Consider the following 57671-nt stretch of genomic DNA (forward strand, 5'->3'; position numbering starts at 1 on the left):
AGCCCGCTTTCGCTCCGCCTGAGGGCGCCCCCGCGCAGCCTGGTTACGGACAGCCCTCGGGTGCCCAGTCCCCGTACGCGCCCCAGCCCGGATACGCCCATCCGTCCGGCGGACAGCCCGCCCACGGCCAGCAGCAGCCCGGTTTCGCCCCGCCCGAGGGCGCCCCCGCACAGCCCGGGCAGGGGCAGCAGGCCGCCCACGGCCAGCAGCCGGGTGCTCCGTCGCCGTACGCTCCGCAGCCGGAACAGGGCCAGCCGGGCTACGGGCAGCCCTCCGGCGCCCAGTCCCCGTACGCTCCGCCCCAGGAGTACGCCCAACAGCCCTACGGCCAGCCCCAACAGCCCCAGCAGGCGTTCGGGCAGCCGCAGCAGCCCCCGTACCCGGGCGCTCCCGCGGCGTACGGACAGCCGGGCGTCCAGGGCCAGCCCCAGCCGGGCGCCGCCCCGGGCGGCGACGACGGAACGCTGGTGGCGATGCTCGCCCACCTGTCCGGCTTCGTGATCGCCTGCCTGGGATGGATCCCGCCGCTGGCCGTCTACCTCGCCAAGCGCAACCAGTCGCCGTTCGTCCGGCACCACGCCTCGGAGGCGGCGAACTTCCAGATCACCCTGCTGATTCCGTACCTCTTCGCGTGGGTCGTCTTCATCGGTCTGGGTATCTTCTTCCCGGGGCTGTCCTGGATCGGCTCCCTCCTGATCGCCCTGATCTGGATCGTTTCGATCGTTTTCGGCGTCCTAGGTGCCAGTGGTGCCAACAAGGGAACGTGGTACCGCTACCCGGTGAGCATCCGCCTGCTGAAGTGATTCGCTCCCGGATCCGAACCGAGCGCATCCACACGAAGGAACCAAGATGTCCCATCCCAACCAACCACCCGAGGACCCCTACGGCCAGGGCCGTCAGCCGGGCCAGGAGGGCTCCGGCGGTTACCCCTCCCAGCACGGGTACCCCGGCGGCGGATACCCGGGACAGCCGGGCCAGCCCGGTTACCAGCAGGGCGGCTTCCCTCCGCCCCCGCCCGGCCAGCCCGGTTACCAGCAGGGCGGTTACCAGGAGCAGACCGGCGGCTACCAGGCCCACCAGCCANGTACCCTCCGCCGCAGAGCGGTTACGGCCCCTCGTCGGCCACGACCGGCCAGCCCAACCCCGAAGAGCGTCAGATGGGCCTGTTCGCCCACCTGGGCGGCGGCATCCTCGGCTCCGTCGGTTGGGTCGTTCCCCTGATCATCTACCTGACCAAGAAGGACGAGTCCCCCTTCGTCCGCGACCAGGCGTTGCAGGCGCTGAACTTCCAGCTCCTGTTGCTGATCGGCTACGTCATCTCCACCGTCCTGTCCTTCGTCTTCATCGGTTACCTGACCGGTTTCGCCCTCTGGGTCATGGCGGTGATCCTGGGCGTCATGGGCGGCACCGCCGCCAACCGCGGCGAGTGGTACCGCTATCCGTTCAACGTCAGCTGGGTGAAGTAGGACCCGGTGAGCACGACGAGGGGGTCCGGTCGGTGACCGGACCCCCTCCGTGACGTCCGGCTCCCTCAGGTGAGGTCGCGCACCACGGCGTCGGCGAGCAGACGCCCGCGCCGGGTGAGGACCGCGCGGCCCGCCTCGTGGGCTTCGGCGTCCAGCAGGCCCTCGGCGACGGCCCGCTTCGCCGCGTCGCGGCCGTGCGGTTCGAGCAGGTCCAGCGGGCAGCCCCGGTCCACGCGCAGTTCCAGCAGGATCCGCTCGAAGCGGCGCTCCTCCTCGGTGAGCACCTCGCGGGCCAGGCCGGGGCTGTCCCCGGCGGTCAGGCGGGCGGCGTAGGCGGCCGGATGCTTGACGTTCCACCAGCGGGTACCGCCCACGTGGCTGTGCGCCCCCGGCCCCACACCCCACCAGTGGCCGCCGGTCCAGTACAGGAGGTTGTGCCTGCTGCGCCCCTCGGCCGTGCGCGCCCAGTTGGACACCTCGTAGGCGGTGAATCCGGCGTCGGCGAGGATCTCGTCGGCCATGAGGTAGCGGTCGGCCATCGTGTCGTTGTCGGGCTCGGTGAGCTCGCCCCTGCGGACCCGGGCGGCCAGGCGCGTGCCCTCCTCGACGATGAGCGAGTAGGCGGAGACGTGGTCGGGGCCCGCGGAGACCGCGGCGGCGAGGGAGGCCCGCCAGTCGTCGTCGCTCTCTCCGGGCGTGCCGTAGATCAGGTCCAGGTTGACGTGCTCGAACCCGGCCCGCCTCGCCCACTCCACGCACTGCTCCGGGCGGCCGGGCGTGTGGCCGCGCTCCAGCACGCGCAGCACGTGCGGGCGGGCGCTCTGCATGCCGAAGGACACGCGGGTGAACCCGGCCTCGCGCAGCCGTGCCAGGTAGTCCGGGGTGACCGTTTCGGGGTTGGCCTCGGTGGTCAGCTCGGCGTCGGGGGTGAACCCGAAGCGGTCGCGGACGGCGGCGACGACCCGCCCCAGGTCCTCGGCGGACAGCAGGGTGGGTGTTCCGCCGCCCACGAACACCGTGCTGACCGGCGGGCGCTCCCCCGTCAGGACCCGGTCGGCCAGCGCGACCTCCGCGATCGCCTGGTCGGCGTAGGTGTCGCGGGAGGCGGTGGCGGTGCCGTCGCGGGAGACCAGTTCCTCGGCCGTGTAGGTGTTGAAGTCGCAGTAGCCGCAGCGGGTGACGCAGAAGGGCACGTGGACGTAGAACCCGAGGGGTCGCCCGCCGAGTTCGGCGAGGGACTGCCCGGGCAGTTCCCCGGTGCGCGGTACGGGATCGCCGTCGAGGGCAACGGAAGGCATGACTCCAGTGTCACCGACCGGACGGTGTGCCCCGGTCCCCGACCGGGGGCGGGGTCAGACGCGGGACTGGTCGGCCGGGGTCCGCTCGGGGGTGGTGTCGATCTGTGTGGCGGGGGCGGGGGTGCCGGGGGCGTGCCTTCTGGCGGGGGCCATGGCGGTGGAGCCGCGGACGACCAGTTCGGGGTCGAAGACGTACTCGGTGTGGGAGACGGCGTGCCCGGCGATCTCGTCGCACAGGGCGCGCACGGCGGCCAGCGCCATGGCGTTGACCGGCTGGCGGACGGTGGTCAGCGGGGGGTCGGTGAAGGCGATGAGCTGGGAGTCGTCGTAACCCACCACCGAGAAGTCCTGGGGGACGCGCAGGCCGCGCTGGCGGGCGGCGCGGATGGCGCCCAGGGCCATCATGTCCGAACCGCAGACCATGGCGGTGACGCCGCGTTCGATGAGCCTGCTGGCGGCGGCGTGGCCGCCCTCCACCCCGAACAGCGACAGCTCCACGAGGTCCTGGCCGTCCAGCCCGTGCTGGGCCAGGGCCTGGTGGTACCCGGCGAGTTTGCGGCGGACCGGGACGTAGCGTTCGGGGCCGCTGGTGAAGCCGATGCGGGTGTGGCCGAGGGCGACGAGGTGGTTGACGGCCAGGCGCCCGGACTCCCGGTCGTCGCAGGAGATGAAGGCGGCGGGGATGGCCTCGGAGAATCCGTTGACCAGCACGATCGGCAGTCGCCGGGAGACCAGGGCCTGGTAGCGCTCGTGGGGGGCGGTGGCGTCGGCGTGGCGCCCGGAGACGAAGAGGATTCCGGAGACGTTGCGCTCCAGGAGCAGCTCCACGTACTCGTCCTCCGTTATCCCGCCGGGGGTCTGGGTGCACAGCACGGGCGTGTACCCGCGCTGGGCGAGCGCCCCCTCGGCCGCCTGGGCGAACATCGGGAAGACCGGGTTCTCCAGTTCGGGTATGACCATGCCGACCAGCCCGGCGGAACGCTGCCGTAGTCGGGCGGGGCGTTCGTAACCGAGGACGTCCAGCGCCGTCAGGACGGCCTTGCGGGTGTCGCTGCCGACCCCCGGCTTGTCGTTGAGCACCCGCGAGACGGTCGCCTCGCTGACGCCTGCGTGCCGCGCTATGTCGGCAAGTCGTGGACCCATGAGGGCAACTCTAGTCGAGATCGCCGTCACATGGCCGAAAGTTGGCGGTAATCTTGCGCAAGAACTTGCATTCGCCACAGGAAGGCCCCCCGCTGATGGAGCCTCAGTCGCACTGGTGGCGTGACGCGGCCATCTACCAGATCTACGTGCGCAGCTTCGCCGACTCCAACGGTGACGGGGAGGGCGACCTCGCCGGCATCCGCGAGCGTCTCCCCCACCTGGTCGAGCTCGGCGTGGACGCGATCTGGCTGACCCCGTTCTACGTCTCCCCCCTCGCCGACGGCGGTTACGACGTCGCCGACTACCGCGACGTCGATCCCCGCTTCGGCACCCTGGAGGACTTCGACGCCCTCCTGGCCTCCGCCCACGACCTGGGCATCCGCCTGATCATCGACATCGTTCCCAACCACTCCTCCTCCGCCCACCAGTGGTTCCGCGAGGCCGTGGCCGCCGAGCCGGGTGACCACGCCCGATCGCGGTACGTCTTCCGGGACGGTCGGGGTCCTGACGGGGAGCAGCCGCCGAACAACTGGAAGTCGATCTTCGGCGGTCCGGCGTGGACCCGCCTCAAGCGGCCCGACGGCACCCCCGAGCAGTGGTACCTGCACCTGTTCGACCCCGAGCAGCCCGACTTCGACTGGACCAGCCAGGAGGTGCACGACGAGTTCGACGACGTGCTGCGCTTCTGGCTGGACCGGGGCGTGGACGGGTTCCGCATCGACGTCGCGCACGGCATGGTCAAGGACCCGGCGCTGCCCGACATCGCCGAGGACGCCAAGGCCGACATGCTCGACGGCAGCACCTCGCTGCCGTACTTCGACCAGGACGGCGTGCACGAGATCTACCGCCGCTGGTCGCGGATCGCGGCCGAGTACCCGGGCGACCGCGCCCTGGTGGCCGAGGCGTGGGTGGAGGACGCCCAGCGGGTGGCCCGCTACCTGCGCCCGGACGAGCTGCACCAGGCGTTCAACTTCGAGTACCTGACCGCGCCGTGGGACGCCGACCGTCTGCGCGAGGTCATCGACGTGTCCCTGGCCGCCAACGGCGCGGTGGGCGCGACCACCACGTGGGTGCTGTCCAACCACGACGTGACCCGCCACGTGACCCGCTTCGGCGGCGGCGAGCAGGGGCTGCGCCGGGCGCGCGCGGCGACGCTGCTGATGCTGGGCCTGCCCGGCTCGGTGTACATGTACCAGGGCGAGGAGCTGGGCCTTCCCGAGGTCACCGACCTGCCCGAGGACGCGCTCCAGGACCCGACCTGGGAGAGGTCGGGCCGCACCGACCGCGGCCGGGACGGCTGCCGTGTGCCGCTTCCGTGGACGGGCGGGGACGCCCCGTACGGGTTCGGCCCCGAGGGAAGCGTCCCGTGGCTGCCGATGCCCGAGGGCTGGGGTGAGCTGTCCAGGGCCGCCCAGCGCGGCGTGGAGGGCTCGACCCTGGAGCTGTACACGAAGGCGCTGGGCCTGCGCCGGGAGTTGGACGCGCTCGGCGACGGCTCCATGAACTGGCTGGACGCGCCCGGCGACGTGCTCCACTTCGAGCGCGAGCCCGGTGTGCGCGTCGCGGTCAACCTCTCCGGTGAGCCGGTGGAGATCGCGGCCAAGGGCGAGGTGCTGCTGTCTAGCGGACCGGTCGACGAGCCGACCGGGGACACCCTGAAGCTGCCCGCCGAGACGGCGGTGTGGCTGCGCGGCTGAGTCCGCGCGCGGTGCCGGGCCCCGGCCCGGCACCGCCCTCCCTCCACCCCGCCCCCTTCCCCCCGACCCGTCCGGCGGCGCCCCGTCAGGGCCTCGCCGTATCCCCGGAGGCCGCTGTGAGGTCCCTTCCACCCTTCCGTCTCCCCCTCCTCTCCACCGCGTGCGTGGTGGCGCTCGCCCTGACCGCGTGCTCCACCGAGAACGGCTCGGGCACGGATCCGACCGAACGGGTCATCACCGTGTGGGCCGACGACGAGCGCGCCATGGCCCTGACGACCTTCGCCGAGGCCTACTCGCGTACCGCGGACGCGCGGGTGGAGATCATCGTGGTCGACCACGAGGAGCTGCGCGCCAGCTTCCTGAGCACCCACACGAGCGGTATGGGACCGGACGTCCTGGTCGGTCCGCACGACTGGACCGGCGAGCTGGCCGCGGCGGGTGCGATCGCCCCGGTCGGCCTGGGCCCGGAGGACACCGACGCGTTCACTCCGGGCGCGTTGGAGGCCGTCACCCACGAGGGGCGCGTGTACGGGGTCCCCTACGCCACCGAGAACGTGGCGCTGATACGCAACACCGACCTGGCCCCGGAGGCCCCCGAGACCTTCGAGGAGCTGGTGGAGACGGGTACGGCGCTGGTTCGGTCGGGCCGGGCCGAGCGTGTGCTGAGCCTCCAGATCGGCGAGGAGGGCGACGCCTACCACCTGCATCCGCTGTTCACCTCGGCGGGCGGTTACCTGTTCGGGGAGGACGGGAACGGCGGTCCCGACCCCTCCAACCTGGGAGTGGCGTCCCCGGAGTCGGTGACGGCCTTCGAGCGGCTGGCCGAGCTGGGCGAGGCGGGCTCGGGGGTGTTGAGCCGGGAGGTCGACGCGACCGCCGCGACCGATCTGTTCGTCAGCGGCGCGGCGCCGTTCCACGTCACCGGCCCGTGGAGCGTGGCACCGATCAAGGAGGCCGGGATCCCGTACGCCATCGGCCCGGTTCCGCCCTTCGCCGAGGGCGGTCCGGCCCGCCCGCTGATCGGCGTGCAGACCTTCTTCGTCTCCTCCGGCGCCTCGGACCCGGGGTTGGCGGAGGAGTTCGCGTCCGACTTCGTGGCCGATCCGGCGTTCTCGGTGACCCTCTACGACGCCGACCCCCGGGTTCCGGCGCTGCTGGCGGCCCTGGAACAGGTCGCGGAGCACAACCCGGACCTGGAGGCGTTCCAGCGCGCCGGCGAGGAAGGGGTGCCGATGCCCGCGATCCCCGAGATGGACGCGGTGTGGGGACCGTTCGGGCAGGCGGGCGCGGACATCATCGGCGGCGCGGACCCCGCGTCGACGCTGGCCGGGGCCGAGGCGCAGATCAGAGCCGGGATCGAGTAGTCCGCACCGGCATGTTCAATGGTGTTACTAAATGCCTGATCATCACAGGAACGATCAGCCGTCCGTCACCGCTCCGCCACCCAGAGCACGAGGTCACGCGCTCGTTTCCACGGCGTTTCCACATCTTTATGCAGAAGCCCCGCAAACTCTTTCAAAGCTTGCAAGTTATTGCTAGCGTCACATCACCACGCATGCTCGCGACGGACCCGGGGCCACCGCCGGAACGCATGCGCGACCTCCTCAGCACGGCCTCCCGGAAGGAAAACAGCATGAGATTCCGCATCGCACCAGCGGTCACGGGCATCGCCGCGATCGCACTGATGGCGACCGCGTGCGGCGGTGGCGCCGACGAGGGCGGGGAGAACACCTCCCAGGGCAGCCTCCTCATCTGGTCCGACCCCGAGCGCGCCGACGCCATCAAGGCGGCGGCCGCGGAGTTCGCCGAGACCAACGGCATCGAGGTCGAGGTCCAGGGCCTGTCCTTCGGCGACATCCAGGGCGACCTGCTCAACGCCCACCAGGCCGGGAACGCCCCCGACGTCTTCATCGGCGCGCACGACTGGACCGGAAACCTGGTGCGCAACGGCGCCGTGCAGCCCATCGAGCTGCCCCAGGACCGCGCCTCCGGTCTGGACGAGACCGCGCTGGAGGCCCTCCAGTACGACGGCCAGCTCTTCGGTGTGCCGTACTCGCAGGAGAACATCTTCCTCATGCGCAACACCGACCTGGCTCCGGAGGCCCCCGAGACCTTCGAGGAGATGGTCGAGGTCGGCACCGAACTCAAGGAGTCCGGTGAGACCAGCGAGGTCCTGTCCATGGCCGTGGGCCAGGAGGGCGACCCCTACCGGATGCAGGCGCTGTTCTCCTCCGCGGGCGGCTACCTCTTCGGCAGGGACGACCAGGGCGACTGGGACCCGACCGACCTGGGCTTGGGCTCGGACGAGTCGATCGCGGCCATGGAGAAGGTCGCCGAGTACGGCGAGGCCGGGGAGGGCGTGCTGCGCCGCTCCATCAGCACCGACAACGACGCCGCGCTCTTCTACGAGGGCGACGCCCCCTTCTTCGTGGCGGGCCCGTGGAACATCGCCGACGCCAACGAGGCGGGCGTCGAATACGAGATCAGCGCCATCCCCGGCTTCGAGGGTGAGGAGCCCGCCAGCCCCTACATCGGCTACCAGGCCTTCTTCGTCACCGAGGGCAGCGACAACAGCGCCCTGGCCCAGGAGTTCGTGACCAACTACGTCACCGACACCGAGTTCGTCCTCAGCCTCTACGAGGCCGACCCGCGCATGCCGGTGCAGACCGAGGCCCTGGAGAGCGTCTCGGCCGACGACCCCAACGTCGCCGCGATCGCCGAGGCCGGCGCCGAGGGCACGCCGATGCCGTCCATCCCGGAGATGGGCGAGACCTGGGAGCCGCTCGGCATCGCCCAGGCCGCGATCATCGGCGGAACCGACGTCCGTGAGGCCATGGAGAGCGCCCACGACACGATCGCCTCGCAGATCGGCGAGTAGCGGTGGCCTTCGAGAAGAACGCGGGCGCCTCCTCCCGGGGGGCGCCCGCCCGCACGCCCCTGCCGGGCGGCCGTTTCGCCGGAAACGGCTCGCTGGGCGGGCAACTCGTCAAGATCGCCCTCCTCGGCCTGTTCACCGCCCTGGGCGTGTGGGCCGTCCTGCCCCTGTACGTGGCGGGCAACTGGTGGGGCATCGGCCTGGTCGTGGCCGTGGTCGGACTCGTCTACTGGGTCTACCTGTCCAAGCGCACCGTCCCGGCCAAGTACCTGCTCCCGGGCGTACTCTTCCTGGCGGCCTTCCAGGTCCTGCCGGTGCTCTACACGATGAGCACCTCGGTGACCAACCTCAGCGACGGCCACCGGGGCGGCAAGGAACAGGCCATCGCCTCGATCGAGGCGTACTCGGTGACCAGCGCGGAGGGGGCCGAGGAGTACGCCCTGACCGTGGCGACCACCGGCTCGCCCGAGAGCGGTGACCTGGTCTTCCTGCTCACCGACTCCGAGGGGCGGGCCTACGCCGGGACCGAGGAGGGGCTCACCGGGATCGACGGCGCGACGGTCGGGCCCTCGGGCAGGGTCACCGAGGCCTTCGGCTACACGATCCTGTCCCCCACCGAGGTCAACGCGCGCAGCGACGAACTCCAGGAGTTCGCCGTCCCCACCGGTGAGGGCACGGGTATCCGCTCCAGCGGACTGTCCACCGCCTTCGAGGGCACCGCGACCCGCGTCTACGACGCGGGGTGCGACTGCGTCACCGACTCCGAGACCGGGGTCGTCTACCACGCGGACAACGAGCGCGGCGCGTTCTACGACGAGGACGGACAGCGGCTGGCCCAGGGCTGGCAGGTCAACGTGGGCTTCGAGAACTTCGCCCACTTCCTGTTCAACCCGACCTTCGCGTCGTCGTTCTTCACCATCCTGCTGTGGAACATCGCCTTCGCCTTCTCCGTCACCTTCCTGGTGTTCGTGGTGGGCCTGGCGGTCGCGCTCGTCCTGCACACGCCGAAGCTGCGCGGCAGGATCGCGTACCGGGTCCTGGTGGTCCTGCCGTACGCGATGAGCTCGCTGGCGATGTTCCTGCTGTGGCGGGACATGTTCAACACCGACTTCGGCCTGTTCAACCGGATCCTCGGCCTGGAGGTGGACTGGCTGGGCGACCCGTGGACGGCCCGGGCGGCGGTGATCCTGGCCAACGTCTGGCTGGGTTACCCGTACATGTTCCTGGTGGCCACCGGCGCCCTCCAGGCCATCCCGCGCGAACTCGGGCAGGCGGCGCAGATCGACGGCGCGGGTCCCTGGCAGTCGTTCCGGCACGTGACCCTGCCGCTCCTGATGGTCGCGATGACGCCGATCCTGGTGTCGACGTTCGCGTTCAACTTCAACAACTTCAACGCCGTGTGGCTGATCACCAGTGGAGGTCCCTTCTCACCGGACAACCCCACGGCCGGCGCCACCGACCTGCTCATCACGTACACCTACCGGCTCGCCTTCAACGAGGCCACCGCCCAGTACGGGTACGCGGCGGCGCTGTCGGTGATGATCTTCCTGATCGTGTCGGTGATGTCCGTGGTCAGCCTCGGCAGGAGCAAGGCCCTCAAGGAGGTGGACTGATGGCGGTCCAGACCCCCGGGGCGGTACGCGCGCCCTACAAGCGCACCACCGGAGTCCGTCTGAGCCTGTGGGCCCGCAGGTACGGCTGGCGGCACGTGGTGATGCTCGCGGTCGTGGCCTTCGCGGTCTTTCCGGTGCTGTTCGTGGTGTCGGCGGCGCTCAACCCGCTGGGCACGCTGTCCAGCGCGCAGCTGTGGCCGACCGGGGCCAGCATGGAGAACGCCGTCGACCTGTTCACCAACACCCCGTTCACCACCTGGTACGCGAACTCGCTGTTCTTCGCCTTCGCCAACGCCGCCGTGACGGTGCTGCTGTCGGCGCTGGCCGCGTACGCGTTCAGCCGGATGCGCTTCCGCGGTCGCAGGGTGGGGCTGATCGGACTCCTGGTGATCCAGATGTTCCCGCAGTTCCTGGCGATCGTGGCGATCTACCTGATGTTCTCCACGCTCGGCGACTACTACCCGGCGGTCGGCTTCGACACCCGGTGGGGACTGCTGCTGGTGTACCTGGGCGGTGCGCTGAGCATCAACACGTGGATGATGAAGGGCTTCTTCGACACCGTGCCGAAGGAGCTGGACGAGTCCGCGCAGATGGACGGCGCCTCGCACGCACAGGTGTTCTTCCGGATCATGGTGCCGCTGGTCACCCCGGTGCTGGCGATCGTGGGACTGCTGGTGTTCATCGCGACCATCAACGAGTTCCTGCTGGCGAGCGTGTTCCTGCGTGACACCGACGCCAAGACGCTGGGGCTGGGGCTCTACCAGCTGGTCGACTCGCAGCGCAACGCGAACTTCGGGATGTTCGCGGTGGGCGCCATCATGCTGTCCCTGCCCACCCTCGCGGTGTTCTGGTTCCTCCAGCGCTACATCACCGAGGGCCTGACCGCCGGAGCGGTCAAGGGCTGAGACGGCCCCGGGAACGTGGAAGGGGCGCCCCGCTCGGGGCGCCCCTTCCGTGTGACGCGACTACTTCTTCTTCTTGTCGTCGGAGCCGCCGGTGTCGGTGGACAGCGCGGAGATGAAGGCCTCCTGGGGCACCTCGACGCGCCCGACCATCTTCATCCGCTTCTTGCCCTCCTTCTGCTTCTCCAGCAGCTTGCGCTTACGGCTGATGTCACCGCCGTAGCACTTGGAGAGCACGTCCTTGCGGATCGCGCGGATGTTCTCGCGGGCGATCACCCGGGCGCCGATGGCCGCCTGGACGGGTACCTCGAACTGCTGCCGGGGGATGAGCTCGCGCAGCTTCTTGGTCATCTCCACGCCGTAGGCGTAGGCCTTTTCCCTGTGCACGATCGCGGAGAAGGCGTCGACCGCCTCGCCCTGGAGCAGGATGTCGACCTTGACCAGGTCGGAGAGCTTCTCGTGGGTGGGCTCGTAGTCCAGGGACGCGTACCCCTTGGTACGGGACTTGAGCTGGTCGAAGAAGTCGAAGACGATCTCGGCCAGGGGCAGTGTGTAGCGCATCTCCACGCGGTCCTCGGACAGGTAGTCCATGCCCTGGAGGTCGCCGCGCCGCTCCTGGCACAGCTCCATGATCTGGCCGATGTGCTCGGCGGGGCTGAGCAGCGTGCCCTTGACCATCGGCTCGTAGATCCCGGCGATCTTCCCGGCCGGGAACTCGCTGGGGTTGGTGACCGTGTGCTCCTCGCCGTCCTCCATCTCCACGCGGTAGATCACGTTGGGCGCGGTGGAGATCAGGTCCAGGTTGAACTCCCGCTCCAGGCGGGCCCGGGTGATCTCCAGGTGGAGCAGGCCGAGGAAGCCGCAGCGGAAGCCGAANGGCGGCGGAGGTCTCCGGCTCGAACGCCAGGGCCGCGTCGTTGAGCTGGAGCTTCTCCAGGGCGTCGCGCAGCACCGGGTAGTCGGTGCCGTCGATCGGGTACAGGCCCGAGAACACCATGGGCTTGGGCTCCTGGTAGCCCGCGAGCATGTCGGTGGCGGGCCTGTTCAGGGAGGTGATGGTGTCACCCACCTTGGACTGGCGCACGTCCTTCACACCGGTGATGACGTAGCCGACCTCGCCCACGCCCAGGCCGTCGCACTTGGTGGGCTCGGGCGAGCTGACACCGATCTCCAGGATCTCGTGCGAGGCTCGGGTGGACATCATCTGGATGCGCTCGCGCGGGCCGAGCTTGCCGTCCACGACACGGACGTAGGTGACCACGCCGCGGTAGGTGTCGTAGACCGAGTCGAAGATCATCGCGCGGGCGGGCGCGTCGGCCTCACCGACCGGCGGCGGGATCTGGTTGACGATCTCGTTGAGCAGCTCCTCGACGCCCTCACCGGTCTTGGCGCTGACCTTGAGCACGTCGGAGGGCTCGCAGCCGATGATCCCGGCGAGCTCCTCGGCGTACTTCTCCGGCTGCGCGGCCGGGAGGTCGATCTTGTTGAGCACCGGGATGATGGTGAGGTCGTTCTCCAGCGCCATGTACAGGTTGGCCAGGGTCTGCGCCTCGATGCCCTGCGCGGCGTCCACCAACAGGACGGCGCCCTCACAGGCGGCCAGGGAGCGCGAGACCTCGTAGGTGAAGTCGACGTGCCCCGGGGTGTCGATGAGGTCGAGCGTGTAGTGCTGGTCGTCGAGCGCGGTGAAGGGGATCCGGACCGCCTGCGACTTGATGGTGATGCCGCGCTCGCGCTCGATGTCCATGCGGTCCAGGTACTGGGCGCGCATCTGGCGGTCCTCGACGACCCCGGTGATCTGGAGCATCCGGTCGGCCAGCGTCGACTTGCCATGATCGATGTGCGCGATGATGCAGAAGTTGCGGATCAGCGCGGGATCGGTCCAGTTCGGCTGTTTCGGCTGTGCCACCGTGCTCCGTTCACAGGTCGGGTCCGGGTCGTGTGCGCCTCGCGGCGGCGTCGCCCCGCCGCGGCGTGGGTCCACGGCATCGTCCATCATCCCACGGCGGCGGGTCACCCTCTGACGGGGACGGCCGCGGTCCGTGCGGCAGTATGGGGCCGCGGGTGTGGGACTCGTGTCCAGATTATGCGACCCGGAGGCGGGAACGGGCCTGCGCGCGGCCCGGCACGTGGGAGGAGCGGGCGGTTGAGGTGGCTGTTGACACGGTTGCTGGCGGGTGTGGCCGCGATCGCGGTCGTGGCGGCGGGCGCGGCGGTGCTGCTCGCCTCCCGGTTCTCGGGTGAACCGGCGTCGTGGGCGGTCTCCCAGGGTACCGACGCGGCGTGGGTGGGCTCGTGGGAGGACACCACCGGCCTGGAGCGGGTGCTCGACACCGGCGGGGTGGACACGGTGTACGTGTACGCGGGTGACATCGACGCCGAGGGCGCGGTCGAACGGGTGGAGGGCACCGGAGCGCTGCTGTCCTGGCTGGAGGAGGAGTACCCCGACGTGCGCGCGCTGGCGTGGCTGCGGCACGTGGTGAGCGGGTCGTCGCTGATCCGGGACCGGCTCGACGAGGAGGCCCGTCAGGCACTCGCCCCGGCAGTCGCCGAGGTGGCCGCCGACGGGTTCGCGGGCGTGCACCTGGAGATCCGGCCGGTGACCGTGAACGACCCGTCGATCCCCACGCTCATGTCGATGGTGCGCGGGGAGTTGGGCGAGGACCCGGTCCTGTCGGTGCGGGCCCACCACGTGGAACTGGTGCCGGGTGGGCGGGTGCCCTCGTACGTTCTGAACCAGGAGGAGAAGTACTGGTCCAAGGGGTACCTGAACCGTGTGACCGAGCACGCGGACGAGGTGGTGCTGCCGGGGGTGGGCGCCGGGATGCCCGGTGACGCGCTGTACGGCGGGTTCGTGGTGCGGCAGGTGACCGAGGCGGTGACGGCCCTGCGGGGACGTGGGGACGTGACGGTGCGGTTCGGCCTGCCCACGTACGACGGCGACGGCGAGTGGGCTCCCGAGGACGCGGACGAGTCGGTGGTGACCGCGCTGGAGGCCGTCAGGTTGGGCGTGACCGAGGCCGACCCTCCGGAGGGGATGACGCTGGGGGTGGCGTTCTACCTGGGGAACGAGGCGGACGAGGAGGACGTGGCCGCCTACGCCGAGGGGTGGTTGCTCCCATAGGGACCAAAGCGGTCGAGGGCTCCTGAGGTCACTTGAGGTCACTGAGTAAGGCATACTGGAAGTCCGTGTCTCGGACTTCCACGTTCGAATTTGAGCCCTGTGGACTCACACACCCTGCGCCGTCGCCCACGCTGGCCTCTCGCGGAACGGCTGCCCGCGAGCTGGGCCGCATGGTCCGACCGGCGCGATGATCAGAGCAACTGGAGCACGTTTTCGCATGGCCAACATCAAGTCGCAGAAGAAGCGCATCCGGCAGAACGAGAAGGCTCGTGTCCGCAACCAGGCGGTGCGCTCCTCGCTGAAGACGGCCGTTCGCAGGTTCCGTGAAGCTGCCGAGGCCGGGGACGTGGAGAAGGCCACCGTCGCGCAGCGCACCGCCGCCCGCGCCCTGGACAAGGCGGTCAGCAAGGGCGTCATCCACAAGAACCAGGCCGCGAACCGCAAGAGCGCGATCGCCAAGCGCCTGCACGGCCTCCAGTCCGCCTGAGACTGACGGCCCGACCCGGTCCGGTGCTCGACACCGGGCCGGGTTTTTCCTTGCGCGCGTTCCGTCGACGTCCATGCGGGTGAGAGCACCGGACCGGGAGTTTTCCACAGGCTGAGAACGACTGATGACACAGCGTTTCCGGCTTTCTAACGTGGTCCTATGACTGTTCAGCGCCGTACCCGGCGCCGCTCCCCCGCGCCCGACCAGCACGACCGGCTCCGCGCACTCACCCTGGAGACCTCCCCAGCCGCCCGACGTCTGCGGGCGCGTATCCCCCGGCCGCCCGTGGAGCCCGCGCCGCCGGCCGGCGGCGTCTCACCGGTCCCGAGCCCTCCCTACGCGGTGCCCGGGACGGACACCCCGTACCGGCCTCCGGCGTCCGCTGACGCTCCTTCCCGGGGACACGTGCCCCGCCCACCGGGTACGCCCCACCGCGGACGTGCGTCCGCTCCCTCGACCGGGACCGCCGGCCGGCCCCCGGGCGCGCTCTTCCGGGGCCACGCTCCCACGACCATGTCGCGGAAGGACCTCCGCGACCGCGCCGATCGCGTCTCGGCCACTGTCTCCTCCGCCCCCGCCGTCGGGTCTTCGACCGGGACCGCCGGTCGTACCCGCACCGCCCATCCAGGGTTCTGGGGGGCCTCCCGCGACCGCACCGATCGCACCTCCGCCACGGCCTCCTCCGAACCAACCACAGGACCCTCCCAGGAGACCGCCGAAGACCGTGCGGCCCGGCCTTCGCCCACCACCGGTCCTCGGAGCACGCCGAAGGAGCACGCACCGAGCGACTCCGTGCTCCGGGAGCGGGAGGCCCGAACCCCCACCGGAGCCCCCGGCCGGGGCCGCGACGCCGCCCGGCCCGCGGACCGGGCCCCCGACGCCTGGCCCGAACGCGATCCCGAGGACCTGCTCTCCGTGTGCCCTCCCCCACGTCCGGGACGGGCCCCGGCGAAGGACCGCGCACCCGCCACGGGGAAGGCTGCCCACGGCGGGGTCCGCGCGTTCGCTCCCGGTTCCCGGCGCGGCCCGGGCGAGGGGCGGCACCGGCGTCCGGAACGTCCGCCGTCGGGGTACGCGGAGTTCGACCCCGCACCGTCCGGCCCGCTCCTGGAGAGGCTGTCCCGGTGGTGGACGCCCGGGGCGGCCCTGTCCAGGCGGGCGGTGGTCGCGCTGATCGTGCTGGGGGCGCTGGCCGTCGCCCTGGTGCTGGCCCTGTACCACCGACCGGCCACGGTGCCCACGCCGGAGATGACCACCCGTGCCGCGCCCGCCCCCGTCACGGAGGCGAACGGCGCCGCGGAGGCCTCCGAGGGGAACGGGGGGACGGAAGCCCCGGCTCCGGAGGAGGACCTGGTGGTGCACGTGGGCGGCGAGGTGGACGAACCGGGTCTGTACACGTTGCCTCCGGGGTCGCGCGTCGCCGACGCCGTGGAGAGGGCCGGTGGCGCGCTGCCCGACGCCGACCTCGACCTGCTCAACCTGGCGCGCCCGCTGGTCGACGGCGAACAGGTCCTGGTGGGCGTCCCCGGGGCCGCTGGCGGTCCCGGGGACGGCACGCCGGGGCCCACCGGGTTGGTGAACGTCAACCGGGCCGACAGGGCGTTACTGGACACCCTGCCGGGTGTCGGCGCGGTGATCGCCGACAACATCATCGCCCACCGCGAGGAGCACGGCCCCTTCACGAGTGTCGACGACCTGGTCAACGTGGACGGGATCGGCGAGAAGGTGCTCGCCGACCTCGAAGACCGCGTGACGGTGGGGTGAGCGGGAGGTGGTGACGTGGCTGGGAACGGACGCGTACGGACTGGACAGGCCGCCCGACCTGCGTCTCCTGGTTCCCGCGGTGGTGGCCTGGCTCACCGCGCTGGCGGCGCTCGCGGCACCGCCGTGGGCGGCCTGGGCCCTGGGCGGGACGGCGGGATGCGCGGCGGTCGGGCTCCTGGTCGCGGCGCGTCCGCCACTGGAGGCGGTCGCGNNNGGTGGCCGCGGTGACCGGTGTCCACGTGCACCGGGTGGCCCAGAGCGCTGCCCGGGAGGCGGCCGGACACCAGCGGGAGGCGGAGTTCGAGGCGGTGGTGACGGCCGATCCACGGTCGCGGTCGGGGATGCCCCGTCCCGGGAGGGCGGAATGGGTGGTCGAGGCCCGTACCGCGTGGGTGCGGGGCCGGGACGGGGTACGGGCGTCGCGGGCGCCTGTGGTGGTGCTGGCCTCGGGGCGGGGCTGGCACGAGCTGCTGCCCGGGCAGACCTTCCGGGCACGGGGCGTCTTCCTGGGCGCGGAGGACGAACCGCTCACCGCCGCGCTGGTGCTGGTCCGGGGGCCGCCGGAGGGTATGGGCGGCCCCGGCGGGTTGCAGTCCTTCGCCGGTCTGGTGCGGGAGCGGTTGCGTGAGGCCTCCTCCGGGCTGCCCCAGCCCGAACGCGGGCTTCTTCCGGCGCTGATCGTGGGCGACGTGTCCGCGGTGCCCCAGGAGACCGTCGAGGACTTCCGGGCCACCGGAATGACGCACCTGCTCACCGTCTCCGGCGCCAACCTCGCGGTGCTGACCGGCTTCGTGCTGGCGGCGGCCCGGCTGCTGCGGGCTCCGCCGTGGTGTTCGGTGGCGGGCGGTGCGGCGGTGATCTGGGTGTTCGTCCTGGTGTGCCGACCGGAGCCGAGCGTGGTGCGCGCGGCGTTCATGGGGTCTTTGGGACTGCTGGCGCTGGCCACGGGGCGTGCGCACGCGGGGCTCGGCGCGCTGGGCGTCACGGTGGTCGGGGTGCTGTTCGTGGCACCGGGGCTGGCCGCCTCCTTCGGGTTAGCGCTGTCGGTGCTGGCGACCGCGGGCATCCTACTGCTGGTACCGCCGTGGACGCGGGCGTGGTCGGGGTGGCTGCCGCGTCCGGTGGCGGAGGCGTTCGCGGTGGCGGTGGCCGCACAGGTGGCGGTCTCCCCGGTGCTGGTGCTGTTGTCGGGCGAGCTGTCGTGGGTCGCGGTCCCGGCGAACGTGCTGGCCGCCCCGGTGGTCGCGGCGGTGACCGTGGCGGGGTCGGCGGTGGCGGCCCTGGCGGTGCCCTGGCCGGACGCGGCGGCGGTGGCGGCGCACCTGCCCGGTCTGGGGGCGGGCTGGATCGCGGCGGTGGCCGGGGTGGGCGCCCGGGTCCCCCACGGCGCACTGCCGTGGCGGTCCGACCTGGTGGGCGGGCTCTTCCTGGCCGCCGTGTTGGCGGTGCTGGTGTTCACGCACGGACGGTTCCGCCGTGTGTTCGCCGCCGTGGTGGTGGCCGTGCTGGTCCTGGGCCTGGCCGCCCGGTGCGTACCGGGCGGATGGCCGCCGCCGGGGTGGGCGCTGGTGGCGTGCGACGTGGGGCAGGGCACCGCGTTCGTCCTGTCGACGGGCCCCGGATCGGCGGTGGTCGCCGACACCGGTGAGGATCCGGAGATGGTCGACGACTGCCTGGCGCGTCTGGGGGTGCGCGAGGTCCCGCTCCTGGTCCTGAGCCACGACCACGCCGACCACGTGGACGGAACGCCCGGGGTGCTGCGGCATCGGAGGGTGGGCGCCGCGCTGGCGCCGCCGGGGTTCGGTGCCAGCGCCACCGGGCGGTTGCTGGCCGGGGCCGGTGTGGAACTGCTGGAGGCCGAACGCGGCCAGCGGCTGCGGGTGGGGCCGTGGCTGCTGCGCGTGCTGTGGCCGGAACCGGGTTTCACCGGATCGGTGAACGACGCCTCGGTGGTGGTGCGTGCGGACGGGAGGGCGCTGACGGTACTGCTGACCGGCGACATCGAGGAGGAGGCCCAGAGGAGGTTGTTGGAGGGGCCGGACGCCGACCTGCTGCCGGTGACCGTGCTGGCCGTTCCGCACCACGGGGCGGGGACGCAGGTACCCGCCTTCCTGGAGGCCACCGACCCGGTGGTGTCGGTGACCCCGGTGGGCGCGGACAACGACTACGGGCATCCGGCGCCCTTCACGTGGAACGTGCTGGAACGGGTGGCGCGGGTGAACCTGCGCACCGACCGGGACGGGGACGTGGCCGTGCTGGACGGCGACGGCTCCGGACCGGGTGCGGCCGTGGTCCGCGGGCCGGATTCCGCGCGGTGACGGCCTGGAGCCGAACACACTGACGGGACCGCGACCACTGGTGGGGCCGCATCGGCGAACCGCCGCCGGATCCCCTCGGGCCGCGTGTGTGGGGAACGGCGTCCGGCCGGTCGGTGGGGCGTGGCATGCTCTGTTGTATGCCTGCACCCGCCCTGCTCACGATCATCGTCGGGGACGAGGAACTCCTCGTCGACCGGGCCGTCGCCGCCGTCGTCGCGGCGGTCCGCGAGACCGACCCCGACGTGGACGTCCACGACCTGATGCCCGCCCAGGTGGGGATGTCCACGCTTGTCGAGGTGACCTCGCCCTCGCTGTTCGGCGATCGGCGGGTGGTGGTGCTGCGCTCGTCGCAGGACCTGACCAAGGACCTGGCCGCGACCGTCACCGACTACCTCGGGGACCCGGCCGACGACGTCAACCTCGTGCTCACGCACGCGGGCGGCAACAAGGGCAAGGCACTGCTCCAGGCGGCGCTCAAGGCGGGCGCCCAGCGGGTGGACTGCAAGGGGCCGAGCAAGCCCGCCGAGCGGGTGGCCTTCGTCAGGAGCGAGTTCTCCCAGGCCGGGCGTCAGATCACCGCCGACGCCGCGCAGGCGCTGGTGGACTCGGTCGGCAGCGAGCTGCGTGAGATCGCGGCCGCCTGTACCCAGCTGATCGCCGACACCCAGGGCCGTGTGGACGCCGCGGCGGTGGCTCGCTACCACTCCGGCAAGGCGGAGGCCTCGGGGTTCACGGTGGCCGACCGCGCCGTGGAGGGTCGCCTGCCCGAGGCGCTGGAGCAGCTGCGCTGGTCGCTGGCGGTGGGCACCGCCCCGGTGCTGATCAACAGCGCGCTGGCCGGTGCGGTGCGCGGTGTCGCCGTGGCCGCCCAACCGCCGCGCGGCACCTCCGAGGCGGAGCTGGCCAAGCGGGCCAAGGTTCCGCCGTGGAAGCTGCGGACCCTGCGCCAGCAGGCGCGCGGGTGGAGCCCCGCGGGGATCACCCGGGCCATGGCGGTGGTCGCCGAGACCGACGCGCTCATCAAGGGCGCCGGACGCGACCCCGAGTACGCGTTGGAACGCGCCGTCATCGAGATCGCCCGCGCCCGCGGCGCGCGCTGAGCGAACCCCCGGGCGCGTTCCGGGCGTCGGCGGAGCCCTGGGGCGGCCGGAGGGCATCGGAGGGTACGTGTGCCGTGGGCGTCATCCGGGGGTGGCGCGGACGGCGTGGGCGGAAACCGGGCACGGAGCGCCGCCGTGTCCTCCCCGCACCGTTCCCTCCTCGGAGGGGCCCGACCGGGGCGGCGCGGACGGCGTGGGCACCCGTCTCAGCGGATGGTCCTGCCGCCCTGCCACACCCGCAGGGTGTTCAGGCCCATCGACCAGGCGAAGGCCCCCTCGTGGTCGGCGTCCCACTGGACGAGGTCGGCCAGGCTGCCGGGGGCGAGCACGCCCCGGTCGGTCAGGCCCAGTGCACGGGCGCTGCCCATCGTGGCGGCGTGCAGAGCCTCCTGGACGGTCATCTCGAACATCGAGATGGCCAGCGAGATCACCAACGGCATGGACATCGTGCCGGACTGGCCGGGGTTGTGGTCGGTGCCCAGACCGACCGGCACACCGTGGTCGAGCAGGGCCCGTACCGGCGGGGTGCGGCGCTCGTGCAGGGAGGTCGTGGGGCAGGCCACCACCGGTGTGCGGGTGGCGGCGAGCGCCAGGACGTCCTCCTCGTCGGTCTCGTGCAGCAGGTCGACGGAGGAGCAGCCCAGCTCGGCGGCCATGCGCACGGCTCCGTGTCGGGGCCGTGAGCAGGCGTGCAGGGTGGTGCGCAGCCCCACGGACCGGCCCGCGTCCAGCAGCATGTGGGCGTCCTCGGTGGTGAACTGCTGGTTGTCGCAGTACACGTCGACCCCGTCGGCCCCCGCCAGTGCCGCGTCGCCGATCCAGGAGGCGGCGGTGGACACGTACTCCCCGGGCCTGCCGAAGAACTCGGGCGGCACCCCGTGCGCGGGGAAGAAGGTGACGTGCAGGCGCGGCATGCCCGGCTCCTCCTCCAGGGAGCGCAGCAGGCGCACGTCGGCCAGTTCGCCGTCCCTGGTCAGGTGGTAACCGGTCTTGGCCTCCACGGTGGTGCTTCCGGTCAGCACCCAGTGCCGGAGCCGCTCGCGGACCGCGTTGCACAGTGTCCAGGGGTCGGTGCCCCGGGTGATGGTGACGGTCGTGGAAACGCCGCCGCCCGCCGCGAAGATGTCCCCCTTGGACGCGCCCTTGGCCCACATGTTGACCTCGGCGTAGCGGTCACCCGCGTACACCGGGTGGCAGTGGGCGTCGACCAGTCCCGGGGTGATCATGCCGCCGCCGACGTTGACGACGTCGTCGACGTCGGTGAGGTCGTCCACCACTCCGGGGATGTGCTGGGGCAGTTCGGCGGCGGGGCCGATCCAGGCCACCCGGTCGTCGTTCATCAGGAGCGCGGCCTTGGTGAACAGCTCACGTCCGGTCCACAGCCGTCCGATGTTGCTGAGGAGTACCACCGTCATGGGGTTGTCCGCCCTCGCCGGTCAGATCCGCCGCTGTGGCTGCGGGACACGGTCGTGAGATGCACGGGCGAACATGGCGACCTCGTATCTGGAGCGGTCCGACGGAGCCTGTGGGGTGGCCGTACGGCCACCGCGGTGCCGTGACGGTGGGGCTGGTGGCTGTCGCGGGAATGACGGCCACTGGCGGCCAGTGCTCCAAAACCGTAGCCCATCCGCGGACTCCGTGTACACCTCCTCCCGAGCACGAATGCGAGTGTCCCGGGACGAAACTCGCAAGCCCCGGAGTGATGGGTGCCATGGGGAAACACCCCGAGCTGGAGCTTCCCGGATGTCGCCCGCACGGGACGCTCCCGGCTCCGGACACGGCGAAGGCCGGGGCGCCCTTCCGGGGGGCGTCCCGGCCGTGCGCGGCGCGGAGCGCGGGGCTCAGGCCGTGCTGGGTGTGTACTGGTCGAGTTTGCCCGCGAGCAGCTCGGGGACGAAGGCGTGGATCGCCGTGCCCTCGGCGGTGTGCTCCTCGCTGAGGATGCGCCCCTCCTCGTGCACCCGGGCGACGAGGTCCCCCCGTGAGTAGGGGACGAGCACGCGCACCTCGTACGCCAGCTCGGGCAGCGCCTCGGCGAGCGCCGTCACCAGCTCGGGCACGCCCTCGCCGGTGCGGGCCGACACCTCGATCATGCCGGGGTACCGGGTGCGCATCACCTTGAGCACGTCGGGGTCGGCGGCGTCCACCTTGTTGACCACGACGAGCTCGACCACGTCGGTGGCGTCGATGTCGGCGAACACCTCGTGGACCGCGCTGATCTGGCTTTCGGGGTCGGGATGGGACCCGTCGACCACGTGCAGGATCAGGTCGGAGTCGGCGACCTCCTCCAGGGTGGAGCGGAAGGCCTCCACGAGCTGGTGCGGCAGGTGCCGGACGAAACCGACGGTGTCGCTGAGCGTGAACGCGCGGCCGTCGGGCGTGCGGGCCTGGCGGACGGTCGGGTCCAGGGTGGCGAACAGGGCGTTCTCCACCAGGACACCGGCGCCGGTCAGCCGGTTGAGCAGGCTCGACTTGCCCGCGTTGGTGTATCCGGCGATGGCCACGGACGGTACCTCGCGGGTACGACGGACGTCGCGCTTGACCTCGCGGGCGGTGCGCATGTGGGCCAGCTGACGGCGCAGCTTGGCCATCTTGTCGTTGATGCGGCGGCGGTCGGTCTCGATCTTGGTCTCACCGGGACCGCGCAGACCCACGCCGCCTCCCGCGCCGCCGCCACCGGAGCCGCCCGCCTGCCGGGACAGGGAGTCACCCCATCCGCGCAGTCGCGGCAGCAGGTAGTTGAGCTGGGCGAGTTCGACCTGGGCCTTGCCCTCGCTGCTGCGCGCGTGCTGGGCGAAGATGTCCAGGATCAGGGCCGTGCGGTCGATCACCTTGACCTTGACCACGTCCTCCAGCTGGCGCAGCTGGCCGGGGGTGAGCTCCCCGTCGCAGATCACGGTGTCGGCGCCGGTGGACTCCACGATGTCGCGCAGGTCGGCGGCCTTGCCCTTACCGACGTAGGTGGCCGGGTCGGGCTTGGAGCGCCGCTGGGTGAGTCCCTCCAGGACGAGCGCTCCTGCGGTCTCGGCCAGGGCGCTGAGCTCGGCGAGCGAGCCGTCGGCGTCGACCTGGGTTCCGCTGGTCCACACGCCGATGAGAACGACGCGTTCCAGACGCAGGGACCGGTTCTCGACCTCGGTGACGTCGGTGAGCTCGGTGGAGAGCCCCGGAACGCGGCGGAGCGCGTGACGCTCGGCGAGTTCCATCTCACCCTGGTCGGGGGCGTTGTACGGGTCGTCGTAGCGGTCGCCGCCGGTGCCCCGGGCCTCGCGGGACGCGTCGGTTGCGTTGACCCCGTCCCCGACGGTGATCGCCTCGCGGAACGCGTCCTCGGCCTCGGGCCGGGCGCTTCCGCGGGTGTCAGCTGTATTCATATCCCTCCAGGTGGGTCAACGTGACCGCCGCCGCGATTCTTCCCGTGGCGGGTGCCCTGTCGATGGTGGCATCTCGCCTCCGTCCGGGCATCTGAATTATCGCAGGGCACGGTCGGCGTGACACTGCGGCGAACACGAACGGTGCCGTATCGACACACCACCAAGAACAAAGGAAGTTGCCAGAGAAGTTTTTACGTCCTTCTCGCTTCGGGAAAGTCCCCGGCCAGTGAGACACGCGCGACGTTGACCACCCGCCGACCTGGGCGGTAACTTCTTTTCCACATACCAGAAGCTTGTTTCGTATTGCGGAAGGTTTTCCATGGGCGCCACGCACGGGGTCGAGGTCACCGGCCCCCTTCACGAACGGTTCGACGAGATCCTCACAGAGGACGCGCTCGCCCTCGTCGCCGAACTGCACCGCACCTTCGAGGGGCGCCGTCAGGAGCTCCTGACGGCACGCGTGACCCGGCAGGAGCAGATCTCCGCCGGGACCGATCTCGACTTCCTCCCCGAGACCAAGCACATCCGTGAGGACGACGGTTGGAAGGTCGCCCCGCCCGCCCCGGGCATCACGGACCGCCGGGTCGAGATCACCGGACCGACCGACCGCAAGATGACCATCAACGCGCTCAACTCCGGCGCCAAGGTGTGGCTGGCCGACTTCGAGGACGCCAACACCCCGCTGTGGGAGAACATGATCGGCGGGCAGCTCAACCTGCGCGACGCCCTCGACCGCCAGATCGACTTCACCTCCCCCCAGGGCAAGACCTACGCCCTGAAGGAGGACGGCGAGCTCGCCACCATCGTCGTGCGCCCCCGCGGCTGGCACCTGGACGAGAAGCACATCCTCGTGGACAGCCAGCGCGTCAGCGGCGGCCTCGTGGACTTCGCGCTCTACTTCTTCCACTGCGCCCAGCGCCAGATCGACAAGGGCAGGGGTCCCTACTTCTACCTGCCCAAGATGCAGAGCCATCTCGAGGCGCGCCTGTGGAACGACGTCTTCGTCCTGGCCCAGGAGCGCGTGGGGATTCCGCGCGGCACCATCCGCGCGACCTGCCTGATCGAGACCATCCCGGCCGCGTTCGAGATGGAGGAGATCCTCTACGAGCTGCGCGAGCACTCCGCCGGGCTCAACGCGGGCCGCTGGGACTACCTGTTCAGCATCATCAAGACGCACCGCACCCGCGGCCGCGAGTTCCTGCTGCCCGAGCGCAACGCCGTCACGATGACCGCGCCGATGATGCGCGCCTACACCGAGCTGCTGGTCAAGACCTGTCACAAGCGCGGTGCCCACGCCATCGGCGGCATGGCGGCCTTCATCCCGTCCCGCAAGGACGAGGAGGTCAACAGGACCGCCTTCGCCAAGGTCCGCGACGACAAGTCCCGCGAGTCCGGCGACGGATTCGACGGCTCCTGGGTCGCCCACCCGGGCCTGGTCCCGGTGGCCATGGAGGTCTTCGACGGCGTCCTGGGCGAGCGCCCGAACCAGATCGACAAGCAGCGCCCCGAGGTCGAGGTCTCGGCCGGAGACCTGCTGGCCGTCTCCCAGACCCCGGGCGGCGTCACCCTCGCCGGTCTGCGCGGCAACATCAACGTCGCCCTCCAGTACCTGGCGACCTGGATGGGCGGCAACGGCGCGGTGGCGATCCACAACCTGATGGAGGACGCCGCGACCGCCGAGATCTCCCGCTCCCAGGTCTGGCAGTGGCTGCACAACGAGATCACGCTCGACGACGGCCCCCAGGTCACCGCCGAGCTGGTCAGGAAGCTCATCGACGAGGAGCTCGCCACCATCCGGCAGGAGCTGGGCGAGGGCTTCGACGAGGGCCTGTACCAGCAGGCCAGCGAGCTGTTCGCCGAGGTGGCCCTGGCCGACGACTACGTGGACTTCCTGACGCTGCCCGCCTACGAGCGCATGCCGTAGCCCCGACAGCGATTCCATAAAACGGAAACACATTTCCGCTGCGCCCCTTGCACCTGCGAGGGGCGCAGTCGTACGGTCACCTTGCGAGGCCACGTCCGGCGGAGGCAGCCGTGTCGACGCCGGTGGAACCGGGAGGCGCCCATGTCCGAGACCGAAGCGCCGAGGACGGCGGTGGCGGCACTCGTACCGCGACTGCGCGAGATCTGCGGCGAGGACGGCGTCCTCACCGACACCTCCCGGCGCCGCACCTACGAGAGCGACGGCCTCCCCCACCACCACGCCCTTCCCGGCGTCGTCGTGCTGCCGACCACCGCAGACCAGGTCGCCGCCGTCGTGCGCCTGTGCGCCGGGAACGGCGTCCCCTTCGTCCCGCGCGGCGCGGGTACCGGCCTGTCCGCGGGAGCGCTCCCCCACGCCGAGGGCGTCCTGCTCGTCACCTCGCGCATGCGCCGCGTCATCGAGATCGACGTCGAGAACGAGTGCGCGGTCGTCGAACCCGGCGTGGCCAACCTGGACGTCACCCGCGCCGCCGCCCCGTACGGCTACTACTACGCCCCCGACCCCTCCAGCCAGCAGGTGTGCTCCGTCGGCGGCAACGTCGCCGAGAACTCGGGCGGCGCCCACTGCCTCAAGTACGGGTTCACCGTCAACCACGTGCGCGGCCTGGACATCGTCACCCCCTCCGGCGAGCAGGTACGCCTGGGCGGCAAGGGCCCCGGCGCGCACGGCTACGACCTCATCGGTGCGTTCATCGGTTCGGAGGGCACCCTGGGCGTGGCCACGCGCGTCACCGTCGGCCTCACCCGGTCGCCGGAGCGCACCGTCACCCTGCTCTCCGCGTTCACCTCGATGGACGCGGGCGGCCGCGCGGTCAGCTCCATCATCTCCGCCGGGGTGCTGCCCTCGGCCGTGGAGATGATGGACGCGCTGGCCATCGAGGCCGCCGAGAGGGCCGTGGCCTGCGACTACCCCGCGGGCGCCGCGGCCGTGCTGGTCGTGGAACTGGACGGCCCCGCCGTGGAGGTCGACGCCCAGCTCGCCGAGGTCACCCGGCTGTGCTCGGAGGCGGGTGCCTTCGAGACGCGCACCGCCAGCGGCGCCGACGAACGCGCCCGGATCTGGAAGGGCCGTAAGTCGGCCTTCGCCGCCGTCGGCCGGATCAGCCCCTCCTACATCGTCCAGGACGGCGTCGTCCCGCGCACGGCCCTGCCCGAGGTGCTGCGCCGCATCACCGAGCTGTCGGCCGCCACCGGCATCCGCGTCGCCAACGTCTTCCACGCCGGTGACGGCAACCTGCACCCGCTCGTGCTGTTCGACGACGCGGAGCCGGGCGCGGCGGAGCGGGCCGAGGAGGTCTCCGGCGCGATCCTGGACCTGTGCATCGAGCACGGCGGATCCATCACCGGCGAGCACGGGGTGGGCGTGGACAAGGCGTGCAAGATGCCGCGCATGTACGGTCCCGACGACCTGGCCACCTTCGACCTGTTCCGGCGGGCCCTGGACCCGGACGGGATCGCCAACCCGGACAAACTGCTGCCCACTCCGCGCCTGTGCGGCGAGCGGCCGGGGGTACGCAAGGGTGTGCACCCGCTGGTGGAGGCGGGAAGGGCCGAGCAGTTCTGAGGCGGCGGAACACCGCGTCAGGACACGAACGTAGGGAGACCGCGTGACACTCGTCGAGGGGTTGGACGCCGAGGGCTGCGCCCTGCGGGAGGGGACCGGCGCCGACGCGGTGGGCGGGCTCGTCCCCGCGCGCGTGGCGCTTCCCTCCGACACACGGGCCCTGGGCCGGGTCATGTCGGCCGCCGCCGGGGAGGGGCTGACCGTCGTCGCGCGTGGCGGGGGCACGGCCATGGACTGGGGCGGCCTCCCTCGCGGCCTGGACCTGCTCGTGGACACCACGGGCCTGTCGTGGATCGAGCACATCGCGGGCGACCTGGTGGTGGAGGTGGGCGCGGGCACCCCCGTGGCCGAACTGTTCGAGGTGCTGGCCGCCGCGGGACAGCGGCTGTCGGTGGATCCCGTGCGCGCGGGCGGCACCGTGGGCGGGATGGTGGCCACGGGCGTGAGCGGCCCGCGCCGTCTGCTCAACGGGGCGCTGCGCGACCTGGTCATCGGCATGACGGTGGTGCGCGCGGACGGCGTGGTGGCGCGCAGTGGCGGCCGGGTGGTCAAGAACGTGGCCGGATACGACCTGGCCAAGCTGCACACCGGTGGCCTGGGCACCCTCGGCGTGGTCGCCTCGGTGGCCTTCCGCCTGCACCCGGTGCCCCGCGCCCTGCGCGTGGTGACCCGCCCGGTGCCCTCCGGGGCACACGCCGAACGCATGCTGACGGTGCTGCGGCGGAGCACGGTGACGCCCTCGGCGGTCGAACTGGACTGGCCGCCGGAGGGCCCGGGGAGCCTGCGGGTGGTGTTGGAGGGAACTCCTGAGGGCGTCGAGGCGCGGGTGACCGAGGTCGTCGAAGCCCTGGGCGGGGAGTCCGCGGTGGCCGACACCCTGCCCGAGGGATGGGGCCTGCTGCCCGTGGAGGGCACGCTCGCCCTGGTGTCCGTGCCGCCCGCCGAGAGCGTCCGGGCCGCGACACGGGTGGGCGAACTCGCGGCTGACGCGGACGTCCGCGTCAGCGGCTCGGCCCGGTCGGGGACGCTGTACGCGTCCTTCCCCCCGGGAACCGGCGCCGTCGGGGTGGAGACCGTGCTCGGCGGCGTGCGGTCGACGCCCGGCTGGTCGGCCACCCTGCTGCGCGCGGAGCCGCACGTCCACGCCGCCGGTACGGACCTGTGGGGCGAGGTCCCCGGCCTCCCGCTGATGCGGGCGGTCAAGGACTCCCTCGACCCCGACCACCGCCTGGCCCCCGGGCGTTTCGCGGGCGGCATCTGACACTACCCAGGGAGGGCCCGTGACCGACCCCGAGTCTTCGCACCAGACCGTGGGCGAGGCCGTGAACGAGACCGCCGGCGAGCGCGACCGGTCGTTCTCCGACCTGCTCAACGACTGCGTCCACTGCGGGTTCTGCCTGCCCACCTGCCCCACGCACGTGCTGTGGGGGCAGGAGATGGACTCACCGCGCGGACGCATCCACCTCATGGCGCAGACGCACACCGACGACGTGCTGACCGAGGCGGCCGTCGGGCACTTCGACAACTGCCTGGGGTGCCTGGCGTGCGTGTCCGCGTGCCCGTCGGGGGTGGCCTACGACGCGCTCATCGACCACACCCGGCACCGGGTGGAGTCCGAGCACGAGCGCCCCCGGAGCGAGCGGGCGCTGCGCGGGGCGATCTTCGCGCTGTTCCCGTATCGGCGCAGGCTGCGACTGCTGCGCGGGCCGCTACGCGCCTACCAGGCGAGCGGGGTCTCCTCCCTGGTTCGGCGCACGGGGCTGCTGGAGCGCCTCTCCCCGGCCATGGCCACCATGGAGCGGATCGCGCCGCCGCTGTCGTCTCCCCCTCCCGAGCTGCCGGAGCTGGTGCCCGCCGTCGGGCGGACGCGGGCCAGGGTGGGCATGCTGGTGGGCTGTGTGCAGGGGGCGTTCTTCCCGGAGGTGAACACCGCCACCGCCCGGGTGCTGGCCATGGAGGGCTGCGACGTGGTGATCCCCCGTTCGCAGGGCTGCTGCGGAGCGCTGTCCGGGCACGCCGGGCGGGTCGAGGAGTCGGCCGACCTCGCCCGCGGTCTGATCGAGGTGTTCGAGCGCGAGCGGGTGGACCGGATCGTGGTCAACTCGGCCGGGTGCGGCTCCAGCATGAAGCACTTCGGGCGCACCCTCGCCGAGGCGGGCGCGGACCGGTCCTGGGTGCGCCGGGGGCGGGCCCTGTCCGAGCGGGTCGTGGACCTCACCGAGTTCCTGGTGGAGCTGGGGCCGCGCGCCGAGCGCCATCCCCTCCCCCTGCACGTGGCCTACCACGACGCGTGCCACCTCTCCCACGGCCAGGGCGTCACCCGACCGCCCCGCGCCCTGCTCTCGGATGTGCCGGAGCTGCGCGTGTCCGACCTGCCCGACAAGGAGATCTGCTGCGGATCGGCGGGGGTGTACAACCTGCTCAAGCCCGAGGCCGCCCGTGAACTCGGTGACCGCAAGGGCCGTGACGTGGCCTCCACCGGCGCCGACGTGCTGGTGTCGGGCAACCCCGGGTGCTCGCTACAGATCGCCGCGGCCATGGAGCGCGCGGGCGCGCCGATCGCGGTGACGCACACGGCCCGGGTGCTGGACGCCTCGATGCGCGGACTGACCGTGGAACAGCTGTTGGGGAGCCGCCGGGCCGCTCCGCCGACGGTCAGATCAGCGAGGTCTCGCCCTCGGCCACGATGACGGCGGGGCCGCGCAGCTTCGCGCCGTCCCGGTCCAGGAGCACGGTGCACTCGCCCCCGAGTACCCGCACACGCCAGGTCGCGGCCTCGCCCACGGGGGTGGCGGCCGTGGCGGCGGCGACGATTCCGGTACCGCAGGAGCGGGTCTCGCCGGAACCCCGCTCGTACACGCGCATCTCCAGCACGCCCGGAGCGATCTCGCGGTACACCTCGACGTTGGCGCCCTCGGGGAAGGCCTCGCCGTCCAGCGCGGGCGCCCGGGACAGGTCCACCTCCGCGACGGGTCCGTCCACCGCGCAGGCCAGGTGCGGGTTGCCCACGGAGATCTGCGCGCCCTCCACCGTCTGGCGGGCGAGCTCGGCGGAGGAGGTTCCCTGCATCTCCACGAAGCCCATGTCTATGGTGATCTGCCCGTCGGCCTCGATCCGCACGTCCTTGGCGCCGTCGCGGGTGCCCACCGCGAAGCGGTCGCCGTCGACGAGGCCCGCGTGCCGCAGGTAGTGGGCGAACACCCGCACACCGTTGCCGCACATCTCGGCGACGCTGCCGTCGGCGTTGCGGTAGTCCATGAACCACTCGGTGCTCTCGGCCGTGCGCGCCGCCGGGGCGAGGGTCCCGCCGAAGGCGCGCGTGCGCACCACCCGCAGGACGCCGTCACCGCCGATCCCGGCCCTGCGGTCGCACAGCAGGCGGACGGTCTCCTCCGTGAGGTCGGTCTCCCCGTCGGGGTCGGGGAGGATCACGAAGTCGTTCTCTGTTCCGTGGCCCTTGGCGAATCGCATGCCGACCATCCTAGGTGGGAACGACAACCCTCCCCGCCCCGTCGCCTCCGCGTACGGACCGGGCGGGCCGGAGGCTGGTTAGGCTGGGGGAATGATCAAGGTGATCGCGGTCGTCGGCCCGACCGCTGTGGGCAAGTCGGACCTGGCCGTCGAGATGGCCCTGCGGCTGGAGGAGCGCACGGGACGCCGGGGCGAGGTGATCAACGCCGACTCCATGCAGCTCTACCGCGGCATGGACATCGGTACCGCCAAGCTCACCGAGGACGAGAGACGCGGGGTCCCCCACCACCTGCTCGACGTCTGGGACGTCGACGAACCCGCGGACGTCGCCAGCTACCAGGGCATGGCCCGCGACCGCGTCGAGGAGTGCGCCGACCGCGACGTCATCCCCGTGCTGGTCGGCGGCTCGGGCCTGTACGTACGGGCCGTCCTGGACCACCTGGACTTCCCCGGGACCGACCCCGAGGTCCGCGCCCGCCTGGAGTCCGAACTCGGCGACGTCGGCCCGGGCGTCCTGCACGCCCGCCTGGCCGAGGCCGACCCCGCGGCGGCCCGTGCGATCCTGCCCGGCAACGGGCGGCGGATCGTACGCGCCCTGGAGGTCATCGAGCTGACCGGGCGGCCGTTCACCGCGAACCTGCCGGACCACACCCCCTTCTACCCGTGCACGCAGATCGGGCTGAGCGCTCCCCGCCCCGAACTGGACGAGCGCATCAACACCCGTGTGGACCGCATGTGGGACGAGGGACTGCTGGAGGAGGTCCGCCAGCTGGACAAACAGGGCCTACGCGAGGGTCGGACCGCCTCGCGCGCGCTCGGGTACGCGCAGGCGCTCTCCCAGCTGGACGGCGAGCTGTCCGAGCAGGAGGCGAAGGCGGCCACCGCCCAGGCCACCCGCCGGTTCGCACGCCGCCAGGAGTCGTGGTTCCGCCGCGATCCGCGCGTGCGCTGGCTCCCCCACGACTCCCCCGAACTCGTGGAGCGCGCCCTGACCCAGGTGGAACGGGCGCTGTCGGGGGTCTCCGACGAGCCCGGCGAGGCACTGGTGGACGTGTCCACCTGGATGCCCCGGCGCACCGCCGAGTAGCCCGCGCTCCCTCCCCCACCGGAGGGAGCACCCGCACGACGGACGGCCGGACCCCGTCCGGGGTCCGGCCGTCCGTCGTCTCCCCTCCCGCCCGCGTGACCCCTTGCCTTCGGGCCCGGCTTCGCCTAGCTTGACTGTGTGACCAATTTAGAAATCTGGTCACGGAGTCAGGAAAGGGGGCGCCGGTATGGTCATCGCGTCAACACGCGTGGGCAGCCGCGCGTCGCACGCCCTCGACTCCCAGGAGCACACCGTGGTTCCCACCACCGACCCGTCCACCGAACCGGCCGTCACCGAGCGCGAGCTACGCGCCGACCGCGTCCTGGACGCGGCGGAGGAGTTGATGGTGGCCTGGGGCCCCCGCAAGGTCACCATCGACGACGTCGCCCGTCGGGCGAAGGTGGGCAAGGGCACCGTCTACCTGCACTTCGCCACCAAGGAGGCGCTGCTTCTCAGCGTGGTCATGCGGGCGCAGCTGGACATGATCGGCCGGGTCGTGGACGCCATGCGCGCCTCGCCCGAGAACGTCCGACCCAGCGAGGTCGCGCGCAACCTCTACCTGCGCCACTTCGACTCACCGGTCGTCCAGGCCATCCTCACCTCCGGCTCCGAGGCCCTGGACAACCTCTCGCGCAGCGCGGCGGCCCTGATCGGCGACGTCGTCGAGGAGCGAAAGAACGCCCTGCGGACCTACTGGGGCATCCTCGGCGAGCACGGGCTACTGCGCGACGACCTGTCCTTCGACGACCAGCTGTACGCCTACAACGCCATCGTCATCGGCCACATGGCCGGTGCCCCCCTGTTGGAGCGGCAGGGCCTGCACGTACCGGACCGCGGCACACGCGCCGACCTCATCGCGGGCAGCGTCCGACGGCTCCTGGAGCGGAACGCCCCACCGGAGAACCTGGGCGAGGCCCAGTCCCAGGTCGTGGAGCTCTTCTCCTTCCTGGAGGAGCGGCTGCGCGAGGAGATCGCACGGCAGAAACAGACGAAACGTTCCACCTGAACCCTTCGAGGAGGGCCCATGACAGCCACAACCCCGTCCGACGACGTGATCGACCTGAGGTCACCCGAGTTCGCCTCCGACCCCTACCCGGTGATCGAACGGGTCCGGGCCAGGGGCGGCTCGGCACCGGCCCTCTTCGTGGACGCCATGGACGCCGTCCTCGTCGTCGACGACGAGGACGTGCGCACCATCCTCGGCGACCGTCGGTTCGTCATCGATCCCGCGAACGTGCCGGGGAGGGGGACCCGCTCCGCACGAGCCGACGCCCTGAGGGGAATGGGGGTGCGCCCGGACCTGGTCACCTACATGACCGAGTCCCTCCTGGACAGGGACGGCGCCGACCACACCCGGCTGCGCAAGCTGGTCTCGCGCACCTTCACCGTGCGCCGGGTCAACGAGCTGCGGCCCAAGGTCCAGCGCGTCACCGACGACCTGCTGTCCCGGCTGCCCGACCTCGCCGACGAGGACGGGGTCGTGGACCTCATGCCCCACTTCTCCTACCCGCTGCCGATCGCGGTGATCTGCGACCTGGTCGGCGTCCCGGAGGAGGACCGTGCCCTCTGGCAGGCGTGGAGCGGTCAACTCGGCAGGTTCGACCCCACCCAGCCCGAACTGATGAACGACACGCTCGGCGAGATGATCGACCACGTCAAGGGCATGATCGCCCGACGCCACGAGGAGCCGGGCGAGGACCTGCTCGGCGCCCTGGTCCGGACCCACGACGAGGACGGCGGACGCCTCAGCGAGAACGAACTGGTCACCCTGGTGTTCACGCTGGTCGTCGCCGGGCACGAGACCACCGCGCACCTGCTGGGGAACGGCGTCGAGACCCTGCTCAGGCACCCCGACCAGTGGACGGCCCTCCGCTCCCGGCCCGACCTGCTGCCGTCCGCCGTGCACGAGATGCTCCGTTACGGGGGCACCGCCGTGATCACCAACCTGCGGTACGCGGCCGAGGACGTCGAGCTTCGGTCCGGGCGCCTGGCCGCGGGTGAGCGGGCGATCGCGGTCATCGCGGGCGCCAACCGCGACCCGCGCGTCCACCCGGACCCGAACCGGTTCGACATCACCCGGCACGAGGGCGAACCCGGTGAGGCGCACGTGGCGTTCGGCCACGGTGTCCACTACTGCCTGGGGGCGGCCCTGGCCCGCCAGGAGGGCGAGGTGGCCGTGGGGTCGCTGCTGGCCGCCTACCCCGACCTGTCCCTGGTCCCGGGGCGCGAACCCCGACGCGCGTCCTCCCCCGGCGCGCTGCGGATGGAGAGCCTGCCCGTACGGCTGTCGGCCTCCCGGTCCTGAGACCACCCGCCGGGACCGGCGCCGACGGCGTCGCGTCCACCCGGTTCCGGCGGGTCAGAGGGACGGGGCCGGAACGGAGGACGGGCCGGAACGAAGAGCGGCCCCCGGCACCGCCTGGTGCCGGGGGCCGCCGTGGTCAGGGGCTCAGATCTCGCAGCAGCCGCCAGCGGGGGCGGGCTGCTCGGCGGGGACGCCGATCTGGGGCATGCCCAGGAGCACGTCCGGCTTCTTCTCCGGAACCGGCTGCCCGTTGCGGGCCGCCCAGGCGTCACCGGCGCGCGTACGCCGCAGGCCGCGCACACCGGAGTCGGCCACCAGGTGGTGCGGCGCGGCGTAGGTGACCTCCACGGTCACCGTGTCGCCGGGGCGCGGCTCCTCGCCGTCGCCGACCGCGAAGTGCACCAGGCGGTTGTCGGGGGCGCGGCCGGACAGGCGGCGGTGCTCCCCGTCCTTCTTGCCCTCGCCCTCGGAGACCAGCAGTTCGACCTCGCGGCCGACCAGCTTCTGGTTCTCCTCCCAGGAGATCTGGTCCTGGAGCTCCACGAGCCGCTGGTACCGGTCCTTGACGACCTCCGGCGGCACCTGGTCCTCCATGGTCGCGGCCGGCGTGCCGGGCCGCTTGGAGTACTGGAAGGTGAACGCCATGGCGAAGCGCGCCTCCCGGACCACGTGCAGCGTCTCCTGGAAGTCCTCCTCGGTCTCGCCGGGGAAGCCCACGATGATGTCGGTGGTGATCGCGGCGTGCGGCATCGCGGCGCGCACCTTCTCCACGATGCTCAGGAAGCGTTCCTGGCGGTAGGAGCGGCGCATCGCCTTGAGGACCCGGCTCGACCCCGACTGGAGCGGCATGTGCAGCTGCGGCATGACGTTGGGCGTCTCGGCCATGGCCTCGATGACGTCGTCGGTGAAGTCACGCGGGTGCGGGGAGGTGAAGCGAACCCGCTCCAGCCCCTCGACCTCGCCGCAGGCCCGCAGCAGTTTGGAGAAGGCCTGCCGGTCACCGAAGCCGCTGCCGTAGGCGTTGACGTTCTGGCCCAGCAAGGTGACCTCGCTGACGCCCTCGTCGACCAGGGCGCGCACCTCGGCGAGCACGTCGCCGGGGCGCCGGTCCTGCTCCTTGCCGCGCAGCGCGGGCACGATGCAGAAGGTGCAGGTGTTGTTGCAGCCGACGGAGACCGACACCCACGCCGCGTACGCGGACTCGCGGCGGCTGGGCAGTGTGGAGGGGAAGTGCTCCAGGGACTCGGCGATCTCCACCTGCGCCTCCCTCTGGACGCGGGCGCGCTCCAGCAGGGTGGGCAGGGACCCGATGTTGTGGGTGCCGAACACGACGTCGACCCAGGGCGCGCGGCGCACGATCTCGCCGCGGTCCTTCTGCGCCAGGCAGCCCCCGACGGCGATCTGCATGCCCGGGTTGGCGTCCTTGACCGGGCGCAGGTGCCCGAGGTTGCCGTACAGGCGGTTGTCGGCGTTCTCCCGGACCGCACAGGTGTTGAAGACGACGATGTCTGCGGTGGTGTCCTCGGCTGCGCGCGCGTACCCAGCGTCCTCCAGCAGACCGGAGAGGCGCTCGGAGTCGTGGACGTTCATCTGGCAGCCGTAGGTCCGCACTTGGTAGGTACGACTCTGGCTCACGGGTCCAGGCTATGTCGTCCCGCCCCTCGCCGGAACCGTTCCGGCCGCCCGCGGTGGAGGCCCCGGGGAACCGCCGCCGCACCGGGCCCCCTTCACGGCGCGGACGGGCGCCGCGGCCCGGCCCGGGACGTTCCCGACGTCCCCGGGGAGAGAGGGGGTCCAAGCTGTCCCAAGGTGGTCACATGTGAGACGCTGAAGAACGGAACCGCGACAGGGAGCGACAAAACGTCACTTAATCGCCCAAATTGGTAACAGTTGCGCCGATCACACCGTAACAAGTCTGCTACTCCGCAGATGGACGGTGATTTCGTGATGACACGGCAACATGGACCCATTAGGTTCCCAGCATGACCTCAACTCCTCTCGTCGTGCTGGAGAACGTCAACAAGCACTTCGGCGACCTGCACGTGCTCCGCGACATCAACATGACGGTGAACTCCGGCGAGGTGGTAGTCGTCATCGGGCCGTCCGGGTCCGGCAAGTCGACGCTGTGCCGCACGATCAACCGCCTGGAGACCATCGGCTCCGGGACGATCACCCTGGACGGGGAACCGCTGCCCGCCGAGGGCCGCGGCCTGGCCAAGCTCCGCAGCGACGTGGGCATGGTCTTCCAGTCGTTCAACCTGTTCGCGCACAAGACCGTGTTGCAGAACGTGACCCTGGGCCCCACGAAGGTCCTCCGTATGGGCAAGGGCGAAGCCGAGGCCCGCGCCATGGAGCTGCTGGACCGGGTGCAGATCGGCAACCAGGCCGACAAGTACCCCGCGCAGCTCTCCGGCGGCCAGCAGCAGCGCGTGGCGATCGCCCGCGCCCTGGCGATGAACCCCAAGGTGCTCCTCTTCGACGAGCCCACCTCCGCGCTGGACCCCGAGATGGTCCAGGAGGTCCTCGACGTCATGACCGACCTGGCCTCGGAGGGCATGACCATGGTCGTGGTCACCCACGAGATGGGGTTCGCGCGCCGCGCCGCCAACCGGGTGGTCTTCATGGCCGACGGACAGATCGTCGAGGAGAACACGCCGGACGAGTTCTTCACCAACCCCCGGTCCGACCGTGCCCAGGACTTCCTGTCCAAGATCCTGACCCACTAGGTTTCCCCGCGTTCTTCGCACGAACCAAGGAAGAGGTACCCCACATGCGAGTTCGTCGCATCAACGGCATCCTGGGCGGCACGGCGGCCCTGGCCCTCGCCCTCACCGCCTGCGGCACCGCCGAGGTCGGCGGCGGAAACGGCGGTGGCGAAGGCGACGGCGGTGAAGGCGGCGGTGACACCATCACCATCGGCGTCAAGTACGACCAGCCGGGCCTGGGCCTGCTCGAGAACGACGCCCCCGTCGGCCTCGACGTGGACGTGGCCACCTACATCGCCGGTGAGCTCGGCTACGAGCCCGACCAGATCGAGTGGACCGAGGCCGCCTCCGCCAACCGCGAGGCCTTCCTCCAGCAGGGCACCGTCGACATGGTGGTCGCCACCTACTCCATCACCGACGAGCGCCGCGAGGTCGTCGACTTCGCGGGCCCGTACTACGTGGCCGAGCAGGACATCCTGACCCGGGCGGACGAGGAGGAGATCCAGGGTCCGGAGGACCTGGCGGGCCGCGTGCTGTGCTCGGCCTCCGGCTCCCGGTCGGCCTTCAACATCACCGAGGAGAGGGGCATCGACGCCGAGCTGCGCGAGGCCGGCAACTACTCCGAGTGCCTGTCGCTGCTGGGCAACGGCGCCGTCGACGCGGTGACCACCGACAACACCATCCTCGCGGGCTACGCCGCCCAGAACCCCGGCACCTACCGGGTGGTCAACAACTCCTTCGGTGAGGAGCGCTACGGCGTGGGCCTGCCCGAGGGCTCCACCGAGCTGTGCGAGGAGATCAACGCGGCCATCGCCAAGATGTGGGAGGAGGGCTACACCCTCGAGGCCCTGGAGACCCATTTCGGTGACACCGACTTCGCCTACGCGGAGACCGCTCCCGAGGCCGACGCCTGCGAGTAAGGGCCGACCCTCCCCCTGACCGTACGCCGGGCGGCGGGGCCTTTTCCGGCCCCGCCGCCCGGTCCTTGACCAGCTGGGACCCATGGAAGCCTTTCTCAACAATATCGACAGGGTTGTCGACGGTTTCTCATGGACCGTCCGGCTCGCCCTCCTCAGCGCCCTCTTCTCCTTCATCCTGGGCGTGTTGCTCACCGCCATGCGGGTCTCCCCCGTTCCGCTCCTGCGCGGCCTGTCCACCGCCTACGTCGAGGGTGTCCGGAGTACGCCCCTGACCCTCGTCCTGCTGTTCTGCGGACTGGGCCTGAACAGCGCCCTGGGCATCTTCCTGTCCGACACCGTCGCGTGGGACGTGTTCTGGTGGGCGGTCATCGGCCTGTCCGCCTACACCTCGTGCTTCGTCTCGGAGTCGCTGCGCGCGGGCATCAACACGATCCCCCTCGGCCAGGTCGAGGCGGCCCGGTCGCTGGGCCTGACCTTCACCCAGAACCTGCGGCTGATCGTCCTCCCGCAGGCGCTGCGCACCGTCGTCGCACCGCTGGGCAGTGTGCTCATCGCGTTGACCAAGAACACCACCGTCGCCTCCGTCGCGGGGCTGGGCGTTCAGGAGGCGTCCAGCGAGATGAAGCTCATGTTCGACCGGGGGATCGCGCCGGTCCTGCCGACCTTCGTCGGCTTCGCGCTCGGCTTCCTGGTCCTGACCCTGCCGATGGGCTACTTCTTCAGCTGGCTCTCCAAGCGCGTGGCGGTGGTCCGATGAGCACGCAGAGTTCCGTCCTCTTCGACGCGCCCGGCCCCAGGGCCCGCGCGCGCAACAAGGTCTACACCGTCATCACGCTGATCCTGTTCGCGATCGGCCTGATGGTCGTCTACCTGGGTTTCAACGACACCCTGCGCAAACCCGAGCTGTCGCTGTTCAGCGCGGAGGCCTGGGCGGTCAACCCCGAGGGTGAGTGGACGGCGGACAAGTGGGAGCCGTTCCTGCGCCCCGAGACGTGGACCTACTACGTCATCCCGGGCCTGCGCAACACCCTCACCGCCGCCCTGACCGCCTCGGTCCTGGCGATCGTCTTCGGCCTGGTGTTCGGTATCGGGCGCCTGTCCGACCGCTGGTGGATCCGCGTCCCGGCCGGTGCCGTCGTGGAGTTCTTCCGCGGCATCCCGCTGCTGATCCTCATCTTCTTCACGATGGCCCTGCCCATCGTGGCCGACCAGCTGTTCGACATCGCGCCCGGCACCTTCCAGGTCACCGCGCTGGCCGCCGTGGTCACGGGTCTGACCCTGTACAACGGCTCGGTGCTCGCGGAGGTCTTCCGCGCGGGCATCCTCGCCGTGCCCAAGGGCCAGTCCGAGGCGGCGAAGGCCATCGGGATGACCAGGGCGCAGAACATGTGGCTGATCCTGGTGCCGCAGGCGGTCAGCGCGATGATGCCCGCGATCGTGGCGCAACTCGTGGTCCTGCTCAAGGACTCCGCGCTGGGCTACATCGTCGCCTTCCCCGAGATGCTGCGCAGCTTCACCCTGCTGGCCACGCGGGAGAACAACGTGATCCCCGCGGCGATCGTCTGCGCGGCCATCTACATCGTCATCAACCTGTCCCTGAGCCGGTTCGCGATCTGGCTGGAGCGGCGCAACGCCAACCGCGGCAGGGCCTCGGTCAGGCCCGCGGACGCCGAGGACGGGCCCGAAGGGGCCGACACGACCACGGGTCCGGCGGGCACCGTGGCGGTGGAGCCCACCGTGCAGGAGCCCCTCCCCGACACCGCGCGCGAGGACTCCGACGGGGACGACGACGGGAACCCGAAGAAGCGGCCCTGACCCGGCCCCTCCGGCTGACACGGCCCCGTTCGCGCCCACGTGGCGCGGCGGGGCCGTCGTTCGTACGGCCTCCGGAACGCCGCACGGAGGGTCACGGGACTGCACCAGGGTGTGTGAGGGCCAGGGCGTGCTCGGTGGATGCTGCTCGCCGCGCAGCGGAGTATGTGTCCGCCGAGCATGCCCTAGGGTCGACATGTCATCTGATCAAACCCACGACCCACCCTGAGCGGACATGTCTGAGATGTCGAGCACCCACGGCTCCTGGCCCTCGCCCATCAGCGCTGGTGACGTCGCCCGAGGAGTACGGCGGATGGCGTTCCCCTCCGTCGTGGACGGCGAGGTCTGGTGGGAGGAGAGCCGTCCCGAGGAGGGGCGGACGACCCTCATGCGGCGCGGTTCCGACGGAACGGTGACCGAGCTCCTGCCCTCTCCCTGGAGCGTGGGAACCCGGGTGCACGAGTACGGTGGGCGCGCCCACCTGCCCGTTCCGCGCCGTGACGACAAGGCCATCATCCGCAGGGGCGTGGTGTTCTGCCAGTCCTCCGACCAGCGCCTCTACCTGCTGGCGCGGGGTTCCCGGGACCCCGTGCCGCTCACCCCCGACGACGGTGCCGCCTCACGGTACGCCGACCCCGTGCTGGGCGCGGACGGCCGCTCCGTGCTGTGCGTGCGCGAACGGCACGAGGAGGGGTCGGTCCGCCGGTCGATCGTGTCGGTACCGCTGTCGGGCCGGGGCGCGCAGGACCCCGCGGCGGTGCGCGAACTGGTCTCGGGTGCGGACTTCTACGCCTCGCCGACGCCGTCGCCGGACGGAACGCACCTGGCGTACGTGCGGTGGAACCACCCGAGGATGCCCTGGGACGGCAGCGAGCTGCGGGTGGGGACCCTGGGCGAGTCCGGGCTGACCGGCGAGTACACCCTCAAGGGCGGGGTGGACGAGTCGGTGGTCTCCCCGACCTGGGCGGACGACGCGACGCTGTACGTGGCCTCGGACTGGCCCGGGTTCTGGAACCTGTACCAGGCGGGCGTGACCGGGCAGGCGATCGCGCTGTACCCGGCGGAGGAGGAGTTCCACACGTCCCCGGGGCGGCTGGGCGACCGGTCGTTCTGCGTGCTGGACTCGGGCCGGGTCGTGGCGCTGCACGGCCACGCCGACATGGCACCGAGCGTGTACGACCCCGACACCCTGGACCTGACACCGGTGGAGACCGGTCTGACCACGTGGTCGATGCTGGACACCGACGGGCACACCGTGGTGGGGGTGGCCTCCTCGCCGACCGAGCCGCAGTGCCTGGTGCGGCTGGATCCGGAGTCGGGACGGGTGGAGGTGCTGCGCCGGTCGGCCGAGAGCCTTCCGGACGTCGCCTACCTGCCCGTTCCCCGGCAGATGACGCTGCCGGGCCGGTACGGGGCCCCGGTGCACGCGAACGTGTACCCGCCGACCAACCCGGACGCGGGTGCCGACGGGCCCGCGCCCTACGCCGTGTGGGCGCACGGCGGACCGGTGTCGGTGAGCACGCTGGAGTTCGACCCGGTCAAGGCCTACTTCACCAGCCGGGGCATCGGCGTGGCGGTCGTCAACTACGGCGGTTCCACGGGCTACGGGCGCTCGTACCGCAAGCGCCTGCACAAGGAGTGGGGCGTGGTGGACGTGGAGGACTGCTCCGCCGTGGCGCGGGCGCTGGTGGAACGGGGGGAGGCCGATCCCGCGCGGCTGGCGATCCGGGGCCCGAGCGCGGGCGGGTACACGGCGCTCATGGCGCTGACCGGGGACACGTTCGCGTGCGGGGTGTCCCTCTTCGGCGTGACCGACCTGCTCGGATTCTCCCGGAGCACCCACGACTTCGAGTCGCGGTTCCTGGATTCGCTGGTGGGGACGCTGCCGGGGTTCGTGGAGCGGTACCGGGAGCGTTCACCGGTCAACCGCGCGGGGGACATCGACGTGCCGGTACTGCTGTTGCAGGGCCTGGAGGACAGGGTCGTGACGCCGGACCAGGCCACGGCCATGGCGACGGCGCTGGGGCGGCGCGGTGTGCCGCACGCGCTGTTGGAGTTCGAGGGTGAGGCCCACGGTTTCACCGGGCAGGACGCGCGGATCCGCTCGCTGGAGGCGGAACTGGCCTTCTACGGGCGGGTGTTCGGCTTCGAGGCCGACGTGGCGCCGTTGGAGCTGGTGACCACACCCCCGCGACCGCGCCCGGAACCCGAGGCGGCCGGGGACGGGACGGCGGACGAGCACGCGGAAACCGGAGAGCCCGAGGAAACCGGGGAAACCGGGGAGGTGCCCGGCACCGTCGACGAGGACGGCGGCGCGGAGGAAGCGTCGGGTACGGCCGATGCCGCCACGCCCGACCGGACGTAGGGCGCGGGCCCCCGGGGCGGGCGCTCAGAGGTCGGGATCGTGGAGATCGACGTCCTCGCCCTCGTGTTCGAGTTCTTCACGGACCACCCGGTAGGCCAGACCCGCGGAGTAGCCCCTGCGGGCCAGGACGCCCAGGGCGCGACGGATCCGGGTGTCCCGGTCCCTGCCCCGGGTGGCGGCCAGGCGGCGGCGGGCGAGGTCGCGGGCGGCCTCCTCCTCGTCCTGGTCGCTGAGTTCGCCGACGGCCTCGCGCACGGTGTCCTCCTCCACCCCGCGCGTGCGCAGTTCCTGGGCCAGGGCGCGGCGGGACAGGCGCCTGCCGTGGTGGCGTGAGGAGACCCAGGCCTGGGAGAAGGCGGCGTCGTCGATCAGTCCGGCCTCACCGAAGGTGTCCAGGACCGAGGCGACGACCTCCTCGTCGAAACCCCTGCGGTGCAGGGCCCGCTCCAGTTGGGCGCGGGTGCGCGGGGAGTGGGTGAGCATCCGCAGGACCAGGGCGCGGGCCCGGTTCTCCGGATCCTCCCCGGACGAGCGGGGCTCGCCCGGGGAGGCATCGTCCTCCGGGTGCTCGGAGCGGGGCCGGTCCCGGGACCGGCTCCGGTCACTCATCCGTCGCGGGCGCCTTGGTGGTCTTGGCCGCGGCGCGCTTGGCGGGGGCCTTGGCGGCGGTCGGAGCCGCGGCCGGGGCCTCCTTGGCGGTTTCGGCGGTGTCGGTGGCCGATCCGGAGGCGCTGTCGTCGCCCCCGGTGGGCACGCCCAGCTTCTCCTTGATCCTCTTCTCGACCTCGGTGGCCACGTCGACGTTCTCGCGCAGGAACCTGCGCGCGTTCTCCTTGCCCTGGCCCAGCTGGGTGCCGTCGTAGGTGAACCAGGCGCCCGACTTGCGGACGATGCCGTGCTCCACGCCCAGGTCGATGAGGCTGCCCTCGCGGGAGACGCCCACGCCGTAGAGGATGTCGAACTCGGCCTGCTTGAAGGGCGGGGCCACCTTGTTCTTGACGACCTTGACGCGGGTGCGGTTGCCGACCGCGTCGGTGCCGTCCTTGAGGGTCTCGATACGGCGCACGTCCAGGCGCACCGAGGAGTAGAACTTCAGCGCCCGGCCACCGGTGGTGGTCTCGGGGCTGCCGAACATCACGCCGACCTTCTCCCGCAGCTGGTTGATGAAGATCGCGGTGGTACCGGTCTGGTGCAGCGCACCGGCGATCTTGCGCAGCGCCTGGGACATCAGGCGGGCCTGGAGGCCCACGTGGCTGTCGCCCATCTCGCCCTCGATCTCGGCGCGGGGAACCAGGGCCGCCACGGAGTCGATGACGATGATGGAGATCGCGCCGGAGCGGATCAGCATGTCGACGATCTCCAGCGCCTGCTCACCGGTGTCGGGCTGGGAGAGCAGCAGGTCGTCGGTGTCGACGCCGATCTTCTTGGCGTACTCGGGGTCGAGCGCGTGCTCGGCGTCGACGAAGGCGGCGATGCCGCCCATCTTCTGCGCGCTGGCCACCGCGTGCAGGGCGACGGTCGTCTTACCGCTGGACTCGGGCCCGTACACCTCCACGATGCGGCCCTTGGGGATACCGCCGATGCCGAGGGCCACGTCGAGGGCGATCGCTCCGGTGGGGATCGCCTCGATCGGCGGGCGGTCGTCATCGCCCAGACGCATGACGGAGCCCTTGCCGAACTGCCGCTCGATCTGGGCGAGCGCTGTTTCGAGAGCCTTGTCTCGGTCTCCAGATGCCACGGGATACCCCTGTTGTTGGGTCGATGCCTTCTTCTTCATGATGCGCACGACGCTACGCGGTCGGTACGACAATCGCGACGTCCGACGTTCGCCTGTGGACAACCCACACTACCCGAACTTGTGTTCGATGTGGCGTACGAAACGGAGGGCCTCCCACGGGACGTCCGTCACCGGATCAGCGCGCGGAGGCGGGAAGGTCGAACGCCTCGCACACGGCGCGCCACACCTCCTTGGCCCCCACCCCGTCGGCGAGCGCCTGCTCCACCGTGCGGGATCCGAGCCCCTCCAGGACGTAGTCCCGGGCCAGGCTCTGCGTGTAGGCCTCGCCGAACTGCTCGTGCATGTTGTTCCAGAACACCGTGAGTCTCATCGGTTCCAGTATCGGTCACGGGCGCGCCCGGCGCGGTCGTACGGGTTCTGTCACCGCCTCCGGGCACACTGGCGGCATGAGCCGTGTGCCGCACTCCCTCGAACGCTTCGGACCGGCCACCCGGGCCTGGTTCGAACAGGCCTTCCCCGCAGGTCCCACGCCCGCGCAGGCCGGTGCCTGGGAGTCGGTCTCGCGGGGGCGGAACACACTGGTGGTGGCGCCGACCGGCTCGGGCAAGACCCTGTCGGCCTTCCTCTGGTCGCTGGACCGGCTGACCTCGGCGCCCGTCCCCGAGGACCGCGTCCGCCGCTGCCGTGTGCTGTACGTGTCCCCGCTCAAGGCCCTGGCGGTGGACGTGGAGCGCAACCTGCGCGTCCCGCTGGCCGGGATCGCCGACGCGGCGGCGTCGGCGGGCCGGGAGCTGTCCCCGGTCACCGTGGGGATCCGCACGGGCGACACCCCCGCCGACGAGCGGCGCAGGCTCGCCACCCGCCCGCCGGACGTGCTCATCACCACCCCCGAGTCGCTGTTCCTGGTGCTCACCTCGCGCGCCAGGGAGGGGCTGGCGGGCGTGGAGACGGTCATCGTCGACGAGGTGCACGCGCTGGCGGGCACCAAGCGCGGAGCCCACCTGGCGCTGAGCCTGGAGCGGCTGGACGCCCTGCTGGACCGTCCCGCGCAGCGGATCGGACTGTCGGCGACCGTGCGCCCGCCCGAGCTGGTGGCGGAGTACCTCGGCGGCGCCGACGTCGTCTCGCCGCCCGACTCCCCCGGCATGGACCTGAGCGTGGCGGTGCCCGTCCCCGACATGGAGGAGCCCGGCACGCCCGGGACCCGGACCCCGCCGTCCGACGGCGGGCCCCGGCCCGGCGGGTCCCTGTGGCCGCACGTGGAGCTGCGGGTCCTGGACCTGGTCGAGGCCCACCGGTCCACCATCGTGTTCACCAACGGCCGCCGCACCGCGGAGAGGCTGTGCGCCCGCGTCAACGACCTGTACGCCGAGCGGCACGGCCCGGGCCTGCCGCCCGAGGAGGTGCCCGCGCAGGTCATCGCCCAGTCCGGACGGAGCGGAGGCGGCCCTCCGGTGGTCGCGCGCGCCCACCACGGCTCGATGTCCAAGGCCGAGCGGGCCCTGGTCGAGGACGACCTGAAGGCGGGGAGGCTGCGCTGCGTCGTGGCCACCTCCAGCCTGGAGCTGGGTGTGGACATGGGCGCGGTCGACCTGGTGGTGCAGGTGGCCTCACCTCCGTCGGTGGCCAGCGGCCTCCAGCGGATCGGCCGGGCGGGACACCAGGTCGGCGGGACCTCGCGCGGGGTCTTCCTGCCCCAGTTCCGGGGCGACCTGCTGACCACGGCCGTGGTGGTCGGGCGGATGCGCGAGGGCGGCATCGAACGCCTGGAGACGCCGCGCAACCCCCTGGACGTGCTCTCCCAGCAGATCGTGGCGATGGCCGCCATGGACGACTGGCCGGTGGCCGACCTGGCCGCCCTGGTACGACGGGCCGCGCCGTTCCGCGACCTGGCCGACCCGGTGCTGGAGTCGGTCCTGGACATGCTGTCCGGGCGCTATCCCTCGGACGAGTTCGCCGAGCTGCGTCCGCGCGTGGTGTGGGACCGGGAGGCGGGCGTGCTGCGGGCCCGGCCCGGCGCGCAGCGGCTGGCGGTGGTCAGCGGCGGCACCATCCCGGACCGGGGCGTGTACGGGGTGCACCTGGCCGCGGAGGGCGGGGCGTCCGCGCCGGGCCGGGCGCCCACCCGGGTCGGCGAGCTGGACGAGGAGATGGTCTACGAGTCGCGGGTGGGCGACGTGTTCGTGCTGGGGTCCACCTCGTGGCGGATCGAGTCGATCACCGCCGACCGGGTGCTGGTCTCCCCCGCGCCGGGGCGGCCGGGGCGGATGCCGTTCTGGAAGGCAGACGCCCAGGGGCGGCCCGTGGAGCTGGGCCGGGCGGTGGGCGCGCTGACCAGGGAGATCGCCGGGGCGGACGCGGAGGAGGCGCTGGCCCTGGCCGAGGAGGCGGGGCTGGACCGGTGGGCCGCGCGGAACCTGGTGGCGTACGTGGCCGACCAGAGGGAGGCCACCGGCCGGGTGCCCGACGACCGGACCGTGGTCGTCGAGCGCTTCCGCGACCAGGTCGGCGACTGGCGCGTGGTCGTCCACTCCCCCCTGGGCGCGCGGGTACACGCGCCGTGGGCGCTGGCGATCGCCCGCCGGATGCGGACGCGGTTCGGCGCGGACGCCCAGGTCGTGCACGGTGACGACGGGATCATGCTGCGGCTGCCGGACACCGGGGAGGGCGGGTGGGACCGGGCGGGCGACCTGGCCGACCTGGTGGCGCTGGACCCGGAGGAGGTGGAGGAGGCGGTCACCGACGAACTGCCCGGATCGGCGCTGTTCGCCGCCCGGTTCCGCGAGTGCGCGGCGCGGGCCCTGCTGCTGCCCCGCCAGCGTCCGGGCAGGCGGATGCCCCTGTGGCAGCAGAGGTTGCGGGCCTCGCACCTGCTGTCGGTGGCGGGCCGGTACGGGTCGTTCCCGATCGTGTTGGAGACGGTGCGCGAGTGCCTGCGGGACGTGTTCGACGTGCCCGCGCTGGTGGAGGTGCTCGCCGACCTCCGGTCCCGCCGGACGCGTGTGGTCGAGGTGCGCACGGAGGCGGCGTCGCCGTTCGCTCGCTCGCTGATGATGGAGTACACGGCGGCGTTCCTGTACGAGGGGGACGCCCCAGCGGCCGAACTGCGCGCGCAGGCGCTGACCCTGGACCAGTCGCTGCTGGCCGACCTGCTGGGGGAGGCGGATCTGCGGGAGCTGCTCGACCCCGGGGTGGTGGACCGGGTCGGCGCGCTGTTGCAGCGGACCGCCGAGGGGGCGGGGGTCGCGGACGCGGAGGGCGCCGCGGACCTGCTGCGCGAGGTGGGCCCGCTGACCACGGAGGAGGCCGCAGCGCGCGGCGTCCGGCGGGAGTGGCTGGAGCGGTTGGGGTCCGCGGGGCGGGTGGTGCGGATGGCCGTCGCGGGCGCCGAACGCTGGTGCGCGGTGGAGGACGTGGCGCGGCTGCGGGACGCGTTGGGCGCCGAGCCGCCCGCCGGTGTTCCGGGAGCCCTCCTGGAGCCGGTGGCCGCGCCGACGCGCGACCTGGTGTCGCGCCACGCGCGCACGCACGGGCCGTTCACCTCCGGTGAGGCCGCGGCGCGCCTGGGTCTGGGTGTGGACGTGGTGGAGGGCGTGCTGCGGGAGCTGTCCCGGGAGGGGCGGGTGTCCCACGGCGGATTCCGTCCGGGCGGGACGGGCGCCGAGTGGTGCGACGCCGACGTGCTGCGCCGGTTGCGGCGCGGATCGATCGCGCGTCTGCGGCGGGAGGTGGAACCGGTCGACCAGGCCGCCCTGGCCCGGTTCTCGCCGCTGTGGCAGCGCGCCGTGCCGGGTGAGCGGTGGCGCGGGCCGGACGCGGTGTTCGAGGCGGTGGAGTCGCTGCGGGGCGCGGCGGTGGCGGCGTCGGCGCTGGAGTCGCTGGTGCTGCCCGCCCGGGTGGAGGGCTACGCGCCCCACCGGTTGGACGCGTTGACGCAGGCGGGCGAGGTGGTCTGGGCCGGGGCGGGTGCGCTTCCCCATGGGGACGGGTGGGTCCACCTGGTGCCGGCCGACGAGGCGGCCCTGCTGCTGCCCGAGCCGGTCCCTCCGGAGGAGGGGACGCTGGCCGCCACGGTGCTGGAGGTCCTGCGCGAGGGCGGCGCGCTGTTCTTCCGTGACGTCGCCGACCGCGCCTCACGTGCGGCGGGCGGTGCGGCGGTGTCGGACGGGGACCTGGTCGCGGCGCTGTGGGAACTGGTGTGGTCGGGCTGTGTCACCAACGACACCCTCGCCCCGCTGCGGGCCGTGCTGGGGTCGGGGGCCGCGCCGCGCCGTGCGCCGTCCCGGTCGGGGCGCCTGTCGCGTCCGGTGCTGCCGACCCGGTCGGGCCCTCCCACCGCCGGGGGCCGGTGGTGGGTCCTGCCCGAGCGGGAGACCGATCCCACCAGGCGCGTCCTGGCCCGTCTGGAGGCGCGACTGGAGCGCCGGGGTGTGCTGGTGCGTGGTCACCAGGGAGGACGGATCTCCCAGGACGAGTACCGGGTGCTGCGGACGTTGGAGGAGTCGGGCCGGGTGCGTCGCGGCTACTTCGTGGAGGGGTTGGGCGGGGCCCAGTTCGCCCTGCCCGGGGCGGTGGACCGGTTGCGGGCGCTGTCCGACGAGCGCGGCACGGCGGCGCCCGTGGTGCTGGCGGCGACCGATCCGGCGAACCCGTTCGGCACGGACCTGGCCTGGCCGCGGGGGCCGGAGGAGGCGGGGGACGATCGGCGGGCCCGGCCCGGGCGGGTGGCGGGCGCCCTGGTGGTGGTCGACGGCGGGCGGCCGACCCTGTACGCGGGCCGGGGCGGCCGTTCGGTGCTGACGTTCGGTTCTCCTCCGGGCCTGCTGGAGCGGGCGGCCGGTGCCCTGGCCGCGGCGGTGCGGGACGGCCGTGCGGGGCCGTTGACGGTGGAGCGCGCGAACGGGGTGGAGGTGTTCGGGACGCCGGTGGACGCCGCGCTCGTGGCGGCGGGGTTCCACGTCACTCCGAAGGGGCTGCGTCTGCGTCCCTAGCCCGTGTGGGACGCAGAAAACCGCTGGCCGGAACGCTCCGTCCCGGACAGGATGGCGTCCGCGTCCACGAGGTACGAGCACGAGGGGGAAGCGTGGGAGCCAGGGGAATCCGACCGATGCTGCCGGAGGACGAGCCGCGCGCGGTGGAGGTGTCGTTGGCGGCGGACACGGTGTTCGCCGGAGCCGGTGTGGTCCTGCCGCCCGACGACCCCCGCGGGATGCTGGCGCACGCGGAGCGTGTCCTGGTGGCCGACGACCCGGTGACGGGTGATCCCGTGGTCGGCCTGGCCGCGACCGTGACCGTGGACGGCCGCCCGCACCTGGAGCAGCTCGCCGTGCACCCGGACCACGGAAGGCGCGGGGTCGGCGGCGCCCTGCTGGAGGAGGTGTGCGCCGAGTCCGGGGCCGCCGGACACACCCGCCTGACCCTCACCACCTTCCGCGACCTGCCGTGGAACGGCCCCTGGTACGCGGATCGGGGTTTCACCGTCCTGCCCCGGCCGGAGTGGGGTCCCGGCCTGGAGCGCCTGTGGGAGGCCGAGGAGCGGGCGGGGATCCGGGTGCTCCCGCGCGTGGTGATGGTGCGGGAGCTGCCCCGACCGACCTGAGCGTTCTCCCCGGCGGGAGTCCGCTGTGTCCCGGCCGGGTGAGGGAGGGGCCGGGACACAGGGGGCGGCCAGGGGTCAGGCTGCCGCCTCTGGAGGACGTGTGCCCTGGTCAGAGCTTTGGGAGGGCTCCCATAGGAGGGGCCGACGTGTCAGACGGTGGAGGAGAAGACGTCCTCCCGGGCGCGTTCGAGGGCGTGCAGGAGCGCCCCGCGCACGACCGGGCTGCCCTCCACACCGCCCAGGGCGACCTCGGTGGCGTTGGGGGCGATGCGCCTCGTGGCCGCCTGGACCCGTTCGGCGAGCTTCGTACCCCCCGCACGGGCGACGTCCCCTCCGAGCACCACCAGACCGGGGTCGAGGATGACGGTGACGGCGGCGACCCCGCGGGCCAGGCGCTCGGCGAAGGCGTCCAGGAAGGCGTCCCCCTCGGGGGTGCCCGCCGCGGAGGCCGCCGCGACGACCTCGGTGACGTCGGTGCCCTCGATGCCGTACCCGGCGGCGAGCTCGACCACCTGACCGGCCTTGACCAGCGCCTGGAACCCGTGGGGCAGCTCGCGGCTGGCGCCGTCGCGCAGGGACTCGTAGCCGCCGGACAGCCCCACGTCGGTGGGCATGGGGGCCCCGGGCACGGGCAGGTACCCGATCTCGCCCGCGCCGCCGGAGCGTCCCCGGTGGATACGGCCGTCGATCATGGTGGACATGCCGACACCGCCGTTGGCGCTGAGCCAGATGAGGACGAACTCGGCCACGCCCACCGCCGCACCCTCGGAGTGCTCCGCCAGGGCGGCCAGGTTGACGTCGTTCTCGATCATGACCGACCTCTTGAGATCGGCGCGCAGGGCCTCCAGAATGCCCTCATGCCAGGACATCAGGTCGAAGGAGAACCGGATGTCGCCCGTGCGCGGATCGACGACGCCGGGTGTGCCGATGACGCAGGCACGAACCTTGTCCAGGGGGATTCCCGTGGTGTCGACCAGGCGCATCACGGCGGTGTGGACGAGTGCCACGGGATCGTCGGACGCGCTGGGGTCGACGGCGACGTCACCGACGATGTCGCCGGTGATGTCGGCGATCGTCGCGGTCACCCTCCGCGCGCTGACGTCCAGAACGGCGACGTAGGCGCTCTCGGGCACCACCGCGTACAGGGCCGCGTTGGGCCCCCTGCCCCCCGCCTGACTACCCACCACCCGCACCAGGTCCCGCTCCTCCAGTCGCGCGAGCAACTGGGAGGCGGTCACCTTGGAAAGACCGGTCCGCGTGCCCAACTGCGTTCTGGTCAAGGGCCCCGCGGACAGCAGTAGTTCCAGTGCCGCGCGGTCGTTGAGCTGGCGCAGCAGCCGGGGAGTCCCCGGACGTTGAGACATAACCGTGACACCTCACCCTGTTTTTATTAGGAAAGTTTCCTGTTAATTTAGCTCACAACCTCACAGGAGGTCACGTCCTGGCAGGCCCGCTCCGGGCCCTTCCGGTACCCGCGCCGGCGGGGCGGCCAACGTGCTATCCCAGCACAACCCCCACAAAGACGTCGAGCCGCCGGGTGGTCCCACGATCATCCCAGGTCGGTTCGAGCACAGGCGTCGCACCCCGGCGCGTCGTGCGAAGGGAGAAAGATACAGATGAGGTTTCCCAAGATCGCAGCGGCCACGGCCGTGGTCCTGCTCGCCTCCGCGTGCGGTGGTGGCTCCGGTGACGGCGGTGAGGCCGACAGCCTGACCGTCTGGGTCATGGGCACCTCCCAGGACCCCCTCGTCGAGTACTTCGACGACGCCGAGTCCCGCTTCCAGGAGAGCCACCCTGGCGTCTCGGTCGAGGTCGAGTTCATCCCGTGGCCCGACGCGCAGCAGTCCATCACCAACGCCCTCGCCGGAGGCGACGCCCCCGACGTGCTGGAGGTCGGCAACGACCAGGTCGCGAACTGGGCCTCTCAGGGCGCCCTGATGGACATCACCGAGCAGGTCGGGGGCTGGGACGCCGCCGCGGGCATCGACGAGAACGCCCTGGAGTCCGGCACCTACGAGGGCGTCCAGTACGGCGTCCCGTGGTTCTCCGGCGTGCGCACCCTGTTCTACCGGGCGGACTGGCTGGAGGAGCTCGGCATGGAGCCGCCCGAGACCTGGGACGAGCTCGTCGAGGTCGCCGAGGCCATCGAGGGGGAGTACGACGTCCCCGGCTTCGCCGCGCCGACCGACTTCACCAACGGCATCGCCAGCTTCGTCTGGAGCAACGGCGGCGAGATCGCGACGCAGAACGGCGACGAGTGGGAGGGCCAGCTCACCGACCCTGCCACCATGGAGGCTCTCGAGTTCTACGCGAGTCTGACCACCGACGGCATCTCGCCGCAGGAGTACGTCGGCCAGAACGAGCTCATCGCCCTGGCCGACATGGCCAACAGCGAGCTGGGCATGTACATCGACGGCGGCTGGGCGCTCACCTCGATGGAGGAGCAGGCGGCCGACCCCGCCGTCGTCGAGAACATCGCCGCCGCGCCCATCCCGGGCGCCGACGGCATGGCCCCAGCCCTAGCGGGCGGCTCCGCCCTGACGGTGTTCTCCACCACCGAGCACCCGGACCTGGCCTTCGACCTGCTGACCGTCCTCGGCGACGAGGAGGGCGGCCAGGGCTACGCCGACGTCGGCGGCTTCTTCCCGGCCTACCCGCATCTGCTCGAGGAGTACAAGGAGGACCCGGATCGCGCGGCGGCCGCCACGCAGATGCAGAGCATCCGGTACTTCCCGACCACCCCGCGCTGGACCGCGGCCGACCAGGACGGCAAGATCCTGCCGAGCGCCATGCTGGAGATCGTGCAGGGGGGCGACCCCGAGGAGGTCCTGTCGGCGGCCAACGAGGAGCTCACCACGATCCTCAACGAGCCGGTCGAGTAGTCCGTACCGCCTCACTGAGTAGAGCTGTGCGCGGGCGGGGTACCCACCCCGCCCGCCGCGGTCGGCCCACGCCTCGATTGAGAAGACCATGGCACAAACCGTCGAACCCAGGACCGCGCGCGGGCGCGGGGAGGCCGCTCCGGCCCCCGTCTCCAAGATCGCCCCGCGCCGCCGCAAACTGCCCATTCCCTACCTGCTCATCGGCCCAGCCCTGATCCTCCTCGCGATCGTGCTGCTGTGGCCGATCGTGCAGATGGTGTGGTACTCGTTCACCGACTTCACCACACGCAACCTCCTGCCGAACCAGCCCGGGCCGACCTGGAACGGCTTCTCCCACTACCAGACGCTCCTGAGCGACCCCGAGTTCTGGACGATCCTGCGCAACACCGTCGTGGTCTGCGTCCTGATGGTCGGTATCACGATGGTGCTGGGCACTCTCGTGGGGCTGTTGCTGCACAAGCTCCCCAAGTGGTTCGCGGGGTTCGTGTCCATCGGCATGATGCTCGCCTGGGCCACCCCGGCGCTGAGCGCCTCCCTGGTCTTCCGCTGGCTGTTCCTGCCGGAGCGGGGGCTGGTCAACGTCACCCTGGACTCACTGCCGGACTGGCTGGTGGGCAGCGGATGGCTGGACTACAACTGGTTCCTCGAACCGCTCCCGCTGTTCTCGATCCTCATCACGGTGATCGTCTGGCAGTCCTTCCCCTTCATCGCCGTCTCCGTGCTCGCCGGGCTCAAGAGCATCCCGGACGAGCTGTACGAGGCCGCGCGGATGGACGGCGCGAGCGCCTGGAAGGCCTTCTGGAACGTCACGTTCCCGATGCTGCGCCCGCTGTTCGCCCTGCTCCTGATCCTCCAGATCATCTGGGACCTGCGGGTGTTCACGCAGCTGTACATCCTGGCGAACAGCTTCCAGAACAAGGACGTCTACCTGCTCTCGTACTACATCTACCAGCAGGGCTTCAGCGCCAGCCCGGCCAACTACGGCATGGGTTCGGCGATCGCGGTGGTCATGACCGTGATGATCCTCTTCGTCACCGCGTACTACCTGCGCATCATGATCCGCCAGGGGGAGACCCGATGACAGCGATCGAACAGACCTCCGGGACCGCCGTCCGCGAGCGCGCCACCGGGGGCGCCGGATCCGGCGGAAGCGACCGCCCGCGGCGCGTCTACCGCCGCGGTCCGCTGCGCCGCATGCGCTCCCTGCCGCTGTACCTGGCTGGCCTCGCGGTGTTCCTGTTCTCCGTGTTCCCCGTGTACTGGATGATCATCACGGCCTTCAAGCCGGTGGGTGAGATCTTCACGCGCGACCAGACCTTCTTCCCGAACGCGCCGACCCTGGAGCACTTCGACCGGGTGCTCAACGGAAACCTGATCCCGGGCGTGAACTTCTGGGAGTTCCTCGGCAACAGTCTGCTCGTCACCATCGCCTCCGTGGCCATGGGCGCGTTCCTGTCGCTGCTGGCCGCCGTGGCCGTCGCCCGGTTCCGGTTCCGCCTGCGCACCGCCTTCATCATCCTGCTGCTGATGATCCAGATGGTGCCGATGGAGGCGCTGATCATCTCGATCTTCATCAACTTCCGCCAGCTGTCCGACGTCAGCGGCGTGGAGCTGCTCGGCAATCTGTCCGGCCTCCTCATCGTGTACACGGCCGTGTCCCTGCCGATCACCATCCTGATGCTGCGGGGCTTCGTGGCCGCGGTGCCCAAGGAACTGGAGGAGGCCGCGGCGATCGACGGCGCGGGCCCCTGGACGGTCTTCTGGCGCATCCTGATGCCCCTGGTCGCGCCCGGCCTGGTCGCGGCGAGCATCTTCGCCTTCATCACCGCGTGGAACGAGTTCATCGTCGCCCTGACCTTCCTCGGCCGGAGCACGGAGGAGTACACGCTGCCGCTGACCCTGTCCTACTACTTCGGCCGGTTCGGCACCGAGTGGGGATCGATCATGGCGGCCTCCACCCTGCTGACCATCCCCGTGATGATCTTCTTCCTGTTCGTCCAACGGCGCATGGTCTCGGGCCTGACCATGGGCGCCGTCAAGGGCTGACCGCCCTTCCCCACCGGGGCGGGTCCCGCTGAGGACGCCGCGGGACCCGCCCCGGGCACGCATGCCCCCACCCCGCTCCCCGCCCTTCGTCTGCCCGTACCGGGCACCCCTCGCTCATCGAACGGAGTTCGTCATGCCGTACGACCCGACCCTGGCGCGTCTGGCCAACGCCACGCTGCTGGTGCCCTTCGAGTCCTACCACGCCCCGCGCTGGGTCCTGGAGGGTCTGGCGGACGGTATCGCCGGTGTCTGCCTGTTCCACAACAACCTGGACGGCCCCGAACAGGTGGCCGCGCTGAACTCGTCCCTGGCCGAGGCCGCCGACACCCCGCTCATCTCCCTGGACGAGGAGGGCGGCGACGTCACCCGCATCGGCCAGGCTCGGGGCAGCGACTATCCGGGCAACGCCGCCCTGGGCGCCGTGGACGACCCCGAGCTCACCCGCGCCACCCTCCGCTCCCTGGGCCACCGCCTGGCCGAGCTGGGCTTCAACATGGACCTGGCGCCGTCGGTGGACGTCAACGTCGCCGACGACAACCCGGTGATCGGAACCCGCTCCTTCGGCTCCGACGCCGAACTGGTGGCCCGCCACGCGTCCGCGTCCGTGCTCGGCCTCCAGGAGGCGGGCGTGGCCGCGTGCGCCAAGCACTTCCCCGGCCACGGCGCCACCTCACAGGACTCCCACCACGTGCTGCCGCGCGTGGAGGCCGAAGCCGACCTGCTGCGCCGCCGCGAACTGCTGCCCTTCCGAGCGGCGGTGGAGGCGGGTGTGCGGTCGATCCTGACCGCGCACATCGAGATGCCCGGTCTGGGTGGTGACGGCCCGGCCACGCTCACCCCGCACATCCTCAACGACGTGCTCCGCGGGGAACTGGGCTTCACCGGCACCGTGGTCAGCGACGCCATGGACATGCAGGGCGTCAGTGGCCGCATCGGGATCCCCGAGGCCAGCGTGCGCGCGGTGGCCGCCGGGGTGGACCTGCTGTGCCTGGGCAGGTTCGTCTACGCCGACCAGGTCGAGCTGGTCCGCACCGCCCTGGTGGAGGCGGTCCGTGAGGGGCGCATGCCCGGGGAACGCCTGGAGGAGGCCGCCGCGCGCAACGCGGAACTGCGCACCTGGATCCGTGAGTCGGGGGTGCGGGAGGCGGCCGTGCCCGCGTCCGACGCCGTGGGGTTGGCCGGGGCCCGCCGCGCGGTGCGCGTGGACGGCGACCTGTCGTCGCTGAGGAACCCCTACGTGGTGGAGGTGGACGCCCCCGCCGGAATGGCCGTGGGCGAGGTCCCGTGGGGGCTGGCCCCCTGGTTCCCCGACACCGAGCGGGTCTCCCCCGACACCGCGCACGCCGACCGGCTGGCCGCCAGCGCCCGGGACCGTGACCTGGTCGTGGTGGTGAGGGACGCGCACCGCTACCCCGACGCCCAGGCGCTCGTCAACCGCCTGCTCAGCGACCGCCCCGACGCCGTGGTGGTGGAGATGGGCCTGCCCATCTGGCGTCCCGGCTGCGGCGCGCACGTGAGCACCTACGGGGCCGCGCACGTGAACGGGCTGAGCGCGGCCGAACTGCTGGGCGCCCCGGTGGAGGCCCCCGCTCCCCGCGTGAACTGAGCCGTGTTCCCTCTGGGCCTCCGCTCCGCTTCGGCCCGCCCGTCACCCGCCATCGCCCGCCGGGGCGCTTCGCGCGGGGGACGGGCTACCCCCTCAACGGACGCCTACGGCGCCCGAACCGCGCCACCAGGGGTGAACGTTCCAGGAAACAGGCCCCGGGCCCTCACACTCCCGGCCATCCCGGTCGGCCCCGCGGAACGATCCCGCGGGTCCGGCCGGGCCGCGTGTTTCCGGCGCGCCTTCCAGCAGACATACTGGGACGTGACGCCCTCCACACCGGGAACGCCACCGATGTCTCCGAAACCCGGTAGGAGAAGTACTCTTACCCTGAAGCATCCCGGCCGTCGACCGTCCCGTCGGCGTCCGGTGCCCCATTCGCCCTTCCAAACACGGCATAATCACAGCATGCGCCTTTCAGCCCGGGTCGACTACGCGCTACGCGCGGCGGCGGAACTCGCCGTCGCCGACGAGGGGCCGGTGACGGCCGAGCAGCTCGCGCGCGCGCAGGCCATCCCCGGAAAATTCCTCGAGAACATCCTCACCCAGCTACGCCGCGCCGGACTGGTGCGCAGCCAGCGCGGTCCCGTCGGCGGTTACTGGCTGGCCCGTCCTCCGGGGGAGATCTCCCTGGCCGACATCATCCGCGCGGTCGACGGGCCGCTCGCCAACGTGCGCGGGGAGCGCCCCGAGCACGTCGACTACGACGGCGCCGCCCGCAGCCTCCAGCAGGTGTGGATCGCCCTGCGCGCCAGCGAGCGCGCCATCCTGGAGGGCGTCAACCTCCAGCACCTGGTGACCAACGAACTTCCCGAGACGGTGCGCTCGCTCGCCGAGGACCCCGACGCCTGGGTGAACCACACCCACCGCTGACCGCGGCGCCGCCCGGCCCCGCCGGAGCCGTCCACCACGAGGGCCCCGCACACGACGAAGGAGCCGACCCCCTGGTCGGCTCCTTCGCATTGGTCACGATGACGATGGACGGACGGTTCCGAGGTGGGGTCAGACTCCCACCATGTCGGCGACTTGGGGAACGCGGTCCGGTACCGGGTCGATGCCGAGGTCCTGGGTGGAGACGGGATCGGTCGTAACCGTGTCGCCCAGCAGCGCGGCCTCCTGGAGCTCGGCGAGGGCGAGCTGGTCGGAGACCTCTCTCAGCACCTGGGACAGCGGGACGCCCAGCGCCCCGCAGATCGAGGAGAGCAGTTCGGAAGAGGCTTCCTTCTGCCCGCGCTCGACCTCCGACAGATAGCCGAGGGACACACGTGCATCGGCCGACACCTCACGGAGGGTGCGACCCTGGCGCTGCCGGAGCCGCCTGAGCACGTCACCAAGTAGGTGACGAAGCAGGACCATCATTCGCGCTCCCTCCCACCGGTAGCGACCTTCATATACAACACCGTACCTGCCCCTCGCCCGATTCGGGCACCTCTTGCCGTCCTGTTCGCTGGAGGGGGAACCCCGCCCAGGGGTGGTTTTGTTCCCCGGGATGGGGGGAGGGAGAGCCAACCGAAAGGGTCAGGTCCGGGTGTTTCCCTCCGTACTCCCGCGAACGACCGAATCCAGGAGCAGCAGTGCCCCCTCGACCGTGCGGTATCGGATACCCGCACGGTCACCGGTGAAACGGAACTGGCGGACACGGGTGTTCCCCGCGGGTACGGCGACGGCCGCGTAGACGGTGCCGACGGGCTGCCCGTCCTGGGGCTCGGGACCGGCCACGCCGGTCACCGCCACCCCGTAGTCGGCCCGCAGCAGGCGGCGGGCACCGAGCGCCATGTGCTCGGCCACCTCGGGGTGGACGGCGCCGTGCTCGGCCAGGAGGTCACCGGGGACGCCCAGCACCTCCTCCTTGGTGTCGGTGGCGTAGGCCACCACACCGCCCCGGTAGGAGCCGGAGGAGCCGGGGATCGCGGTCAGGTGGGCGCCGACGAGGCCGCCGGTCAGCGACTCGGCCGTGGCACAGGTCATTCCGTGGTCGAGCAGGGCCCGGTGGGCGGCCCCGGCCGCGGTGAGCGCCTCGACCCGGAACTCCAGCCCCTCCGACCCCAGGTGGACCCGGTCCTCCTCCCGGCTCACTCCGCGCCGTCCTTGCGGGCGCGGACCGCGCGGACGGCGTCGAACACGTAGGTGAGACCGGTCCACAGGGTGACCACCAGGGCGGCGGCCATCACCACGTGGGCGAACCAGGCGAAGACCTCGCTGAAGGGCAGCACCTGGAACGGGAAGAGGTAGACGCTGATCGCGACGATCTGGAGGACCGTCTTGAGCTTGCCGCCCTTGCTGGCGGGCATGACCACGTAGCGCAGGACGGCGAAGCGCAGTACCGTGATCCCCCACTCGCGGGCCAGGATGGCGATGGTGACCCACCACCACAGGTCCCCCTGGAGGGACAGAACGACCAGCGCCGAGCCGGTGAGCGCCTTGTCGGCG

Annotated in this window: 44 protein-coding genes and 2 pseudogenes (1 of these 46 running past the window's edge); 31 read left to right on the top strand and 15 right to left on the bottom strand. The window is 71.8% G+C overall.

Annotated features, from left to right (window positions below):
• A partial coding sequence (locus D455_RS35915) for a hypothetical protein (RefSeq protein ID WP_206539267.1) occupies positions 1-485 on the bottom strand: 485 nt, incomplete at its 3' end.
• On the opposite strand from D455_RS35915, the gene D455_RS0115880 reads away from it, so the two are divergent.
• Positions 474-803 carry a DUF4870 domain-containing protein gene (locus D455_RS0115880; RefSeq protein ID WP_040684914.1) on the top strand — a complete coding sequence of 110 codons (330 nt, stop codon included), beginning with the start codon at positions 474-476 and terminating at the stop codon, positions 801-803. The genes D455_RS35915 and D455_RS0115880 overlap by 12 nt on opposite strands.
• Positions 804-1157: 354 nt before the next feature.
• The gene (locus D455_RS35445; RefSeq protein WP_017571699.1) at positions 1158-1466 is read left to right on the top strand and encodes a DUF4870 domain-containing protein; all 309 of its coding nucleotides are present in this window, start codon (positions 1158-1160) and stop codon (positions 1464-1466) included.
• A 65-nt stretch (positions 1467-1531) separates the two neighbouring features.
• On the opposite strand, the gene hemW is transcribed toward D455_RS35445, so the two are convergent.
• Together hemW and D455_RS0115895 are read right to left on the bottom strand one after the other, a co-directional pair.
• A complete protein-coding gene (hemW, locus tag D455_RS0115890; protein WP_017571700.1) occupies positions 1532-2764 on the bottom strand; it encodes a radical SAM family heme chaperone HemW in 1233 nt (410 codons plus the stop codon).
• Between the two features lie 54 nt (positions 2765-2818).
• A complete protein-coding gene (locus D455_RS0115895; RefSeq protein WP_026122672.1) occupies positions 2819-3907 on the bottom strand; it encodes a LacI family DNA-binding transcriptional regulator in 1089 nt (362 codons plus the stop codon).
• Between the two features lie 95 nt (positions 3908-4002).
• On the opposite strand from D455_RS0115895, the gene D455_RS0115900 reads away from it, so the two are divergent.
• The 5 genes from D455_RS0115900 (at position 4003) to D455_RS0115920 (ending at position 10997) form a co-directional block, all read left to right on the top strand.
• Positions 4003-5604 (top strand): glycoside hydrolase family 13 protein, encoded by a 1602-nt coding sequence (locus D455_RS0115900; RefSeq protein WP_017571702.1) that lies wholly within the window; start codon positions 4003-4005, stop codon positions 5602-5604.
• Between the two features lie 116 nt (positions 5605-5720).
• Complete coding sequence (locus tag D455_RS0115905) at positions 5721-6968, top strand: sugar ABC transporter substrate-binding protein (RefSeq protein ID WP_017571703.1); 1248 nt, start codon at positions 5721-5723, stop codon at positions 6966-6968.
• Positions 6969-7237: 269 nt separating this feature from the next.
• Positions 7238-8482, top strand: a complete 1245-nt coding sequence (locus tag D455_RS0115910) for a sugar ABC transporter substrate-binding protein (protein ID WP_026122673.1) — start codon at positions 7238-7240, stop codon at positions 8480-8482.
• A gap of 2 nt (positions 8483-8484) precedes the next feature.
• Positions 8485-10092, top strand: a complete 1608-nt coding sequence (locus D455_RS0115915) for an ABC transporter permease subunit (protein WP_017571705.1) — start codon at positions 8485-8487, stop codon at positions 10090-10092.
• Positions 10092-10997, top strand: a complete 906-nt coding sequence (locus D455_RS0115920) for a sugar ABC transporter permease (protein ID WP_017571706.1) — start codon at positions 10092-10094, stop codon at positions 10995-10997. The genes D455_RS0115915 and D455_RS0115920 overlap by 1 nt, the downstream gene beginning before the upstream one ends.
• Positions 10998-11057: 60 nt before the next feature.
• Here the strand turns inward: D455_RS0115920 and lepA are convergent.
• Positions 11058-12903: pseudogene (lepA, locus tag D455_RS30665) on the bottom strand (translation elongation factor 4).
• Positions 12904-13140: 237 nt separating this feature from the next.
• Here lepA and D455_RS0115930 point away from each other — a divergent pair.
• The 5 genes and pseudogenes from D455_RS0115930 to holA all read left to right on the top strand — a co-directional run bounded on the left by D455_RS0115930 (position 13141) and on the right by holA (position 19787).
• Entirely contained in the window at positions 13141-14118 is a 978-nt protein-coding gene (locus tag D455_RS0115930; protein WP_026122674.1) for a hypothetical protein, read from the top strand.
• A 217-nt stretch (positions 14119-14335) separates the two neighbouring features.
• Positions 14336-14605 (top strand): 30S ribosomal protein S20, encoded by a 270-nt coding sequence (gene rpsT, locus D455_RS0115935; protein WP_017571711.1) that lies wholly within the window; start codon positions 14336-14338, stop codon positions 14603-14605.
• Between the two features lie 792 nt (positions 14606-15397).
• The gene (locus D455_RS0115940) at positions 15398-16369 is read left to right on the top strand and encodes a ComEA family DNA-binding protein (protein ID WP_017571712.1); all 972 of its coding nucleotides are present in this window, start codon (positions 15398-15400) and stop codon (positions 16367-16369) included.
• 7 nt (positions 16370-16376) lie between these two features.
• Positions 16377-18687 (top strand): annotated as a pseudogene (locus D455_RS30670) (ComEC/Rec2 family competence protein).
• 137 nt (positions 18688-18824) lie between these two features.
• Complete coding sequence (gene holA / locus D455_RS0115950) at positions 18825-19787, top strand: DNA polymerase III subunit delta (RefSeq protein WP_017571714.1); 963 nt, start codon at positions 18825-18827, stop codon at positions 19785-19787.
• 206 nt (positions 19788-19993) lie between these two features.
• Here the strand turns inward: holA and D455_RS0115955 are convergent, their stop codons facing one another.
• Entirely contained in the window at positions 19994-21202 is a 1209-nt protein-coding gene (locus tag D455_RS0115955) for an amidohydrolase family protein (protein WP_017571715.1), read from the bottom strand.
• A gap of 426 nt (positions 21203-21628) precedes the next feature.
• Positions 21629-23161 (bottom strand): GTPase HflX, encoded by a 1533-nt coding sequence (hflX, locus tag D455_RS0115960; RefSeq protein WP_017571716.1) that lies wholly within the window; start codon positions 23159-23161, stop codon positions 21629-21631.
• A 319-nt stretch (positions 23162-23480) separates the two neighbouring features.
• On the opposite strand from hflX, the gene aceB reads away from it, so the two are divergent.
• The 4 genes from aceB (at position 23481) to D455_RS30675 (ending at position 29398) form a co-directional block, all read left to right on the top strand.
• A complete protein-coding gene (aceB, locus tag D455_RS0115965) occupies positions 23481-25085 on the top strand; it encodes a malate synthase A (protein WP_017571717.1) in 1605 nt (534 codons plus the stop codon).
• Between the two features lie 141 nt (positions 25086-25226).
• On the top strand, positions 25227-26708 hold the full coding sequence (locus D455_RS0115970) for an FAD-linked oxidase C-terminal domain-containing protein (protein ID WP_017571718.1): 1482 nt from the start codon (positions 25227-25229) through the stop codon (positions 26706-26708).
• Positions 26709-26751: 43 nt separating this feature from the next.
• Positions 26752-27969 (top strand): FAD-binding oxidoreductase, encoded by a 1218-nt coding sequence (locus D455_RS0115975; protein WP_017571719.1) that lies wholly within the window; start codon positions 26752-26754, stop codon positions 27967-27969.
• Between the two features lie 61 nt (positions 27970-28030).
• Positions 28031-29398: a (Fe-S)-binding protein gene (locus D455_RS30675; protein WP_051064645.1), complete on the top strand. Its 1368-nt coding sequence runs from the start codon at positions 28031-28033 to the stop codon at positions 29396-29398.
• Here the strand turns inward: D455_RS30675 and dapF are convergent.
• On the bottom strand, positions 29364-30188 hold the full coding sequence (dapF, locus tag D455_RS0115985) for a diaminopimelate epimerase (protein ID WP_017571721.1): 825 nt from the start codon (positions 30186-30188) through the stop codon (positions 29364-29366). The genes D455_RS30675 and dapF overlap by 35 nt on opposite strands.
• An 82-nt stretch (positions 30189-30270) precedes the next feature.
• On the opposite strand from dapF, the gene miaA reads away from it, so the two are divergent.
• The 3 genes from miaA (at position 30271) to D455_RS0116000 (ending at position 33571) form a co-directional block, all read left to right on the top strand.
• Entirely contained in the window at positions 30271-31266 is a 996-nt protein-coding gene (gene miaA / locus D455_RS0115990; RefSeq protein WP_017571722.1) for a tRNA (adenosine(37)-N6)-dimethylallyltransferase MiaA, read from the top strand.
• A 187-nt stretch (positions 31267-31453) separates the two neighbouring features.
• Positions 31454-32272: a TetR/AcrR family transcriptional regulator gene (locus D455_RS0115995; protein ID WP_017571723.1), complete on the top strand. Its 819-nt coding sequence runs from the start codon at positions 31454-31456 to the stop codon at positions 32270-32272.
• An 18-nt stretch (positions 32273-32290) separates the two neighbouring features.
• The gene (locus tag D455_RS0116000) at positions 32291-33571 is read left to right on the top strand and encodes a cytochrome P450 family protein (RefSeq protein WP_017571724.1); all 1281 of its coding nucleotides are present in this window, start codon (positions 32291-32293) and stop codon (positions 33569-33571) included.
• A 144-nt stretch (positions 33572-33715) separates the two neighbouring features.
• Here the strand turns inward: D455_RS0116000 and miaB are convergent, their stop codons facing one another.
• Complete coding sequence (gene miaB, locus D455_RS0116005; protein WP_017571725.1) at positions 33716-35182, bottom strand: tRNA (N6-isopentenyl adenosine(37)-C2)-methylthiotransferase MiaB; 1467 nt, start codon at positions 35180-35182, stop codon at positions 33716-33718.
• 371 nt (positions 35183-35553) lie between these two features.
• Here miaB and D455_RS0116010 point away from each other — a divergent pair, with 371 nt between their 5' ends.
• From D455_RS0116010 to D455_RS0116030, 5 genes are all read left to right on the top strand, one after another.
• A complete protein-coding gene (locus D455_RS0116010; protein WP_026122676.1) occupies positions 35554-36297 on the top strand; it encodes an amino acid ABC transporter ATP-binding protein in 744 nt (247 codons plus the stop codon).
• Positions 36298-36341: 44 nt separating this feature from the next.
• Positions 36342-37196, top strand: a complete 855-nt coding sequence (locus D455_RS0116015; RefSeq protein ID WP_017571727.1) for a glutamate ABC transporter substrate-binding protein — start codon at positions 36342-36344, stop codon at positions 37194-37196.
• Positions 37197-37278: 82 nt separating this feature from the next.
• Positions 37279-37953 (top strand): amino acid ABC transporter permease, encoded by a 675-nt coding sequence (locus D455_RS0116020; protein WP_017571728.1) that lies wholly within the window; start codon positions 37279-37281, stop codon positions 37951-37953.
• Complete coding sequence (locus D455_RS0116025) at positions 37950-39011, top strand: amino acid ABC transporter permease (RefSeq protein WP_017571729.1); 1062 nt, start codon at positions 37950-37952, stop codon at positions 39009-39011. Before D455_RS0116020 ends, D455_RS0116025 begins: the two co-directional genes overlap by 4 nt.
• 232 nt (positions 39012-39243) lie before the next feature.
• Positions 39244-41373, top strand: coding sequence for a S9 family peptidase (locus tag D455_RS0116030; protein ID WP_026122677.1), 2130 nt, complete (start codon positions 39244-39246; stop codon positions 41371-41373).
• Positions 41374-41397: 24 nt separating this feature from the next.
• On the opposite strand, the gene recX is transcribed toward D455_RS0116030, so the two are convergent.
• The 3 genes from recX to D455_RS0116045 form a co-directional block, all read right to left on the bottom strand.
• Positions 41398-41982, bottom strand: coding sequence for a recombination regulator RecX (recX, locus tag D455_RS0116035; protein WP_017571731.1), 585 nt, complete (start codon positions 41980-41982; stop codon positions 41398-41400).
• Positions 41975-43111 carry a recombinase RecA gene (gene recA, locus D455_RS0116040; protein WP_017571732.1) on the bottom strand — a complete coding sequence of 379 codons (1137 nt, stop codon included), beginning with the start codon at positions 43109-43111 and terminating at the stop codon, positions 41975-41977. Before recA ends, recX begins: the two co-directional genes overlap by 8 nt.
• Positions 43112-43286: 175 nt before the next feature.
• Entirely contained in the window at positions 43287-43481 is a 195-nt protein-coding gene (locus D455_RS0116045; RefSeq protein WP_026122678.1) for a DUF3046 domain-containing protein, read from the bottom strand.
• A gap of 76 nt (positions 43482-43557) precedes the next feature.
• Here D455_RS0116045 and D455_RS0116050 point away from each other — a divergent pair, with 76 nt between their 5' ends.
• Positions 43558-48102 carry an ATP-dependent helicase gene (locus D455_RS0116050; protein WP_026122679.1) on the top strand — a complete coding sequence of 1515 codons (4545 nt, stop codon included), beginning with the start codon at positions 43558-43560 and terminating at the stop codon, positions 48100-48102.
• A 116-nt stretch (positions 48103-48218) separates the two neighbouring features.
• Positions 48219-48710: a GNAT family N-acetyltransferase gene (locus D455_RS0116055; protein WP_017571735.1), complete on the top strand. Its 492-nt coding sequence runs from the start codon at positions 48219-48221 to the stop codon at positions 48708-48710.
• Positions 48711-48859: 149 nt separating this feature from the next.
• Here D455_RS0116055 and D455_RS0116060 read toward each other — a convergent pair whose 3' ends face one another.
• The gene (locus D455_RS0116060) at positions 48860-50074 is read right to left on the bottom strand and encodes an ROK family transcriptional regulator (RefSeq protein ID WP_017571736.1); all 1215 of its coding nucleotides are present in this window, start codon (positions 50072-50074) and stop codon (positions 48860-48862) included.
• Between the two features lie 252 nt (positions 50075-50326).
• Here D455_RS0116060 and D455_RS0116065 point away from each other — a divergent pair, with 252 nt between their 5' ends.
• The 5 genes from D455_RS0116065 to D455_RS0116085 all read left to right on the top strand — a co-directional run bounded on the left by D455_RS0116065 (position 50327) and on the right by D455_RS0116085 (position 56114).
• Positions 50327-51592, top strand: a complete 1266-nt coding sequence (locus tag D455_RS0116065) for an extracellular solute-binding protein (RefSeq protein WP_017571737.1) — start codon at positions 50327-50329, stop codon at positions 51590-51592.
• 88 nt (positions 51593-51680) lie between these two features.
• Complete coding sequence (locus D455_RS0116070) at positions 51681-52673, top strand: carbohydrate ABC transporter permease (RefSeq protein ID WP_017571738.1); 993 nt, start codon at positions 51681-51683, stop codon at positions 52671-52673.
• Positions 52670-53638, top strand: coding sequence for a carbohydrate ABC transporter permease (locus tag D455_RS0116075; RefSeq protein ID WP_017571739.1), 969 nt, complete (start codon positions 52670-52672; stop codon positions 53636-53638). The genes D455_RS0116070 and D455_RS0116075 overlap by 4 nt, the downstream gene beginning before the upstream one ends.
• 133 nt (positions 53639-53771) lie before the next feature.
• Complete coding sequence (locus D455_RS0116080) at positions 53772-55244, top strand: glycoside hydrolase family 3 protein (RefSeq protein WP_017571740.1); 1473 nt, start codon at positions 53772-53774, stop codon at positions 55242-55244.
• Positions 55245-55649: 405 nt separating this feature from the next.
• Positions 55650-56114, top strand: coding sequence for an RrF2 family transcriptional regulator (locus D455_RS0116085; protein ID WP_017571741.1), 465 nt, complete (start codon positions 55650-55652; stop codon positions 56112-56114).
• 129 nt (positions 56115-56243) lie between these two features.
• Here D455_RS0116085 and D455_RS0116090 read toward each other — a convergent pair whose 3' ends face one another.
• From D455_RS0116090 to pgsA, 3 genes are all read right to left on the bottom strand, one after another.
• The gene (locus D455_RS0116090; RefSeq protein WP_017571742.1) at positions 56244-56600 is read right to left on the bottom strand and encodes a helix-turn-helix domain-containing protein; all 357 of its coding nucleotides are present in this window, start codon (positions 56598-56600) and stop codon (positions 56244-56246) included.
• 159 nt (positions 56601-56759) lie between these two features.
• Positions 56760-57317 carry a CinA family protein gene (locus tag D455_RS0116095; protein WP_017571743.1) on the bottom strand — a complete coding sequence of 186 codons (558 nt, stop codon included), beginning with the start codon at positions 57315-57317 and terminating at the stop codon, positions 56760-56762.
• Positions 57314-57671, bottom strand: the 3' portion of a protein-coding gene (gene pgsA / locus D455_RS0116100) for a CDP-diacylglycerol--glycerol-3-phosphate 3-phosphatidyltransferase (RefSeq protein ID WP_017571744.1). It continues 248 nt past the right edge of the window; 358 of the gene's 606 nt are visible here — the last part of the coding sequence; its start codon lies off the right edge, out of view; the stop codon is at positions 57314-57316. The genes D455_RS0116095 and pgsA overlap by 4 nt, the downstream gene beginning before the upstream one ends.

The organism is Nocardiopsis halotolerans DSM 44410, assembly GCF_000341065.1.
In the GTDB taxonomy this organism is placed as follows: domain Bacteria; phylum Actinomycetota; class Actinomycetes; order Streptosporangiales; family Streptosporangiaceae; genus Nocardiopsis; species Nocardiopsis halotolerans.

Excerpts from the sequence above, each read along its gene's own strand:
- D455_RS0115880 (WP_040684914.1), top strand. The coding sequence starts at position 474 with ATGCTCGCCCACCTGTCCGGCTTCGTGATCGCCTGCCTGGGATGGATC.
- D455_RS35445 (WP_017571699.1), top strand. The coding sequence starts at position 1,158 with ATGGGCCTGTTCGCCCACCTGGGCGGCGGCATCCTCGGCTCCGTCGGT.
- hemW (WP_017571700.1), bottom strand. The coding sequence starts at position 2,764 with ATGCCTTCCGTTGCCCTCGACGGCGATCCCGTACCGCGCACCGGGGAA.
- D455_RS0115895 (WP_026122672.1), bottom strand. The coding sequence starts at position 3,907 with ATGGGTCCACGACTTGCCGACATAGCGCGGCACGCAGGCGTCAGCGAG.
- D455_RS0115900 (WP_017571702.1), top strand. The coding sequence starts at position 4,003 with ATGGAGCCTCAGTCGCACTGGTGGCGTGACGCGGCCATCTACCAGATC.
- D455_RS0115910 (WP_026122673.1), top strand. The coding sequence starts at position 7,238 with ATGAGATTCCGCATCGCACCAGCGGTCACGGGCATCGCCGCGATCGCA.
- D455_RS0115920 (WP_017571706.1), top strand. The coding sequence starts at position 10,092 with ATGGCGGTCCAGACCCCCGGGGCGGTACGCGCGCCCTACAAGCGCACC.
- rpsT (WP_017571711.1), top strand. The coding sequence starts at position 14,336 with ATGGCCAACATCAAGTCGCAGAAGAAGCGCATCCGGCAGAACGAGAAG.
- holA (WP_017571714.1), top strand. The coding sequence starts at position 18,825 with ATGCCTGCACCCGCCCTGCTCACGATCATCGTCGGGGACGAGGAACTC.
- D455_RS0115955 (WP_017571715.1), bottom strand. The coding sequence starts at position 21,202 with ATGACGGTGGTACTCCTCAGCAACATCGGACGGCTGTGGACCGGACGT.
- hflX (WP_017571716.1), bottom strand. The coding sequence starts at position 23,161 with ATGAATACAGCTGACACCCGCGGAAGCGCCCGGCCCGAGGCCGAGGAC.
- aceB (WP_017571717.1), top strand. The coding sequence starts at position 23,481 with ATGGGCGCCACGCACGGGGTCGAGGTCACCGGCCCCCTTCACGAACGG.
- D455_RS0115970 (WP_017571718.1), top strand. The coding sequence starts at position 25,227 with ATGTCCGAGACCGAAGCGCCGAGGACGGCGGTGGCGGCACTCGTACCG.
- dapF (WP_017571721.1), bottom strand. The coding sequence starts at position 30,188 with ATGGTCGGCATGCGATTCGCCAAGGGCCACGGAACAGAGAACGACTTC.
- miaA (WP_017571722.1), top strand. The coding sequence starts at position 30,271 with ATGATCAAGGTGATCGCGGTCGTCGGCCCGACCGCTGTGGGCAAGTCG.
- D455_RS0115995 (WP_017571723.1), top strand. The coding sequence starts at position 31,454 with ATGGTCATCGCGTCAACACGCGTGGGCAGCCGCGCGTCGCACGCCCTC.
- D455_RS0116000 (WP_017571724.1), top strand. The coding sequence starts at position 32,291 with ATGACAGCCACAACCCCGTCCGACGACGTGATCGACCTGAGGTCACCC.
- D455_RS0116010 (WP_026122676.1), top strand. The coding sequence starts at position 35,554 with ATGACCTCAACTCCTCTCGTCGTGCTGGAGAACGTCAACAAGCACTTC.
- D455_RS0116015 (WP_017571727.1), top strand. The coding sequence starts at position 36,342 with ATGCGAGTTCGTCGCATCAACGGCATCCTGGGCGGCACGGCGGCCCTG.
- D455_RS0116020 (WP_017571728.1), top strand. The coding sequence starts at position 37,279 with ATGGAAGCCTTTCTCAACAATATCGACAGGGTTGTCGACGGTTTCTCA.
- D455_RS0116025 (WP_017571729.1), top strand. The coding sequence starts at position 37,950 with ATGAGCACGCAGAGTTCCGTCCTCTTCGACGCGCCCGGCCCCAGGGCC.
- D455_RS0116030 (WP_026122677.1), top strand. The coding sequence starts at position 39,244 with ATGTCTGAGATGTCGAGCACCCACGGCTCCTGGCCCTCGCCCATCAGC.
- recX (WP_017571731.1), bottom strand. The coding sequence starts at position 41,982 with ATGAGTGACCGGAGCCGGTCCCGGGACCGGCCCCGCTCCGAGCACCCG.
- D455_RS0116045 (WP_026122678.1), bottom strand. The coding sequence starts at position 43,481 with ATGAGACTCACGGTGTTCTGGAACAACATGCACGAGCAGTTCGGCGAG.
- D455_RS0116050 (WP_026122679.1), top strand. The coding sequence starts at position 43,558 with ATGAGCCGTGTGCCGCACTCCCTCGAACGCTTCGGACCGGCCACCCGG.
- D455_RS0116055 (WP_017571735.1), top strand. The coding sequence starts at position 48,219 with ATGCTGCCGGAGGACGAGCCGCGCGCGGTGGAGGTGTCGTTGGCGGCG.
- D455_RS0116060 (WP_017571736.1), bottom strand. The coding sequence starts at position 50,074 with ATGTCTCAACGTCCGGGGACTCCCCGGCTGCTGCGCCAGCTCAACGAC.
- D455_RS0116065 (WP_017571737.1), top strand. The coding sequence starts at position 50,327 with ATGAGGTTTCCCAAGATCGCAGCGGCCACGGCCGTGGTCCTGCTCGCC.
- D455_RS0116070 (WP_017571738.1), top strand. The coding sequence starts at position 51,681 with ATGGCACAAACCGTCGAACCCAGGACCGCGCGCGGGCGCGGGGAGGCC.
- D455_RS0116075 (WP_017571739.1), top strand. The coding sequence starts at position 52,670 with ATGACAGCGATCGAACAGACCTCCGGGACCGCCGTCCGCGAGCGCGCC.
- D455_RS0116080 (WP_017571740.1), top strand. The coding sequence starts at position 53,772 with ATGCCGTACGACCCGACCCTGGCGCGTCTGGCCAACGCCACGCTGCTG.
- D455_RS0116085 (WP_017571741.1), top strand. The coding sequence starts at position 55,650 with ATGCGCCTTTCAGCCCGGGTCGACTACGCGCTACGCGCGGCGGCGGAA.
- D455_RS0116090 (WP_017571742.1), bottom strand. The coding sequence starts at position 56,600 with ATGATGGTCCTGCTTCGTCACCTACTTGGTGACGTGCTCAGGCGGCTC.